Origin of the sequence: Streptomyces gottesmaniae (assembly GCF_031845845.1) — a bacterium.
GTDB classification, from domain to species: domain Bacteria; phylum Actinomycetota; class Actinomycetes; order Streptomycetales; family Streptomycetaceae; genus Streptomyces; species Streptomyces akebiae.
Genome location: NZ_JAVRFJ010000001.1, coordinates 1 through 57,671 on the forward strand (window position 1 = coordinate 1; position 57,671 = coordinate 57,671).

At 71.9% G+C, this 57,671-nt stretch carries 44 protein-coding genes and 1 pseudogene (1 of these 45 running past the window's edge); 23 read left to right on the forward strand and 22 right to left on the reverse strand.

The genetic code is table 11. From position 1 onward, the window contains the following. Positions 1-176: 176 nt before the first annotated feature. The 4 genes from RM704_RS00005 to RM704_RS00020 all read right to left on the reverse strand — a co-directional run bounded on the left by RM704_RS00005 (position 177) and on the right by RM704_RS00020 (position 6,462). Positions 177-3,023, reverse strand: a complete 2,847-nt coding sequence (locus RM704_RS00005) for an NHLP bacteriocin export ABC transporter permease/ATPase subunit (RefSeq protein WP_033528585.1) — start codon at positions 3,021-3,023, stop codon at positions 177-179. A gap of 1 nt (position 3,024) precedes the next feature. Next, positions 3,025-5,262, reverse strand: a complete 2,238-nt coding sequence (locus tag RM704_RS00010; protein ID WP_192829703.1) for an NHLP family bacteriocin export ABC transporter peptidase/permease/ATPase subunit — start codon at positions 5,260-5,262, stop codon at positions 3,025-3,027. Next, entirely contained in the window at positions 5,259-6,065 is an 807-nt protein-coding gene (locus tag RM704_RS00015; RefSeq protein WP_033528586.1) for an HlyD family efflux transporter periplasmic adaptor subunit, read from the reverse strand. Before RM704_RS00015 ends, RM704_RS00010 begins: the two co-directional genes overlap by 4 nt. 181 nt (positions 6,066-6,246) lie before the next feature. Next, positions 6,247-6,462, reverse strand: a complete 216-nt coding sequence (locus tag RM704_RS00020; RefSeq protein WP_033528587.1) for a hypothetical protein — start codon at positions 6,460-6,462, stop codon at positions 6,247-6,249. 707 nt (positions 6,463-7,169) lie between these two features. Between RM704_RS00020 and RM704_RS00025 the strand changes: the two genes are divergently transcribed. Continuing rightward, positions 7,170-8,609, forward strand: coding sequence for a S1 family peptidase (locus RM704_RS00025; protein WP_033528588.1), 1,440 nt, complete (start codon positions 7,170-7,172; stop codon positions 8,607-8,609). 165 nt (positions 8,610-8,774) lie between these two features. Here RM704_RS00025 and RM704_RS00030 read toward each other — a convergent pair whose 3' ends face one another. Further along, on the reverse strand, positions 8,775-10,919 hold the full coding sequence (locus tag RM704_RS00030) for a SpoIIE family protein phosphatase (RefSeq protein WP_052146153.1): 2,145 nt from the start codon (positions 10,917-10,919) through the stop codon (positions 8,775-8,777). Between the two features lie 210 nt (positions 10,920-11,129). Here RM704_RS00030 and RM704_RS00035 point away from each other — a divergent pair. Continuing rightward, a pseudogene (locus RM704_RS00035) lies at positions 11,130-11,720 on the forward strand (LuxR C-terminal-related transcriptional regulator); the annotation flags it as partial. On the opposite strand, the gene RM704_RS00040 reads toward RM704_RS00035, so the two are convergent. The 4 genes from RM704_RS00040 to lanKC all read right to left on the reverse strand — a co-directional run bounded on the left by RM704_RS00040 (position 11,643) and on the right by lanKC (position 18,614). Next, complete coding sequence (locus tag RM704_RS00040) at positions 11,643-13,625, reverse strand: ATP-binding cassette domain-containing protein (RefSeq protein WP_052146154.1); 1,983 nt, start codon at positions 13,623-13,625, stop codon at positions 11,643-11,645. The pseudogene RM704_RS00035 and the gene RM704_RS00040 sit on opposite strands and share 78 nt — an antisense overlap. Beyond that, positions 13,622-15,367 carry an ABC transporter ATP-binding protein gene (locus RM704_RS00045; RefSeq protein WP_033528590.1) on the reverse strand — a complete coding sequence of 582 codons (1,746 nt, stop codon included), beginning with the start codon at positions 15,365-15,367 and terminating at the stop codon, positions 13,622-13,624. Before RM704_RS00045 ends, RM704_RS00040 begins: the two co-directional genes overlap by 4 nt. A gap of 277 nt (positions 15,368-15,644) precedes the next feature. After that, positions 15,645-15,761 carry a SapB/AmfS family lanthipeptide gene (locus RM704_RS00050; protein ID WP_005483995.1) on the reverse strand — a complete coding sequence of 39 codons (117 nt, stop codon included), beginning with the start codon at positions 15,759-15,761 and terminating at the stop codon, positions 15,645-15,647. A gap of 90 nt (positions 15,762-15,851) precedes the next feature. Next, entirely contained in the window at positions 15,852-18,614 is a 2,763-nt protein-coding gene (gene lanKC, locus RM704_RS00055) for a class III lanthionine synthetase LanKC (RefSeq protein ID WP_033528591.1), read from the reverse strand. A gap of 262 nt (positions 18,615-18,876) precedes the next feature. Between lanKC and RM704_RS00060 the strand changes: the two genes are divergently transcribed. After that, on the forward strand, positions 18,877-21,408 hold the full coding sequence (locus RM704_RS00060; protein ID WP_033528592.1) for a SpoIIE family protein phosphatase: 2,532 nt from the start codon (positions 18,877-18,879) through the stop codon (positions 21,406-21,408). Between the two features lie 12 nt (positions 21,409-21,420). Beyond that, a complete protein-coding gene (locus RM704_RS00065; protein WP_033528593.1) occupies positions 21,421-21,924 on the forward strand; it encodes a metallophosphoesterase family protein in 504 nt (167 codons plus the stop codon). A 24-nt stretch (positions 21,925-21,948) separates the two neighbouring features. Here the strand turns inward: RM704_RS00065 and RM704_RS00070 are convergent, their stop codons facing one another. Continuing rightward, positions 21,949-23,058 carry an XdhC family protein gene (locus RM704_RS00070; protein WP_033528594.1) on the reverse strand — a complete coding sequence of 370 codons (1,110 nt, stop codon included), beginning with the start codon at positions 23,056-23,058 and terminating at the stop codon, positions 21,949-21,951. Between the two features lie 328 nt (positions 23,059-23,386). Here RM704_RS00070 and RM704_RS00075 point away from each other — a divergent pair, with 328 nt between their 5' ends. Beyond that, entirely contained in the window at positions 23,387-23,860 is a 474-nt protein-coding gene (locus RM704_RS00075; RefSeq protein WP_157856721.1) for a hypothetical protein, read from the forward strand. Between the two features lie 72 nt (positions 23,861-23,932). Then, positions 23,933-24,436 carry a hypothetical protein gene (locus RM704_RS00080; RefSeq protein ID WP_078937213.1) on the forward strand — a complete coding sequence of 168 codons (504 nt, stop codon included), beginning with the start codon at positions 23,933-23,935 and terminating at the stop codon, positions 24,434-24,436. Positions 24,437-24,505: 69 nt separating this feature from the next. Here RM704_RS00080 and RM704_RS00085 read toward each other — a convergent pair whose 3' ends face one another. Next, entirely contained in the window at positions 24,506-24,982 is a 477-nt protein-coding gene (locus RM704_RS00085) for a hypothetical protein (RefSeq protein WP_157856722.1), read from the reverse strand. Between the two features lie 717 nt (positions 24,983-25,699). Between RM704_RS00085 and RM704_RS00090 the strand changes: the two genes are divergently transcribed. Next, positions 25,700-27,583 carry a glycoside hydrolase family 5 protein gene (locus RM704_RS00090; protein WP_033528599.1) on the forward strand — a complete coding sequence of 628 codons (1,884 nt, stop codon included), beginning with the start codon at positions 25,700-25,702 and terminating at the stop codon, positions 27,581-27,583. On the opposite strand, the gene RM704_RS00095 is transcribed toward RM704_RS00090, so the two are convergent. Continuing rightward, positions 27,576-28,841, reverse strand: coding sequence for a YncE family protein (locus RM704_RS00095; RefSeq protein WP_033528600.1), 1,266 nt, complete (start codon positions 28,839-28,841; stop codon positions 27,576-27,578). The two genes, RM704_RS00090 and RM704_RS00095, sit on opposite strands and share 8 nt — an antisense overlap. A 161-nt stretch (positions 28,842-29,002) precedes the next feature. Between RM704_RS00095 and RM704_RS00100 the strand changes: the two genes are divergently transcribed. Continuing rightward, positions 29,003-29,680 (forward strand): TetR/AcrR family transcriptional regulator, encoded by a 678-nt coding sequence (locus RM704_RS00100; protein WP_033528601.1) that lies wholly within the window; start codon positions 29,003-29,005, stop codon positions 29,678-29,680. 92 nt (positions 29,681-29,772) lie between these two features. Here the strand turns inward: RM704_RS00100 and RM704_RS00105 are convergent, their stop codons facing one another. Then, positions 29,773-31,002, reverse strand: coding sequence for a glycosyltransferase (locus RM704_RS00105; RefSeq protein ID WP_033528602.1), 1,230 nt, complete (start codon positions 31,000-31,002; stop codon positions 29,773-29,775). Positions 31,003-31,270: 268 nt separating this feature from the next. Continuing rightward, entirely contained in the window at positions 31,271-31,636 is a 366-nt protein-coding gene (locus RM704_RS00110; RefSeq protein ID WP_033528603.1) for a nuclear transport factor 2 family protein, read from the reverse strand. A 205-nt stretch (positions 31,637-31,841) separates the two neighbouring features. Between RM704_RS00110 and RM704_RS00115 the strand changes: the two genes are divergently transcribed. After that, a complete protein-coding gene (locus tag RM704_RS00115) occupies positions 31,842-32,138 on the forward strand; it encodes a hypothetical protein (protein ID WP_033528604.1) in 297 nt (98 codons plus the stop codon). Between the two features lie 183 nt (positions 32,139-32,321). Then, positions 32,322-33,782, forward strand: coding sequence for an aldehyde dehydrogenase family protein (locus RM704_RS00120; RefSeq protein ID WP_033528605.1), 1,461 nt, complete (start codon positions 32,322-32,324; stop codon positions 33,780-33,782). 30 nt (positions 33,783-33,812) lie between these two features. Here the strand turns inward: RM704_RS00120 and RM704_RS00125 are convergent, their stop codons facing one another. Next, positions 33,813-35,573, reverse strand: a complete 1,761-nt coding sequence (locus tag RM704_RS00125; RefSeq protein ID WP_033528606.1) for an ABC transporter ATP-binding protein — start codon at positions 35,571-35,573, stop codon at positions 33,813-33,815. A gap of 130 nt (positions 35,574-35,703) precedes the next feature. On the opposite strand from RM704_RS00125, the gene RM704_RS00130 reads away from it, so the two are divergent. The 4 genes from RM704_RS00130 to RM704_RS00145 all read left to right on the forward strand — a co-directional run bounded on the left by RM704_RS00130 (position 35,704) and on the right by RM704_RS00145 (position 39,010). After that, positions 35,704-35,970: a metal-sensing transcriptional repressor gene (locus RM704_RS00130; protein ID WP_107072330.1), complete on the forward strand. Its 267-nt coding sequence runs from the start codon at positions 35,704-35,706 to the stop codon at positions 35,968-35,970. A gap of 212 nt (positions 35,971-36,182) precedes the next feature. Further along, on the forward strand, positions 36,183-37,271 hold the full coding sequence (locus tag RM704_RS00135) for an S-(hydroxymethyl)mycothiol dehydrogenase (protein WP_033528607.1): 1,089 nt from the start codon (positions 36,183-36,185) through the stop codon (positions 37,269-37,271). Next, complete coding sequence (locus RM704_RS00140) at positions 37,271-37,900, forward strand: MBL fold metallo-hydrolase (protein WP_033528608.1); 630 nt, start codon at positions 37,271-37,273, stop codon at positions 37,898-37,900. The genes RM704_RS00135 and RM704_RS00140 overlap by 1 nt, the downstream gene beginning before the upstream one ends. A 195-nt stretch (positions 37,901-38,095) precedes the next feature. Beyond that, complete coding sequence (locus RM704_RS00145) at positions 38,096-39,010, forward strand: SDR family oxidoreductase (RefSeq protein WP_033528609.1); 915 nt, start codon at positions 38,096-38,098, stop codon at positions 39,008-39,010. On the opposite strand, the gene RM704_RS00150 is transcribed toward RM704_RS00145, so the two are convergent. After that, positions 39,001-39,582, reverse strand: coding sequence for a hypothetical protein (locus RM704_RS00150; protein WP_052146155.1), 582 nt, complete (start codon positions 39,580-39,582; stop codon positions 39,001-39,003). The two genes, RM704_RS00145 and RM704_RS00150, sit on opposite strands and share 10 nt — an antisense overlap. Before the next feature lie 474 nt (positions 39,583-40,056). Here RM704_RS00150 and RM704_RS00155 point away from each other — a divergent pair, with 474 nt between their 5' ends. Continuing rightward, the gene (locus RM704_RS00155; RefSeq protein WP_033528610.1) at positions 40,057-40,857 is read left to right on the forward strand and encodes an SDR family NAD(P)-dependent oxidoreductase; all 801 of its coding nucleotides are present in this window, start codon (positions 40,057-40,059) and stop codon (positions 40,855-40,857) included. Between the two features lie 90 nt (positions 40,858-40,947). Here the strand turns inward: RM704_RS00155 and RM704_RS00160 are convergent, their stop codons facing one another. Then, the gene (locus RM704_RS00160; protein WP_033528611.1) at positions 40,948-42,360 is read right to left on the reverse strand and encodes a pyridoxal phosphate-dependent decarboxylase family protein; all 1,413 of its coding nucleotides are present in this window, start codon (positions 42,358-42,360) and stop codon (positions 40,948-40,950) included. A gap of 372 nt (positions 42,361-42,732) precedes the next feature. On the opposite strand from RM704_RS00160, the gene RM704_RS00165 reads away from it, so the two are divergent. The 6 genes from RM704_RS00165 to RM704_RS00190 all read left to right on the forward strand — a co-directional run bounded on the left by RM704_RS00165 (position 42,733) and on the right by RM704_RS00190 (position 50,790). After that, a complete protein-coding gene (locus tag RM704_RS00165) occupies positions 42,733-43,323 on the forward strand; it encodes an antibiotic biosynthesis monooxygenase (protein ID WP_311588584.1) in 591 nt (196 codons plus the stop codon). Positions 43,324-43,351: 28 nt separating this feature from the next. After that, positions 43,352-45,505: an aminodeoxychorismate synthase component I gene (gene pabB, locus RM704_RS00170; RefSeq protein ID WP_033528613.1), complete on the forward strand. Its 2,154-nt coding sequence runs from the start codon at positions 43,352-43,354 to the stop codon at positions 45,503-45,505. Then, entirely contained in the window at positions 45,502-47,130 is a 1,629-nt protein-coding gene (locus RM704_RS00175) for a benzoate-CoA ligase family protein (RefSeq protein ID WP_033528614.1), read from the forward strand. The genes pabB and RM704_RS00175 overlap by 4 nt, the downstream gene beginning before the upstream one ends. Positions 47,131-47,133: 3 nt before the next feature. Next, positions 47,134-48,756 (forward strand): class I adenylate-forming enzyme family protein, encoded by a 1,623-nt coding sequence (locus RM704_RS00180; RefSeq protein ID WP_033528615.1) that lies wholly within the window; start codon positions 47,134-47,136, stop codon positions 48,754-48,756. Then, complete coding sequence (locus RM704_RS00185) at positions 48,753-49,934, forward strand: FAD-dependent monooxygenase (protein ID WP_033528616.1); 1,182 nt, start codon at positions 48,753-48,755, stop codon at positions 49,932-49,934. The genes RM704_RS00180 and RM704_RS00185 overlap by 4 nt, the downstream gene beginning before the upstream one ends. Before the next feature lie 61 nt (positions 49,935-49,995). Then, the gene (locus tag RM704_RS00190; protein ID WP_033528617.1) at positions 49,996-50,790 is read left to right on the forward strand and encodes an aminotransferase class IV; all 795 of its coding nucleotides are present in this window, start codon (positions 49,996-49,998) and stop codon (positions 50,788-50,790) included. 134 nt (positions 50,791-50,924) lie between these two features. On the opposite strand, the gene RM704_RS00195 is transcribed toward RM704_RS00190, so the two are convergent. Further along, positions 50,925-51,410: a carboxymuconolactone decarboxylase family protein gene (locus RM704_RS00195; protein WP_033528618.1), complete on the reverse strand. Its 486-nt coding sequence runs from the start codon at positions 51,408-51,410 to the stop codon at positions 50,925-50,927. A gap of 134 nt (positions 51,411-51,544) precedes the next feature. Between RM704_RS00195 and RM704_RS00200 the strand changes: the two genes are divergently transcribed. Next, positions 51,545-52,240, forward strand: coding sequence for a L,D-transpeptidase family protein (locus RM704_RS00200; protein WP_033528619.1), 696 nt, complete (start codon positions 51,545-51,547; stop codon positions 52,238-52,240). 54 nt (positions 52,241-52,294) lie between these two features. On the opposite strand, the gene RM704_RS00205 is transcribed toward RM704_RS00200, so the two are convergent. From RM704_RS00205 to RM704_RS00220, 4 genes are read right to left on the reverse strand one after another with little or no spacing between them, the layout of a single operon-like run. Beyond that, complete coding sequence (locus RM704_RS00205; protein WP_033528620.1) at positions 52,295-53,497, reverse strand: Gfo/Idh/MocA family protein; 1,203 nt, start codon at positions 53,495-53,497, stop codon at positions 52,295-52,297. Positions 53,498-53,511: 14 nt separating this feature from the next. Beyond that, positions 53,512-54,855, reverse strand: a complete 1,344-nt coding sequence (locus tag RM704_RS00210) for an ABC transporter substrate-binding protein (protein ID WP_033528621.1) — start codon at positions 54,853-54,855, stop codon at positions 53,512-53,514. Positions 54,856-54,866: 11 nt separating this feature from the next. Further along, on the reverse strand, positions 54,867-55,805 hold the full coding sequence (locus RM704_RS00215; protein WP_052146182.1) for a carbohydrate ABC transporter permease: 939 nt from the start codon (positions 55,803-55,805) through the stop codon (positions 54,867-54,869). Positions 55,806-55,832: 27 nt separating this feature from the next. Beyond that, entirely contained in the window at positions 55,833-56,732 is a 900-nt protein-coding gene (locus RM704_RS00220) for a carbohydrate ABC transporter permease (RefSeq protein ID WP_033528623.1), read from the reverse strand. Positions 56,733-56,903: 171 nt separating this feature from the next. Between RM704_RS00220 and RM704_RS00225 the strand changes: the two genes are divergently transcribed. Next, positions 56,904-57,671 carry the 5' portion of an ROK family transcriptional regulator gene (locus RM704_RS00225; RefSeq protein ID WP_033528624.1) on the forward strand. It continues 393 nt past the right edge of the window, so the window shows 768 of its 1,161 coding nt (coding positions 1-768); it begins with the start codon at positions 56,904-56,906; its stop codon lies beyond the right edge, outside the window.

Sequence of the window (57,671 nt, forward strand, 5' to 3'; positions counted from 1 at the left end):
TCCCTCCCCCACCCAGGGGCTGCGCCCCTGCTTTCTCGGCCCGAAAGGGCCGTAGGCCCTTAAGGGGCGCGGGGAACTGCGCGACCAGCCCCCACCGAACCCGCGGATGGGGGTCGAAGGGGCGCAGCCCCTGGGTGGGGGAGGGAAGGTAGGGGCGGCGGGGGCGAGCCAATGCCTCAGGCCATCTGGCGGCGGACCAGCTCGTGCAGACGCCCGGCGGGGTTCGCCAGCAACTCACCCGGCGCCCCCACCTCCGCCACCTTCCCGTCCTCCATCACCACCACCCGGTCCGCGTCCATCACCGTGGACAGCCGGTGGGCGATGACGATCCGCGTGGCGTTCAGCGCTTTCGTGCTCTCGATGACCGTCCGCTGGGTCTCGTTGTCGAGGGCGCTCGTGGCCTCGTCGAAGAAGAGGATGCGGGGGCGGCGGATCAACGCCTGGGCGATCATCAGGCGTTGCCGCTGACCGCCCGAGATCGCGCCGTTGCCCTGGACGATGGTGTGCAGGCCCATCGGCATGCGCTGGATGTCCTCCGCCAGGCCCGCCATCGCGGCCGCCGCCATCGCCTCCTCGGGCGTGAACGGCTCGGTGCCGCAGATGACGTCCAGGATCGAGCCGGTGAACGGCTGGGCGTGCTGCAGCACGACACCGCACTGACGGCGTACGGCGGACTGGTCGAGGGCGCCGAGGTCCTGACCGTCGTACAGGACGCTCCCGGAGACCGGCCTGTCGAAACCGATGAGCAGGCGCAGCAGCGTCGACTTCCCGCAGCCGCTCGGGCCGACGATCGCCACGAACTCCCCGGGCGCCACGGCGAAGGACACGTCGTCCAGCACCAGCGGACCGTCGTCCGCGTAGCGGAAGGAGAGACGGCGGGCCTCCAGCGCGCCGGACAGCACCCCCGGCCGGGTGCTCGCCGTGCGGACCTCCGGCGTTGCCTCCAGCACCGGCTTGATCTCCTCGAACAGCGGCAGCACCGCCACCGTCGACACGAACGCACCCGTCAGCTGGGTGACCGACGTCAGCAGCATCGTCACCGAGGTGTTGAAGGTCAGGAACTCCGCCGCCGACATCGAACCGCGTGCCGGGCCCGCCAGCAGCATGAACATCAGCAGGGTGCACAGGGGGAGGTACACCGCCCCCAGCACCGTGTTGAGGTTCTTGATGCCACCGACCTTCTGCTGGAGCTCCCGGCTGCGCGCGAACTCGCCGGCCCAGGCCGCGTAGGCGTAGTTCTCGGCGGCCGCCACCCGGAGCTTCGGCAGTCCCCGCAGGGTCTGGAAGGCCTGGTTGTTCAGCTTGTTGCCCAGCACCACCAGGCGGCGCTGCCAGCGGACCTGCCACAGACCGAGGCCCAGGAACACCGCCGCCACGACGACCAGCATGCCGATCGCCGCCAGAGCCATCGGGACGCTGTACCAGAGCAGCAGGGCGAGGTTCACCGCTCCGACGGTCACCGACTGGGCGACCACCGGGCCGACGCCGGCCAGGGTGCGGCGGATCGCGCTGATGCCCATGGCCGCGCTGGCCAGTTCGCCCGTGGAACGCGAGGTGAAGAACTTCGTGGGGAGCCGCAACAGGCGGTCCCAGACCGCCGGTTGCAGCGTGGCCTCGATACGGCCCTCGAGCCGGAGGATCGTCAGGTTCTGCAGCAGCAGGAACGCCGCCGACACCACACTCGCGAGCATGATCGCCAGACAGACCTGCACGATCAGGTTCTCCTGGGCCTTCGGCACGTACTCGCCGAGGATCCGGCCCGTCGCGACGGGGACGAGCGAGCCGAGCACGACCGTCACCAGCCCGCTGAGCAGCAGACCCGTCATGTCACCGCTCGTCCCGTGGAGGCTGAACCGCATCAGGCGCAGCGGACTCAGCACCCGTTCGGGCAGCGGGCGGTAGAACATCACGGCACGCGGCTCGAACTCGGCCGCGTTCGCCTTCTCGATCGGTGTCTCCCGGCCGGACGACGGCTGGACGGCCACATAGCCGCCGCGCCGCCACAGCAGCGCCACCGGTGCGCCGGACAGCGCCCGGTGCCCGACCAACGGCCCGACGTTCTCCCGCCACCAGCTCCCGGCGAGGCGTACGGCACGGACCCGGACCCGGGAGGCGAGCGCGATGCGTTCCACCGGGTCGAGCCGGTCGCTCTCGGTGCCGCTCTGCGCCGGCTCGGACAGCGAGATCCCCGTCGCCCGGGCGACGAGCCGGCAGGCCGCGTACGTGGCGTCCGCGTCGGCCGCCGTCGTACGCCGGTGCGCGGAGGACTTGCCGATGGAGGCGAGCAACGTGCGGTCGGCCTGGGCGCGTACCGCCTCACCGGCCTTGATCCCGGCGGCCGTACGGTCCTCGTGGGTGCGCTCCAGCTGCTCGATCCAGCGGTCCAGCGTGGCCAGCAGCCGGTACTGCTGGTCGACCATGCTCTGCCAGACCCCCGGGTCCATCAGCAGATCGGCCGCGGCCTCCGCGCCGTACAGCGAGCCGTACTGGACGCTGCCGGGCGGCACCCGCATCCAGAACACGTCGTCGTCGGTGGGCGCGGCGGCCTGCTCGGTGGCCATCGGCGCCTGGAAGAGGATCGACAGGCCGCGACCGACGCCAAGGGCGAGGGCGTATTCGAGGGGGCTCGTCTGCGGGGGTACGAGCTGCGGGTTGCCCCATTCGTCGTACGACCAGGTCTCGGTGCCCCCTTGCTGGTAGAGCTCACGCAGGCCGATGCGCCGGACCACGCAGTCGCGCAGCGGGCGGGCGATCAGGGTGTGCTGGGGCCCGGCGACCGGACCGAGCAGCAGCGCACCCGCTTCGAGGCGGCCCAGATGGTGCCAGTGGCCCTGCCGGCCGGCGTCGACCGCGAACAGGTCCAGGGCACCGGAGGCCACCAGCCACAGCGTCTGCGGGCCTTCGAGGTCCAGGCGGGTGTGCCCGGCGCAGTCGAGGGGTGTGCCCATCGCGCCGAGCGCCCCGAGGACGAGGTCGCCGTCGTAGCCGCCCTGACCGCTCTGCCCCTCGTGCACGGCAGTCATCTCATCGCTCCCTGACCAGTTGGGCGTACGCGCCGCCGCGGGCCACCAGCTCCTCGTGCCGGCCGCGCTCCACGATCGTGCCGTGCTGCAGGACGACGATCTCGTCGCTGTCGCGGACCGTGCTGAGCCGGTGGGCGATCACCACACAGGCGCAGCCGCGCTTGCGCAGGTTGTCCATGACGGTCAGCTCGGTCTCCGCGTCCAGCGCGCTGGTCACCTCGTCGAGGACCAGGATGCTCGGCCTGCGGACCAACGCCCGTGCGATCTCCAGGCGTTGGCGCTGCCCGCCGGAGAAGTTGCGGCCGTCCTGCTCGACCCTGCTGTTGATGCCACCCGGGCGCCGCGTCACCACGTCGTACAGGGCCGCGTCCCGCAGCGCCTCCACCACGGCATCCTCCGGGATCGAGGGGTCCCACAGGGCGACGTTGTCGCGGACGGTGCCCTCGAAGAGGAACACCTCCTGGTCGACGAAGGAGACGGAGGCGGCCAGCGCACCCCTCGGGATGTCCTCCAGGCGCCGGCCGTCGATGCGGATCACGCCCTCCCACGGGGTGTACAGGCCCGAGATCAGCCTCGACACCGTCGACTTGCCGCTGCCGGAGCCACCGACCAGCGCCACCTGCTGCCCCGGCCCCACGGTGAGGTCGAAGCCCGTGAGCAGGGGCTTGTCGAGGGGGCTGTAGCCGAACGTGATGTTCTCCAGCTCGACGTGCCCGTTCAGCCGGCGGGTGGACTCGGCGGCGTCCGGGCGGGCGTACAACGGGTCGGCCTGGAAGTTCTCCACGTCCTTCAGGCGGGCCACGTCGGCCGCGAAGTCCTGGATACGGCCCGCCACCCCGTTGAGCCGGGTGAGGGGCGCCGTGAACCGGGTGACCAGCGCCTGGAACGCGACCAGCAGCCCCACGGACATATGGCCCTCGACCGCCCGCATACCGCCGATCCACAGGATGAGCGCGCTGTTGAGCGTGGCCAGCGTCGGGGCGACGACCCCCAGCCAGGCGCTCGGCACCCCGAGCCGCTGCTGCTCCTCCAGCGTGGTGGCGTGCTGCCCGGCCCACTTGCGGAAGTAGCCCTCCTCGCCGCCGGTCGCCTTCATCGTCTCGATCAGCTGGAGTCCGGTGTACGCCGTGTTGGTGAGCCGCGCGTTGTCCGCGCGCAGCTTCGCCGTACGCGTCGCGCGCAGCCGGATCACCACCCGCATCGCCACCACGTTCAGCAGCGCCACCGCGATGCCGACGAAGGTGAGCTGCGGGTCGTACGTGTAGAGGAGCACGGCGTAGAGGACGACCACGACCGCGTCCACACCGGCCGCCGCGAGATCCCGCGCCAGGGTCTCGGCGACCGCGTCGTTGGACTGCAGCCGCTGGACGAGGTCGGCGGGGCTGCGCTGGGAGAAGAAGGTGACCGGCAGGCGCAGGAGGTGCCGCAGGAAGCGGGCGCTGGAGAGGGTGGAGGAGATCAGCCGGCCACGCAGCAGGTTGGCCTGTTGCAACCAGGTCAGCAGGACGGTCAGCAGCACGCACGCGCCCATCGACGCGAACAGCACGCCCAGCAGGGAGGTCTGGCCGCCGATCAGGAACATGTCGATGTAGGTACGGCTCAGCGCGGGGACCGCCGCGCCGACCGCCACCAGGAGGAGGCTGGCGAGGACGGCGGCGGGCAGGGTGCCGGAGGTGCCGCGCATCCGGGCGGGCATGGCGCCGAGGACACCGGGCCTGCGGCCGCCCTTCGCGAAGCCCTCGCCGGGCTCCATGACGAGGACGACACCGGTGAAGCTGGAGTCGAAGTCCTCCATCGGCACGAACCGGCGGCCCTTGCCCGGGTCGTTGATGTGGACGCCCCGCCGCCCGAAGCGGCGCCCCATGCCGTCGTAGACGACGTAGTGGTTGAACTCCCAGAACAGGATGGCCGGGGCCTTCACCTCGGCGAGGGCGGCCACGTCCATCTGCATGCCCTTGGCGGTCAGTCCGTAACTGCGGGCCGCCTTCAGCAGGTTGCTGGCGCGCGAGCCGTCCCGGGAGACACCGCAGGCGATGCGCAGTTCCTCCAGCGGGATGTGCCGTCCGTAGTGGCCGAGCACCATGGCGAGCGACGCGGCACCGCACTCCACGGCCTCCATCTGGAGGACGGTCGGTGTGCGGACGGCCTTCTGCCTGCCCCTCGGCACCGGACGCTTGGACGGGGCCGCCTTGCGTCTGCCGTGCGTGGGCGGCTGGGCGGTGTCCTGGGACGCGGTCACGGAAGCAGCCAATCGATCGGACGCTCGTCGGCCAGCCGGATCGAAGCCGTGGCCATGGTCATGGAGGTCAGCTCGAACGGCGGCCCGTCCTGCGAGGACCACCTGTAACCCGACTCGGTCGACGCCGCGCGGTCCAGCCGTACGGTGACGGCCACCGGTCGGCCCTTCTTGGTGAACTGCTCGCCCAGCTGGGTGTCACCGAGGAACGCGCCGATGGACTGCGGGGTCTGCGCGGTGCGGTCCACCTTCTTCACATGGCCGCGCAGCACGCCGTAGCGCTGGGTGGGCGCCGACTGCACGGTCAGGTCCACCTCGGCGTCCTCCGGGATCGAGGCCGCGTTCTCGGCGGGGACGTACACCGTCGCGTAGAGCGGGTCGTCGGCGTCGGCGACCTTCTCGACGGCCGCGACGTTCGCGCCGGTCTGGATGATCTGACCGATCGTGGCGGCGAGCGCGGAGACCCGGCCGGCCGCGACGGACCGTACGACGGTCTCGCCGTCGGCGGTGGCGACCTTCAGGACGGGGGCCTTGGCGGGCAGCCGTTCGCCCTGCTTCGCGAGAACGGCGGTGACCTGGCCGGCGACCGGGCTCTGGAGCACATAACTGCCCTGCCCGTGGGTGAGGACGGCGGGCGCGCCGACCGTGGAGGCGACGGACCCCGTGACGGCCCACACGGAGGCGGCGGCCATCGCGAGCACCGTCACGGACAGCACCAGCCAGCCCTGGGGGCGGGCGAAGCGCACCGGGAGGTCGAGTTCCTCCGGTGACTGGAGCTTGGCGAGGGCCTGTTGGCGGAACTGCACGGGACTTCCCTCACCTGCGTGACAGGAGACGACAAGACGACTGGAGGGGACAGAGGACTGGAGGGGACAGAGGACTGGATGTCGGAAGGCCGGTCGACCCGGGGGTCGAGCACTTCCGGGGCACCCCGAGAGTCCCGGAACCTGTCAGGTGGTTCCGGGACTCAGCGGCGTAAGGGCTCGATCAGAGACCGGCGACCAGGCTCGTGACCGGGGCGGTGTTCAGGCCGGTCACACCCTCGACGGTGCCGACGGCCGTGTTGACCAGGCCGGAGACCGGGGCGATGCCGTCCACCAGGCCGGTGACGGTGCCAACGGCGTTGACCGAGAGGCCACCGGAGACGGCGTCGAGGGCGGCGTCCGAGATCTCGGCGGTCTCAACCTGGGGGGTGGAGTTCATGATGGAACTTCCCTTCATATAGCTATTCACAAGGGGGGAGCGGCCCCCTTCTGGGGACAGAACGACGGCCGCGCACGTGGGCGCCCACTTCTCGTCCCCGAGAGCCGGCTGCTCCCGTGTCCAAGAGCTCGGCGGCCCCCGCGGTGCGATGGATCAAAGCAGATCGCGACGGCGCACTTCCAATCAACCGGGCCTCTCACCAGCACACTTGGTGACCATGACGGTTCATCGGTGCAGGCTTGCGCACGGGTTGGGGCCAGCTTCTTCACACGGATCGCCGCATTGTCATACGCGCTTGATTGCCTGCGTGAAAACGAATTGGACAGTCCCGCCTCAAAGGCGCGGCGCGCGATTCGCCCCTGTGCAGAACTCCCCTCGACCGTGACCCCGCTGGGCATTCGGTGTGGAGATTCCCTGAAGCCGGTTTCCCGATCACCGGAGTCGACGGACCGCCACCGGGCGGTAGCCGAGTGTGGCGAAGAGGGGGGTGGGGCGCCGGTGTCACGGGTTCCCACCGGGCGCGTCGGCGGGAAGTCGTGAAATGGCAGGCGAACGGGGGGAGTAGCGCGCTTTGCGAAGTGGAAGATCGGAATCTTTTCGCGGAGCGTTGAACACCCCCTCGGAACCATCCGTACCAACTGGCAACCAGGCGCCCCCAGTTCACCCGCCGGACGGCGGTACGGACCCCGTCCCCAGGAGGTCAAGAGTTGAGTCACAAACGAGCCACCAAGCGCAAGGCGTTCATAGCCGCAGGCGGCGTGGCGGCGCTCGGCGCGGCAGCCCTCATCCTGCCGAACGCGATGGCGTCGCAGACGGACGCCAAAGGCGCCGCCCCGAAGACGCTCGCCGCGAGTGACGCCTCGGATCTCGCCTCCCAGCTGCAGGACTTGCTCGGTGACGCGTTCGCAGGCGCGTATTACGACTCGGGCGAGCAGCGCCTCATCATCAACGTCATCGACGGCCTCGAGATCGACGGTGACGACAACAACGTGATCATCCAGGCCCAGGAGGCCGGCGCGGAGGTCCGTGAGGTCGAGAACAGCTGGTCCGAGCTGCTGAAGGGCGCGGCCACGCTGAAGGAGGAGGCCACCGTCCCGGGCACCGCCTGGGCGATCGACCCCCGCACGAACAAGCTCCAGGTCACCGCCGACTCCACGGTCACGGGCGAGAACTGGGACACCATCGAGTCGACCGTCGAGTCGCTCGGCTCCGGCATGGCGACCATCAAGAAGTCCGCCGGCACGTTCAAGACCTTCCTGGAGGGCGGCGACGCCATCTTCGGCGGCGGCGCCCGATGTTCGGCCGGCTTCAACGTCGTCAACGCCGAGGGCGCCCCGGCCTTCCTGACCGCCGGGCACTGCGGTGTCGCGGAGGCCGAGTGGTCCGAGGAGGAGGGCGGCGCGCCGATCGGCACCGTCGACGCGGCGACCGCCACGTTCCCGGGCGCCGGCGACTTCGCCCTGGTCGACTACAACGACCCGGCGACCCAGGCGGCCAGCACGGTCGACCTCGGCAACGGCCAGACGGTCGACATCACCGCGGCCGGCGAGGCGGCGGTCGGCCTCCAGGTCTTCCGCATGGGCAGCACCACCGGTCTCGCCGACGGCCAGGTCACCGGCCTCGAAGCCACGGTGAACTACCCCGAGGGCACGGTCACCGGTCTCATCCAGACCAACGTCTGCGCCGAGCCCGGCGACAGCGGCGGCTCGCTGTTCACCGAGGACGGCCAGGCCATCGGTCTGACCTCCGGCGGCAGCGGCGACTGCACCGTCGGTGGCGAGACCTTCTTCCAGCCGGTCACCACCGCCCTCGCGGCCACGGGTGCCACCCTCGGCGACGCCGGCGCGGGCGCCGGTGAGGAAGCCGCCGGTGGTGCCGGTGACGCCGCGGGCGCCGGCGAGGAGGCCGACGGTGGTGCCGCCGCCGGTGCCGGTGAGGAAGAGGGCGCCGCTGCCGCGGGCGCGGGCGAGGAAGAGGGCGCCGCGGCCGCCGGTGCCGGCGACGCGGGTGCCGTGGCCGGTGCGGGCGACGAGGGTGCCGCTGACGCGGGTGCCGTCGCCGGTGCGGGCGACGCCGGTGACGCGGGCCAGGAGCATGAGCAGGGCGTCGAGGAGCAGGGCGTCGACGAGCAGGGCGTCCAGCAGTAGGCGAACGCCACCGAGTACGTGGATGACGGCCCGGGGCTCAGCGGCCACTGACCCCGGCCGTCGCCCCACGACCCACCCGTCGGCCCCACCCCAGCGGTTCCGGCCGACAGGTGGCACGGTCCGGCCCTCCGGCGGGAGGGCCGGACCCATGTGCGTGTGGTGGTGTCACCCGGCGGAGCCGGTGGCCCGGAGCAGCAGCAGCGCCACGTCGTCCGCCCGCTCCTCCGCCGCCTCGGTCTCCCTCACCAGACTGTCGGCCAGCGCGTCCAGCGGCCGCTCCCCGGCCGACGACAACCGCTCCCCGAGATCCGCCAGCGCGTCCTCGATGTCGACCCCCGGCGACTCGATCAGCCCGTCCGTGTACAGAACCAGCACCGAACCCTCCGTCAGCGCCACCTCCGTCGTCGGATACGTCGCCGCCGCGTCGATCCCCAGCAGCGGACCACCCGCGAGGTCGAGCACCCGCACCTTCCCGTCCGGCCGGCGCAGCAACGGCGGCGGATGCCCGGCCCGCGCCATGACGGCCGTCCCGTGCTCCGGGTCCAGCCGTAGGTACAGACAGCTGGCGAACAGTTCCGAACCCAGGTCGATCAGCAGCCGGTTGGTACTGCTCATCACCTCCTCCGGTGTCTGCCCGACGGTCGTGTACGCGCGCACCGCCGTACGGATCTGCCCCATCAGCCCCGCCGCCGTCACGTTGTGTCCCTGCACGTCGCCGATGACGGCCGAGGCCCTCCCATGGGAGAGGACCAGGTCGAAGAAGTCGCCGCCGATGTCCATGCCACGGGTGGCGGGCAGATAGCGCGAGGCGGACTCGATGCCCGGGATGGAGGGCAGCGAGTGCGGCAGCAGCGCCTTCTGGAGCCCGTGCGCCACCTGGTGCTTGGCGTCGTACAGCAGCGCCCGCTCCAGTGCCTGGGCGATGAGGCCGCTGAGGCTGGTCAGCACCGCGCGCTCCTCGGCCGGGAACGGATGCGGCTCCGCGTACCCGAGCACCCAGGTGCCCACCGGCCGCCCCGAGGCGATCAGCGGGATGTACGCCCACGCGCCGAGCCCGTCCGGGGTCTCCTGGCGCAGCGGATAGAGGTGCTCCAGCTGCTGCCGGGACTCGAAGAACGCGGGTACCCCGGTGGTCAGCGCGTGCGCCCCGGGCATCGCCGCGGTGAGCGGCATCCCGTCGAAGCGTTCCACGAGGTGCGGGTCGGCGTAGCCGCGGTGCCCGAGCACATGCAGGCGCCCCGCGCGGGAGCCGAGCATCACCAGGGCCTGGCTGCCGATGGCCGGGGCGATCTCGTCGGCGACCAGCTCCACCACGTCCTGCACCCCGACCGCCTCGGTGAGCGCGCTCGCCAGCGCCAGCACGTGGTGGATGGTCACCAGACGGCCCGGCCCGTGGTCCTCCTCCCGCGACGCGTGCTCGGCCTCGGCGACCGCGCGGGCCCGGGAGATCCGTACGCTCAGGCCGTTGCTCCCCGGGTACAGCCGGAAGGACAGCCAGTCGCTCGGCGGTCGCAGCGCCACGAACGAGGTCACGTGCTGGCTCATCAGGGCCGCCCGGTACCGGTCCTCGTACGCGGGATCGTTGAGCCACGGCACGGACACCCACAGTTGGGTGCCCAGCAGACCGCTCACCGGGATGCCGAGCAGTTCGGCCGTGGCCGCGTTGGCGAAGGTGATCCGCCCGTGCAGATCGAGCGCGCACATCCCGTACGGCAGCCGCGCCACCATCCGCGCGGCCTCCACCGTGCCGAGCGTGCCCGCGACCGTGGTCGTCGAGGGCGCCGACAGGTCCGGCTCCGGCCGCACCGGACGGCCCTCGTCCTCGGCGCGCCGCAGCCGCATCGCGAGCCGGTCGCAGGCCGAGGTCAGCTGGTCCCGTTCGCGCTCGCTGAGTTCCGGCGGGTGGGAGCCGGGCCAGGTCAGGAAGACGGCGCCGTAGATGGTGTCGCGGGTCGCCACCGGCAGCGCGGCCAGGGCGAACGGGTAGGGCAGGACCACGGCGATCCGGGGATAGCGGCGAGCCATCTGCTCCTCGCCGTTGACCCACACCAGCCGCCGCCCCCGCACGGCCTCGGAGACCGGTATCGGCGAGTTGAGACCCACCCGTTCCCAGGGCGCGGCGAACGATCTCGGCAGCCCGGCCATGACCGCCATCTCCAGCACCGGCTCGTCCGGCGTCAGCAGATACACCGCGCCGGAGTGGGCCTGGACGTCGTCCATCATCGCGGCCAGCGCCAGCGACAGCAGAGGATGGCCGACGCGGCCCGTCTCGACGGTCGTCCGCGCTCCGGACACGTGGACGTCGGACATGCCGACCACCTCCTCGCACGACCGTGCGACAGACCCCAGGGTCAAGGCTCCCCCCTGGGGGCCGACCGCGCACGGCGAGAGCCGCCCCGCGGACACACCGCGGTACCCCCTATCGACCCCGCCATGCCCCCGCGATGATGCGCGGCATCGCGCACGGGCGCCGCGAGTGCGCCCCCACGCACCCCGATGGCTGGTTCTTCGCGCCCGGGCATGGTCGGGGACGCCAACAATGGGCACGCGCTGAGCGGAGGACATCGGTGGCCGGCAGGCGGAGGGGCGAACGTGATCCGGGTACTTCTCGTGCACGACGAATGTCTGGTCAGATCGGTGCTGGCGGAGTGGCTCCGCCGAGAACCCGACCTGGCGGTGTTCGACGCGTCCTGGCGCGCCGCGCCGGGGCGGGTGCGGACCTTGCGGCCCGAGGTCTGCGCGGCGGACCTGGACTGCGCGGACGCGGTCGGCATCCCGCCGCTCGCCGATCTGCGCGGCACGGGCGGCCCCGCCCCCGGTCTGCTGGTCCTCGCCCACGCCGGCAGACCCGGCCTCCTCAAGCGGGCGGCGGAGGCGGGTGCCCTCGGTTACGTGGACAAGGAGGGTTCCCCGCAGCGGCTGGTGTCCGCGATCCGGGAGGTCGCCCGAGGGAGACGTTTCGTCGACGACTCCCTCGGCTTCGGCTTCCTCAAGGCCGCCGAGATGCCGCTGACCCGGCGGGAGTTGAGCGTGTTATCCCTGGCTGCCGAGGGAGCCTCCGTCGCGGAGATCGCCGGCAGCCTGCACCTCTCCCACGGGACCGTGCGCAACTACATGGCCGCGATCACCCGTAAGACGGGGGCGCGCAACAGGATCGACGCCATCAGGATCTCGCAGGGGGAGGGATGGCTCTGAGGCGCCGGGGGAGCTGACCGGTACGGGAACCGGGGACCAGGCGCCGACCAGGTCCCGGTAGAGCGGTGAGCGGGCCATGAGGTCGTCGTGGTCCCCGTACGCGACGGACCGTCCGTCCATGAGCAGCACCCGGTCCGCGCGGCGGGCCGAGCTGACGCGGTGCGCGACGACCACCAGGGTCGTGCCCGGCCGCCGGGCGAACGCCCGCTCCGCGCGTTCCTCCGCCTCCGCGTCCAGGTGACAGGTCGCCTCGTCGAGGATCACGACCGACGCGTACGACAGATACGCGCGCGCCAACGCCACGAGTTGCCGTTCCCCGGCGGACAGCGCGCGCGGGTCGACCTCGGCGGCCGGGCCGCCCAGCCGGACCATCACCTCGGTGAGCCCCACGGCCTCCGCGGCGGCCCACAGCTCGTCCTCGGGCACGGGTTTCGGCCGTAGCTCGCCGAGGTTTTCTTCGAGGGATCCCCCGAAGACGTACGCCTCCTGCGGGATGAGCACCCGGTGTGCGCGGGATGTGGCGCCGGGTACCGGGCGGCCACACAAGTGGACGGTGCCGTGCCGGGGGCGCAGGAGACCGGCGACGATCCCGGTGAGAGTGGACTTGCCGACGCCGCTGGGACCGACGACGGCCAGGTGCGTGCCGTGGGGGAGGCACAGGTCGAGTCCGTCGAGGACGGGGGTGGCGCGGGAACCGTAGGCGAAGGTGACGGAGGCGAGGCGGAGGGCGTCGTCGGAGGCCGCCGGGCGGGGAAGGGCGTCGCGGACATCGGCCTCGCCGGGGACTCCGGGATCGGTCGGCGGCGGGGTGGGCGTCGAGGGCCGGGGGGCGTTCTCCGGGGGTGGTGGCGCGGGCGCCGGGGCCAGCCTGCGGAGGACCACCGCGAGGCGGGAGCCGCTGGTGCCCAGGCCGTGGACCAGGTTCTGCAGGGCGGGGAGCAGGGACTGGGTGATGTAGGCGAGGGCGCCGACCAGGGCGCCCGGCGTGACCCCGTGGTCCAGGAGCCAAGGGGCGGTGACCAGGAGCAGCACGACGGGCAGTTGGCCACCGATCGCGAGGGAGGCGACCCGTGCGACGCCCCAGTGGGCCAGGGAGCGCGCGGCCCGCAGTTCGGCGTCGACGCACCGCCCGGTGTCGGCGGCGACGGTGTCCTCCGCGCCGGCCGCCGTGATGTCCCGCAACCCCGGACAGACGGCCCCGAGCCGGTCGGCGAGGGCCTCGTCGGCGACGAGGAAGCCCTCCTGGCGGCGGGCCAGGGGCCTGAGCGTCACCAGGAAGAGGGCGACGCCGACGACCAGCGGGGGCCCGACGACGAGCAGCAGCGGCGGGGCCAGCGAGAAGAGTCCGACGAGCGCCCCGGCGGAGGTGAACAGGAACGAGCGGGACACCATGACGAGTCCGGCGAAGGTGTCCCGGGCGATCTCCACCTGCTGGGTCAGCCCGGACAGGGCCCCGCCGTCCGCCTCCCGGACCCCCCGTTCGACCACCCCGCGCACCAGCCGGTCCCGCAACGGTTCCACGAGCCCCGCCACGCACCCGTACACCCGCCACGTGCCCAGCGCCCCCAGCACCACCGCTCCCGCACCGGCCCCGAGCCACGCCAGCCCGACCCCGGCCCGCCCCGCGAGGAACCCGTCGTCGAGGGCACGCGCGAGGGCGTACCCCAGCAGAAAGGTCTGCCCCGTCTCCACCACGGACCACAGAACCAGCCGCGCGACGACCCGCGCCCGCCCGCGAAGAAAGCGCAGGCCCCGACGGAGGAGGCCGGGCGGGCGGAGGCCGCCCCCGGCGCACCCTCGTCCTTCCCGGCCGCCCTTCATCGCCCCTCCCCGCCCGGCGCGCCCCGCGACCCGAACAGTTCCCGGTACTCCGCCGTCCGCCACAGCTCCGTATGCGGCCCCACCGCCCGCACCGTCCCCTTGTCCAGCCACACCACCGTGTCCGCGCGGGCGGCCGTGGTGACGCGGTGGGCGATGAGCAGGCGGCTGCCACCGGTGGTGGCGCGCAGGAGGGCGTCGGTGATGTCGTGCTCGGTGAGGGTGTCGAGGCTGGAGAGGGCGTCGTCGAGCACGAGGAGACGACTGTCGCGGGCGAACGCGCGGGCCAGGCCCAGTCGTTGCGCCTCACCACCGGACAGGGGAGCGTCGGCGCAGGGAGTGGCGTAACCGTCGGGGAGACGGCGGACGAAGCCGTCGGCGTGCGCGGCGCGGGCCGCCTCCCGGATGCGGGCGGGGGAGGGGCGCACGACGCCGAAGGCGATGGTGTCCTCCACCGACTCGCCGAGCAGGGCCGGGCGTTCGAAGGCGTGGACGATCGCCCGGCGCAGCTCCCGGCGGTCCAGCTCGGGCAGGGGCACCCCGTCGAGCCGTACCTCTCCCTCGTCGGGATCCGTCAACCGCCCGGCCACGGCCGCGAGCAGCGACTTGCCCGCCCCCGACCGGCCCACGACGGCGACCGTGGCGCCGGCCGGGACCACCAGGTCGACGCGGTCCAACACGGTGCGCCCGCCCCGGCGGACGGTCACGGAGCGCAGCTCCAGCCGCCCCGTCCCCGCGGACGGCAGGACGCGTTCGCCGTACGCGGTCGGGGGCTCGCGCCGTACCTCGTCCAGGCGCTCCGCCGCCGTCCGCGCGCGGACCAGGCCCGAGAGCTGCCCGACCAGGACGCCGACGCCCGCGGCCAGTACGGCGTAGCGCGACGCGGCCAGCAACTCGCCCACGGTCAGGTGCTGTCGGGCGAGCAGGACGCCGGCGGTGGCCACGACGGCGAGTTGCAGGAGCGGGGCCACGGTGGCCGCTCGGGCGGCGGCTCGGCCCTGGACGTGCCACATGCGGTGCCCTTGGTCCGAGAGTTCGGCCAGGGGGCGCAGGACGCGGGCGACGGTGCGGTCGGCCGTGCCGGCGGCCGCGATCGTGCGGTGCCCGGCGACGGCCTCGGCCAGGCCGCCCGCGATACGGCCCTGGGCCCGCTGGTAGCGCGTCACGCAGTCGGAGGAGTCCCGCGCGAGGGCGCGCAGCACGAGGGCGAGCAGCGGGGCGCCGATCAGGAAGACCGCCGCGAGCCGCAGGTCGATCAGGGCGAGGGCCGCCACCGCGCCCAGGGGCCCGGCGAGCGCGGCGAGCAGCGCGGCGGCGGTCGCGGGGGCCGTTCCCGCCTGGGCCGCGTTCCCGACGAGCCGGGCCACCAGGTCTCCCGGGCCGAACCGGGTGAGGGCGCGCGGCCCCACGGCCAGGACATGCCGGACCAGACCGTGGCGCAGCCACGCGGTGGCCCGGGCGTTCGTGGTGCCGCCGAGCACGGTCTCGATCGCGTCGAGGACGGCCGCCGCGAGGACCAGCACCGCGCACCACAGCACCCAGCGGGAGCCGTCCGGGTCGCGGGCCAGCAGCAGGTCGAGGGCCCGGCCCAGCGCGACCGGCAGCGCCAGGTTCGCCCCCGTCGAGGCCATGGACACGAGCGCCAGGGCCGTGCAACGGGGGCCGGAGTGCCGGACGGTCGCGCGCAGCAGGGGGTCGGAGACGGCCGCCGGGCCGCGGGCACCGCCTTCGGTGAGGGTCGTCATACCCGTCCTGACGTGGGACGACCGGATGAACGGCCGGGTGAATGACCGGACGAGGGGCCGGAGGAATGACCGGACGCAGGGCCGCCCCGCCGGCCTCGATGGGGCCCGATGAAGGTGGACGAAGGGCCGCCGACCGGGGGTGGCCGGGTGGCCAGATGGATGAGCCCCGGACGGCCCCTCCCCGGACAGGGGGAGGAACCGTCCGGAGCCGTCGGCGCGACTCAGCCGCCGTGCCGGTCCGACGGGCGCCCCGGGTGGCCCGGTCGCCCCGCTCGGGTCAGAGGCAGAGCGTGATGCTGGCCGCGCTCACACAGGACAGCACGCTCAGGGAGCTGGGGCCGCCGGTGCCGGTGGTCTCGTCGGCTTCCATCGTCTGCAGGTCGAGAAGTGCCATGTCGCTTCCTTTCGATCGGTGGCCCGCTCAGGGGCCCTGGTGGGGACGGGAGTGTTGCGTCACGACTGGCGCCGGGTGGCGCGAGCCGCGTCAATGGGGCCGCCGTCGCGGCGGCGGCAGGAACGGAAGGTGCGCCGTGGCGTCGTCGTCGGCGGCGTGCGCCGCCCCGAGTGCCAGCAGGCATCCGGCCGTTCCGGTACCGAGGTCCATGGAGAGCCGCATCAAGTGGTTGCCGGGGAAGGCCAGTTGCCCCTGGTAGGGCATGGAGTGCCAGCCGAGGGCGGCGATCTGTTCCGTCAGCCGCTCGCGCGGGGCACCCGTCCGGGCGAGGTGCAGGATCATCCCGGCGCGCCCCTCGAACAGCCCCGGCTGCGCGTAGAAGCGGTAGGTCGCGGCGGTCAGGACGCCCGCGCGGACCCGGGCGAACTCGTCCGTGACCGGGGCGAGTCGGCCGGTGGCGGTGGCGGTGGCGGTGGCGGTGGCGGTGGCGGTGGCGGTGTCGCTTCCGCCGTCCGTGCCGGTGTCGGTGGTTCCGGCCGCCGCAGAGTGGTCGTCGAGCACCATCGCGACGCCCACGCTCCCGTCGCCGAGGTACGGCATCGTGCGCCACCCCTCGTCGACGGCCAGGCCGCCGTTCTTCTGCTCGACGAGACATTCCAGGTCCTGCCGCAGCGCCTCGCCCGCCGCGTCGAGCAGCGCGCGGTCGCCCGTCGCCTCGTACCGGCGCAGCAGGAACAGCGCGGGACCGCTCGCGCCCCGCAGCAGGCCGGCACGGCGGCGCGGTGGTGCCGGGCGGGGCTCGGCGAGACGGGACACGAGGAGCTCGGCCGCCTGTGCCGCGTGGTCGCGCAGCGCGGACTCACCGGTGGTCCGCGCCAGCTCGTCGAAGACCAGTCCGAGCCCGGCGAGCCCGCCGCGCAGGTCGGACGAGAGCTTGTGCCACTTCTCGCCGAGGAGCTGCTCGACCAGGTCCAGGGCCCGCTGCCGGTGCCCCAGCCGGTCCAGGGTGTGGGCGACGCCCGCGAGACCGTCGTACAGACCGAGCGGCGTGCCGATCGGCACCGGGTCGGTGTGGTCGAGCAGCCAGCGCTCGCCCTCCTCGTAGCGTTCGGCGCCGACCTCCGCGAGCGCGTACAGGACCCCTGCCGCGCCGTGCGCGAGCCCGAGGCCACCACCGTCGGAGAACTGGGCGACGTCGCCGGGGAAGAGCCGGTCGTCGCGCTCCGGCGTCGCGGAGGCCAGGATCGCCTTGACCATGGAGTCACGGCTGTAGGGCCAGTCGCCGGGCTCGGCGAGGGACCAGCCGGCCTCCACGCCGCCCGCCACGGCCGCGGGTGCCCGGGTCCGCGCCACCCGTACGGGTGCCCCCTCCGGGGCCCCGTCGTCGGACGCCCGCTCCACGGCCCCGCCGCTCCGGCAGATCTCGGCCACCGCCTCGTCCAGGAACGCGCGCGGCGCCCCCGGGAACTGCTCCGCGATCACCGCCGCCAGATGCGCGGCCTTCTCCCGCTCCACCACCAGCAGCGAGGTGACCGGCAGGAACAGTGCGAGGCGCAGACACGCGAGGGCGTAGCGGTCGACGTCGCGGCCGGTGCGGTCCCAGGGCGCGAGGAAGCCGGGGTGGGCGACGACCTGACGGCCGTTCTCCTCGGCGGGTGCCGCCGCCTCGAAGTCCAGCAGCGACACCGAGCGCTCGTCGGGCGCGACCATGATGTTGAAGACGTGCAGGTCGTTGAAGACGATCCCGCGCGAGTGCACCGCCTCGACCGCCTCCTCGACGGCCCGGTGGACGCGCAACGCCCACGCCGTGTACGCGGCGACCGCGTCCGGTCCGGGGTCCGGGGCGAGCAGCGGGTGCCGCTCGGCGACGTACGAGTTGAGCGGGCGGCCCTCGACGAAGTCCATGACCAGGAAGCGGTGGTCGCCCAGGGTGAACCAGTCACGCACCTCGGGCACCACCCCCAGGCCGGCGAGCCGCTCCAGCGCGGCCTTCTCCCGCTCCAGCCGGGTGACCGCGTCGGCCCCGTCGGCGGCCAGACCCGCGTGCGGGCGCCCCTCCTTGAGCACCACCCGGCGGCCGTCGCGGGTGTCGGTGCCGACGTACACCCCGCCGCCGTTGGAGAAGTGCAGCGCCTTCTCGATGCGGTACGGCAGCTCGCCGACCGTCGTCGTGTTGCGTGCCGCCAGCTGCGGCTCCAGGAACGCGGGCAGGGTCACCCAGTCGGGCACATGGAAGGTCGGCCTGCGCTGGTCCGGCACCAGGGTGCCCGCGCCGTCGCGGACCGCCGGGACGAGCGTGCCGCGCTCGTCGACGACGAAGGAGCGGGCGAAGGCGCCGTAGCGGACGTACAGCGGTCCGTCGTTCCAGCGCAGGTCGGTGAGGATGTACGGCCCGTCGAAGCCCTCCAGGAGCGCCCCGAGCTCGCGCAGGACGAGGTGCAACTGCTCCTCGTCGGCCGGGTAGACCGTCACGAACTTGCCGCTGGTGTCGCGTGCCGCGTACTTCGCGTTGCGCAGATGGAGCAGGTGCGGGCCCGGCACGAACTTGAACGGGATTCCCCGGGGCACGCAGTAGTCCCACACGATCGCCGCGACGCGGTCCGCGTTCGCCCGGGTGGCGGAGGCGTGCACCTTCCATCCCTGGGTGGGTCCGGGACGGGGCCGCCCGCCGTCGTCGACCGGGGTCAGCGTCAGCCAGTCGCCGATCCGGGCGGACCGCCAGCCCTCGGGGACCGCCCGCCCGGCCGTCTCGTAGCCCGGCGACGCCGTGTCGGCGCGGTCACCGGCCAGTCGGTCCGGTGTCTCGTAGAAGTGTCGGTCGGCCAGCGCGTACGCCTCGTACCGCTTGTCCATGCGCGTCCCCCGGGTCGTGTGCCGTCACCGTCGTCGCCCCCTGGGCCGGGTGAGGACGAGCCTTCCAGCCCGCTCCGGGCCCCGACAGTCACGGCTGTCACCAGTGACCCGTCACGCCTGTCACGCGGCCACCGTGCGGAACGCATGCGTAAAGATCTGTTCGGTTTCTTTCGACTCCGGCGGCTCCCCGCGGCAGGGCTCCGGCCTCGCGGAACGGTCCCAGGGGCTGCGCGAGCGTGCCGGAAGCGCTGTAATTACGGACGTGGTCAGTGAGGGCGCTGCGGAACCAGGAACGAGGACGCTGCGCGCCGAACTCGCGCTCAAGACGCTCGGCGGCGATCTCGATCCCTACGAGCGGCTGCACGCCATCCTCGAACAGGTGCTCGTGTTCACCAGTGCGACCGTCGCGGCCGTGTATCTCCCGGACGGTGAGGGGCAGGCGCTGTCCCTCACCGCGTCCGCCGGCGTGCCGCGGAACCTGTACGGGCTCTCCGACAGCTACCCGGCCTCGGGCACCGCTCCCGTGGCCGAGACGTGCCGTTCGGGCCGACCGAGCTGGCTGGTCTCCACCGACCTGCACGAGGACGCAGACGCCGCCCACCCAGCGGTCGCCGACCGCCCCGGCGCGGACGCCCACCCGGTCGCCGCCGCCCACCCCGTCGCCGACGTCCAAGGGGGACCCGGCCTCCCCGAGGACGGCGGCATCCGCCGCGTCCGGGCCGAAAGCTTCTCCCTGGGCGTGCTGCCGCTGCGCGAGCGCGGCTGTCTCGTGGCCGTCGGCGACGGTACGGACGCCTTCGACGCCGAGGACCGGCACTGTCTCGACCTGCTCGCCGAGGCGGCCGCCGGTGTCGCCCCCGCCCCGCCCGCCGGGTTCGGAGCCTCGTTCGACCTCGCCATGGACACCGGGCGGGTCGAGGTTGACGACGCGCTGCTGGAGCTGTTCGGCATCGGCCAGGACGACTTCGACGGCCGGGTCGAGACGCTGATCGCGCTGACCGTGCCCGAGGACCTGCCGGCGCTGATGTCCGTCGTGGAGGCGGACCACATGTCCATCGGTGACCGGGAGCTGGAGTTCCGCATCCTGCAACCGTCCGGCGAGCAGAGGTGGCTCCGGCTGCGCGGCCGGATCCTGCCCGGCGGGGAGAACCGGCCCGCCCGTCTCGTCGGCACCGTCGCCGACGCCTCGACCCTGCGCACCGGGCGCGGCGACGTGGCCCGCATCCAGCGCCTCGCCGCCGCCCTGGCCACCGCCGGCACCGTCCGGGACGTCAGCCAGGCCGTGGTGACCGCCCTGCGCAAACCGCTGCGGGCCGACCGGATCGCCCTCGCCGAGCTGGAGGGCGACCGCCTGGTCGTCACCGTCCTCGATCCGCCGCAGCCGGAGGTCTGGCCCGAGGTGTGGCGCTCCGAATGGCGCTCCGAGTGGCCGGACGCGCCGGTGCGCACCATGCCGACCCTCGCCACCGCCCTGCGCGAGGGGCGCGCCGGGATCTGGCCCGCCGGAGCCGATCTGGAGCCGGCCCTCGCCGACGTCGGCCCCGGCGGCCTCGCCGTCCTCCCGCTGCCCGCCGGCGGCCGCATGGCGGGGGCGTGCCTGATCGGCTGGGACAGCCCCCACGACTTCGGCCCCGAGGAACGTGCCCTGCTCACCGCCGCCTCGGGCCTGGCCGGGCAGGCGCTGATGCGGGCCCACGCCTTCGACGCCGAGCACGAACTCGTGGGCATGCTCCAGCGCACCCTGCTCCCGCGCCGGCTGCCCCAGCTGCCCGGCGCGGTCGCCGTCGCCCGCTATCTGCCCACCACCGCCGGTCTGGAGGTCGGCGGCGACTGGTACGACGTGATCCCGCTGCCCGACAACCACGTGGCCCTCGTCATCGGCGACGTCCAGGGGCACAACGCCGGCGCCGCCACCCTGATGGGTCAGATGCGCACCGCGCTGCGCGCGTACGCCGTCGAGGGGCACCCTCCGGACGTCGTCGTCTCGCACGCCAACCGGCTCCTCATGGACATGGAGACCGACCTCTTCGCCACCTGCTGCTATGTCGACATCGACATGGAGGAGGGCTCCGCCTGGTACGTCCGCGCCGGACACATCCCGCCCGTGCTGCGTCACCCGAACGGCAGCACCGAGATCAGTGAGTCCGAGGGCGGCCCGCCGCTCGGCGTCGTGATGCAGGCCGACTTCCCGATGAGCCCCCTGCGACTGGCCCCCGGCACCCTGCTGGCCCTCACCACCGACGGCCTGGTGGAGTCCGCGGACATCGACGTCGAGGACGGGCTCGACCAACTCGCCGCCGAACTGTCCGCCGCCGACCCCGCGCACCTCGGCGTGGTCGCCGACACCCTGCTCGGGGGTGCCAACCGTGACGACGACGTGGCCCTGCTCCTCATCCGTTACGACGGCATGGCCCTGCGCCCCCAGCGCGAGAACTGGAGCGTGTGGCGCGTCCCCCAGGCGGTCGGGCAGGCCCGCCGCTACACCCGGCGCGTCCTGCGCCGCTGGGGCGTCGACTCCGTGGCCGACAGCGTGCTCCTCGTGGTGTCCGAGCTGGTCACCAACGCCCTCGTGCACACCGACGGCCGGGTCCGCCTCGACCTCACCCTGCTCGCCGACCGTCTGCGTGTCTCCGTCGCCGACGCCTCCCCACGCACCCCGATGAAACCCACCGTCATCGGCTGGGAGGCCACCGGCGGCCGCGGCATCCTGCTCGTCGAGGCCATGTCCGCCGCGTGGGGCACCGTTCCGGTCAGCGGCGGCAAACAGGTGTGGGCGGAGATCCTCATCGAGTGACACCCTGGCCGGGTGCGTCTGTTGCTCCTCTCCGACACCCACCTGCCCAAGCGCGCGAAGGCGCTGCCCGGACGAATCCTCGCGGAACTGCCGCGCGCCGACGTGGTCGTGCACGCCGGCGACTGGGTCGACGAGGACACCCTCGACCTTCTGCGGGCCCGCTCACGGCGGCTGGTCGCCGTGTACGGCAACAACGACGGCCCCGGCCTGCGCGCCCGCCTCCCCGAGGTGGCCCGTGCCGAACTGGACGGGCTGCGCCTCGCGGTCGTCCACGAGACCGGTCCCGCCCAGGGCCGCGAATCCCGCTGCGCCGCCCGCTTCCCCGACACCGACGTCCTGGTCTTCGGCCACAGTCACATCCCCTGGGACACGACCACGTCCACCGGCCTGCGCCTGCTCAACCCCGGCTCCCCGACCGACCGCCGCCGCCAGCCCCACTGCACCTACATGACGGCGACGGTCGCGGACGGCGTGCTGACGGAGGTCCACCTGCACCGCCTGCCGCCCAGGACCTGAGCCGGGGACGCGCCGTCGCCCCGCTCACCGGGGCGGGGCCGGCGGATGGATCAGCCCGGTCGTCGCCGTCAGCGGCACCCCGCTGCCGCCCCACCTCAGCGCGACGATCTCCGCCGCGACGGACACGGCCACCTCCTCCGGCGTACGGGCACCGAGGTCCAGGCCGACGGGAGAGCGCAGCCGGGACAGTTCGGCCGGGCCGAGCCCGGCCTCCCGCAGCCGCCGGGTGCGGTCCTCGTGCGTCCGGCGGCTCCCCATCGCCCCGACGTACGCCGCCGGCCGGCGCAACGCCTCCTCCAGGAGCGGCACGTCGAACTTGGGGTCGTGGGTGAGGACGCAGACGACGGTGCGCTCGTCGGTGGCGGTGCCGCGCAGATAGCGGTGCGGCCAGTCGACGACCACCTCGACGGTGGCGGGAAAGCGTTTCGGGGTGGCGAAGACCGGGCGGGCGTCACACACGGTGACCCGGTACCCGAGGAAGTCGCCGATACGGGCCACCGCCGCCGCGTAGTCGATGGCGCCGAAGACCAGCATGCGGGGCGGCGGTGCGAAGGAGTGCAGGAAGACGGTGACCGAGTCCTCGCGCCGCTCGCCGTGCGGGCCGTAGTGCCGCGCTCCGGTGACCCCCTGGGCCAGCTCCCCGCGCGCGTCGGCCGCGACCGCGGCGTCCAGGCCCTCCGTACCGAGGGTGCCGCGCGTCCGGTCCGGCCACACCGCCAGCGTGGCGCCGCGCCGTCCGGGGCCGTCGACCACGGTCGCCACCGTCACCGGTCGCCCGGCGCCCACCGTCTGGACGACCTGACCGAACGACGGATCCTCGGCCTCCGTCACCCGGCGCACCAGGAGCGTGATCTCCCCACCGCAGCTCAGCCCCACCGCGAACGCGTCGTCGTCGCTGTAGCCGAAGGTCGCCGACCGTGCCTCGCCGGACGCCACGACCTCCTGGGCCAGTTCGAACACCGCGCCCTCCACACAGCCGCCGGAGACGCTGCCCACGACCTCGTCCCCGGGCCCGACCGCCATGGCCGCCCCCGGCCCGCGCGGCGCGCTCCGGCTGACCGCGACGACGGTGGCGAGGCCGAAGGGGGAGCCCGCGGCGTACCACTCGCCGAGCGCCGGGAGGATCTCACGCATCGTCCGCTCCTCTCTCCACCACCGCCGGACACCCGAGCGGGCCGGACGGTGGATGTGCCGGGGACCGTGGCCCCGGGGGCGGTTCCCCCTCCATCCAAGTACGACGGCCGGGGTACGGCACACCGACGGGTCGCCCCCCGCCGATGTGCACACGCGGGAAGACGGCCGATCGGGTGCACGGTCACCCAGGAGGACGACGGCTCGCGCCCCTGTTCGGGTGGCCTGTGCCGCCCGCCGCGCAAGGCGCGTTGCCATGCGCGGCCTCCGTACATGGAATGACCATGCTCCTAGTCCGAGCACCCACAGTCACACCCACCTGGGAGGATGCATGCCCTCAGCCACTGCCCGCGGCGCCGTGACCCTCGGCGCCCTGGCCGCAGCCCTCACCCTGTCGCTCGCCGCGCCGGCCGCGGCGGACGTCGGGGACGAGGACGTCGTGCGGGTCAAGCTCGTCGGTCATGCCGCGTACGACACCACCCCGGAACACATCGCGCCGGGCGACAGCTGGACCACGTACCTGCACCTGCACGACCCGAAGGGCAAGTACGTCGGCGACGGCGGCTCGCGCTGCACCCTCGTCCAGGCGGACCACCACCGGTCGACCACCCAGTGCACGCGGGTGCTGCGCCTCAAGGGCGGGGAGATCACCCTCCACGACATGATCAGCCGCACGGGTCACAAGCCCGTCACCGCCAAGACCTCCATCGCGGGCGGCACGGGCATCTACAACGACGCCGAGGGCGAGGGCTACATCACCCTGGTGGGCAAGCGCACCGTCTTCGACCTCTACGTCGATGACTGACCGGCACACCCGCGCCGACGGCACGTCGGCCGTTCCGCCGTCCGAGTGCACCCCGTCCGACCTGGAGGTTCTGTGATCACATCGGCTGTCCACAGGGTGGTCGTGACCGCCCTCGGCACCACCCTCGCCCTTCTTCCGACGTCGGCGCAGGCCGAACAGAAGGACCAGGACAACGACATCGAGAAGGTCGAGCTCGTCGGCGTCAACCGGGTCGCCACCTGGCCGTCTGTGGACGGTGTGGTCGGCGGTACCTGGAGCACACCGCTGGACCTGTACACCGAGCACAAGGTGAAGAAGACGGGCAAGACGGAGCTGCGCCACGCCGGTGACGGCGAGTCGGAGTGCGACGTGGTGCAGAGCCGGGCCGAGGCCGTCACCGCCCAGTGCACCCGCGTGCTGCGCCTGAAGAAGGGCACGCTGACCCTCAGCGACATGATCGACTACCGGCCGCTGCGGCCGGTCACGGCCAAGACCGCCATCGTCGGCGGCACCGGGCACTACCGCTCCGCCTACGGAGACGGCTACATCACCCTGGACGGTCACCGGACCCACATCGTGCTGAACGTCGACGAGTGACGCGAGGCTGATGCCACCGGTGCGGGAGACGTGGTGCGCGTCCCCGCACCGGCGCCGTCCGGGCCGTCCTCAGTCGTTCACGCCCGAGGTCTTCTCGATGAGGCGGGTGAACACGATGAGCGCCCCCAGGGCGGGCAGCAGACCGGCCAGTGTCCACAGGACACAGAAGCCCGCCGACGCACTGACCGTCATGAGCAGCAGCGTGGGCGCGTCCTCGGAGATTCCCGCCATCAGCAGCAGGAACACGATGGACAGGATCCCCATGGCGATGATGGTGAAGAACGGCCACAGGTAGTTGACGACGGGGAGGAGCCGGGCCTTTCGCGCCTTGCGCAGAAAGGTGTTGTCACAGGCGCGGGTGATCATCGCCAGGACGGCGAACACGGACCCGATGATGACACCCACCATGGAGACGGCGACGCCCAGCACCTCGTCCATCGGCAGGTCGTCGTCGTGCCCGATCCAGGCGCCCCCGAGACCGCCGAACGTCGCCGCCAGCGGCTCCCCCCACCACCAGCTCCGCAGGCTCACGTGCACGAGCCTCATGAACTCCTTGACGTACTTGTTCCCCGTGGTGCGTCCCGGGGGCTCCTCGGGGGACGAGTCAGTGTCGGTCCGCGGTTCTGTGCCCATGCAAGCCCAGCCCGATGGTGGTCAGTCACGCCGAGCCCCTCGCACGCGGCTCGGCCTTCGTCGCGTCACTTCGTCACGGGCCGGGCAGGAGGTCGTCACCGCCAGTCCGCCGTCTCTCCGCCTCCACCGCCGCCTCGTACCTGCCCATGTCCCGTATCGCGTCGTACAGCGACGCGCAGCGCTCGTTCCGCGCATCCGAGCGCTTCTCCCCTTCCGGTGCCCCTAGGCGGTCGAGACGGGGCAGGGCGCTCCTCGGGTCGAAGTCACGAGTGCCTGGCTTGTGTTCGCGGAGCCCGCGAAAAGAGCTGTCCACCGCTCGTACCGCCTTTCATGTATGCCGGACGGGGTACGGAACAAATCGGCTCAAACTGCGCTCAACCATAGGCCGGTTCCGTCGGCAGGGCCCTTCGTGGTGACGTTCGGGTGAACATCGGCTGAATTCCGTGGGGCCGTGCTCGGTGGCGCCCCCCGTGCGGTCCGGCGCCCCCCGTGGTCGGCGTGCGGGCCCCGGAGCGGTCGTGTGAGGGCAAAGACTCGATCGTGAAAGGTGAACTGTCTTGCGAAAATGGGTACTTACTCGTGCGTCAGTTGCTATTGACGGCTCGCCTGCCCATTGGGACGGTAGTGCACATGTCGAATGTGGCGGACATGTCAAGATTGCGCACTCGTCTGCTCGGTGTTCTGGTACTCATCACCGGCTTCCTGACCACGGCGGGCTCTACCCAGCCCGCCTCCGCTCTCACTGACGAACTCTGGTTCGACGCCCAGGCCGCGACCACGCTCACGGTCGACGGCGGCACCTTCAAGGACGGCCTCGGCCGCGAGGTCGTCCTGCGCGGCTACAACGTCTCGGGTGAGACGAAACTCAAGGAGAACAACGGTCTGCCCTTCGCCTCGGTCGCCGACGCGAAGAAGTCGGCGACCGCGCTCAGGGCACTCGGCGGCGGCAACTCCGTCCGCTTCCTGCTCTCCTGGGCCTACGCGGAACCGGTGCGCGGGCAGGTGAGCACCTCCTACCTCGCGGCGGCCACCGCCCAGATGGGCGCGTTCCTGGACGCCGGGATCAAGGTCTACCCCGACTTCCACCAGGACCTGTACTCCCGCTGGCTGTTCGACTCCGACAGCTGGTACACCGGCGACGGCGCCCCCAAGTGGGCCGTCGACCTCGGCGACTACCCCGACGAGTACTGCGGGGTCTGCCCGTTCTGGGGCCAGAACATCACCTCCAACGCGGCCGTGACGGAGGCGACGTACGACTTCTGGCACAACACCCACGGGCTCCAGGACTCCTTCCTGGACACCGCGCAGAAGACGATGACGTACTTGAAGGCGAACCTCACGTCCGCCCAGTTCCAGGGTCTCGTCGGCTTCGACCCGTGGAACGAGCCCCACTTCGGGACCCTCGACTCCGGGCAGACCAGCAGGACATGGGAGAAGGACGTCCTGTGGCCGTTCTACGTCAAGTTCCGGGCGCGGATGGACGCGGCGGGCTGGCAGTCCAAGCCGGCGTTCGTCGAGCCGAACCTCTTCTGGAACGCCAATCTCGACTTCCAGAAGCAGGAGGGCGGCCTCCTCGACGCGGGCACGATCGGACCGCGCTACGTCTTCAACACCCACTTCTACGACCAGAAGGCGATCTCCGGCGTCTTCATGTGGGGCAAGGCGGAGAACGGCCAGTACGTGAACGACTTCGGCACCGTGCGGGACCGGGCCGCCGCCGGTGGCACGACGGCGATCGTCAGCGAGTTCGGACACCCGCTCAGCGGCTCGGTCTCCGACAAGGCGCCCACGGTCTACAAGGCCATGTACCAGGCGCTCGACTCCCGGGTGAAGGGCGTCGACTGGTGGTCGAACCCGGCTGCCTCCGGTCCGGTCCTCTCCGGCTCCCAGTGGCAGTGGGACATCTACTGGGGCCGCCACCACGAGCTGATGAACGACAACCCCGACAAGGTGCAGGTCGAGGGCGACGCCTGGAACGACGAGGATCTCTCCGCCGTACGGCTCGACGACTCCGGAACGGCCGTGCTCCGGCAGGACGCCCGGATGCTGGACCGGATCTACCCGAGCGCCACCGCGGGCCGGACGGTCGCCTTCACCTACGAGGACCGCTCGCGCGACGGCTCCACGACGCTGACCTGGAACCCCGTGCCCAGCTCCCTGCCGAACGTCTCCTCGCTGGTCGGCTCCGGCCAGTACTCCCTGCTGGTCTGGCGCTCGGACGGCAGCACCGAACCGACCGAACTGCACCTCCCGGCGTCCTTCCCCACCGCGTCCACCACGGTGGTGTCCGACCTCGGGGTGACGGCCGCGCCGCCGGCGTACACCACGTCCACGCCGGTCGCCGCCGCCAAAGAACCGGGCGGCACCGGCAGCCGTCGCCTGCTCCTGACCGCCGCCGACACGGGCAAGCTGCACTACGCCCTGGTCACCAACGGCGCGACAGCCCCGTCCGCCACGCAGCTGAGCGCGGCACGGACGGAGCTGTCCAACTGGCTGGCCACCAGGTTCAGTTAGCCGAGGGTCCGGTCCAGTCGGCGGGCACCTTCGCCACCCGCACCCGCTGGGGGTGGTCGCCGACTGCGACGGACACGGTCTTCTTCCCGGTGGCGAAGTCGATCGCGGTGACCTGGTCGGCGCCGCTCTCGGAGACCACACAGGACTTGCCGTCACCGCTGACGGTCGACCAGTACGGCTTGGAGACGGGGACGAGCGGGCCCTCCTGGAGGGTCGCGCGGTCCACGACGGTCGCGTAGTCGTCCATGGTGCCCGCGATGCACAGCTTGGTGCCGTCCGGCTTCATGGTCAGACCGTGGTGGCGGGAGTCGTTGACGAAGGTGGTGCGTTCGTCGCTGACGCCGGGGGACTTGGGCAGGGTCTTGGTGCGGGTGATCTTGTCGGTGGCGATGTCGTACTCGAAGAAGCCGTTGAAGAACGACACCTGGAAGTACAGCTTCGTCTCGTCGGGCGAGAACGCGGCGGGCCGGACCGCGTCGGAGTAGTCGCCCAGCCCGATGGCGTCGAGCCGCGCGCGCATGTCGATCACCTTGACCTGCTGGAAGGTGGTCGCGTCGGCGACCGTGATCTTCCGGTCGCCCTTCGTCCAGTCCAGCCAGGGCGCGTCCGTCTGGGTGTTCACATCGCCGATCGCCATGTTCCAGATGTACTTGCCGTCCTTGGTGAAGATGTTCTCGTGCGGCTTGTCGCCGGTCTTGAACGAACCGACCTGCTTGCCGGTGACGATGTCCAGGACGTGCACGGTGTTGCCGGTGGACGCGGACACCGCCACGCGCTTGCCGTCGGGGGAGACCGCCATGTGGTCGGCGCGGTAACCCGACACCGCGAACCGCCAGTTGATGGCGCCGGTCCTGACGTCGATGGAGACCACGTCGGCGAAGCTCGGCCGGGAGACCACCATCGACGAGCCGTCCGGTGTGGAGTACATGTCGTCCACGAACTGGTCATGGCCCTCGCCCACGCTGTTGCGGATCGTCATGAACGCGATCCAGCGGATCGGATCGGCGTTGATCTCCGCCATCCGCGCGTCCTTGTCGGGGATGACGTTGACCCGGCCGATCTTCGCGAAGTCGCCGGAGGCCTTGATGACGTCCGCGGTGCCCTCCCAGTTGTTGCCCACGAACATCACCTCCCGCAGGTCGGCAGCGGCGTTCGCCGGGGTCGCGGTCGCCACGGCCGAGGCGGTCAGCGCGAGTGCGACGCCGACGGCACCGATATGCCGGTTCCTGCGGCTGCGGCGGGTGGGGGAGAGGGGCATGTCGGATCCTCCTGCGCGGGCGGAGTCTGAACACACCTGTGTTCAGAGCAGACTTACTGGAAAGTAAGGAACGGTCCGCTTCACCACAAGACCAGGGACACGACAAAATCGAGCGACGGCCGTATCGGCCGCCGTACGTGGGGTTCGTCGGGAGGAGAAACGTGTCGGGCAGGCTCAAACAGCCCACCGGCCGTTACGGGGGCAGATCCGCGGCGGAGCGCCGTGCCGAGCGCCGGGACCGCTTCCTCGACGCCGGTCTGCAACTCTTCGGCGACAGCCCCGGCTTCCGGGGGACCACGATCGCGGCGCTGAGCGAGGCCGCAGGGTTGTCGACCCGCCAGTTCTACGAGGAGTTCCACTCCCTGGAGGACGTGCTGGCCGACCTCCACCTGCGGGTCAACGACTGGGCCGAGGAGGCCGCGCTCACCGGACTGGCCACCGCGCAAGGGCAGTCGATCGCCGAGCGGGCCACCGCGGCGTTCCTCGCCTACGCCGCCAACGTCACCGGCGACCCGCGCCGACTGCGCATCACCTTCACCGAGATCGTCGGCGTGAGCCCCCGTATGGAGCGCCAGCGCCTCGAACGCCGCGCCCGCTGGATCGACTTCATCTGCGCCGAGGCCACCGCCGCCGCGGAGCGCGGCGAGGCCGTCCACCGTGACTACCGCATCGCCGCCACCGCCTTCATCGGCAGCGTCAACGGCCTCCTCCACGACTGGCAGGCCGGCTGGGTGGACGCCCCCCTCGACGAGGTGGTCGACGAACTGGTCCGACTGCTGCTGGGGATAGTGCGACCGGCGGGTTGGCGACCGGGGGAGGGTGGAGGGGTGGAGCGGTAGGGGGCGGCACGGTGGTTTTTCGGGTGCGGGTGCGTGGGGCTTCTCGCGCAGTTCCCCGCGCCCCTGAAAAGCAGGGGCTGCGCCCCGTGCGGTCAGCCCGCCAGTCGGTTCACCGCGGTCAGGACCGGGGCCACTCCGTCCTCCGCGCGCAGTTCTTCGGCCAGGGCTCGGGCGCGACGGCCGTACGACGGGTCGGTGGTCGCCCTTCGCAGAGCGGCCGTCAGGGCGGTGGCCGTGAAGCCGCGCAGCGGGACGGCACCCGGGGACACCCCGAGCGCGACCAGGCGGGCGGCCCAGAAACCCTCGTCGAACTGCACGGGCACCGGAACGGCCGGGACCCCGGCACGCAGGCCCGCCCCCGTCGTGCCAGCGCCCGCGTGGTGGACGACGGCCGCCGTCCTCGGGAAGAGCAGGGAGTGCGGCACCTCGCCCACGGTGAACATGTCGTCGCCCTCGCCCCGCAGTTCGCTCCAGCCCTGCTGGATCACCCCGCGCAGCCCGGCCGCCCGCAGGGCCCGTACGATCTCGCCGCTCATCCGTTCGGGATCGGGCACGGTGGCGCTGCCCAGGCCCACGAAGACCGGGGGCGGACCGGCGTCGAGGAAGTCCAGCAACGGCGCCGGCAGGCGGTCCTCGCGGTCGTACGGCCACCAGTAGCCGGTGACGTCCAGCCCGGCGCGCCAGTCCCCGGGCCGTGGCACCACCCGGGGGCTGAAGCCGTGGAACACCGGCCAGCCCAGCCGCTCCCGGGCCCGCCGCGCGGCCACCCGGCCGGTGGGCGCGAGCCCGTACTCCGCGCGCAGCCGGCGCACCTCCTCCGTGAAGATCCACTCGACGGCCGTGTTCACCGCGTGCCCTGCCGCCCGGTTGACGACCGGGCCCCAGGAGCGCACCCCGGTCATCGGAGGCGCGAACTCCCTTGTCGGCGCCAGCGGTTGCAGGTTGACGCCCAGGCTCGGGATCGAGAGTCCCTGGCCGATGGTGTGGCCAAGAGGTGCCAGGGTGCCCGCCAGCAGCAGGGCGTCACTGGCGCGGGCGGCGGCCACCAGGTCGCCGACCATCCGGCCCACCAGACTCCGGGCCATCTCCATCGCCCGGTACAGCTTCCCGGCGCCGGTGGAACTCCGGTGCAGTCCCTGACCGCGCTCCGACTCCAGCTCCGCCCGCGGATCCACGGGCAGAGCGTGGAAGACGACCCCCGAGCCCGCCACCAGCGGTTCGAACCGGCCGTGGGTCACCAGCGTGACCTGATGCCCCGCCCGCACCAGCCCGTGTCCGAGCCCGGTGTACGGCGCGACGTCACCCCGGGAACCCGCCGTCATGATCGCTACACGCACGCCCGCCAGTATGGCGTCGCGGCCACGCCCCGTCAGGGGGGCCGCGCAGCGATGACCCGAAAGAGCCCCTGTCCGAAAGCACGCCGCCTCGTCGGGCCGATCGGCTCACCTCGGGAGGTCGCCCCGGCCGTCGAGGATCTGTCAGCGTTCGGCCACGGCGGCGGCCCCGCGCCGCGCGGGACCAGTGCCGTGGACATTCAGCCGGGAGCAGAGGCTGATCCGTACCGGGCGTTGCTCCGCACGCCCTCCGCGGTCACTCGTCCCAGGCCTGGATCATGGTGTGGTCGACGATCTTCCCGTCCTTCAGGGAGATCATCGAACTCGCCAGGACCCTTACCCCGTCGGGGTATTCACAGGATTCGGTGAACGCGACCTGGTCCCCCTGGACCAGGCACTGCTCGACCTTGTGGGTCATCTCCCGGCCGCAGACGTCGTCGAACATCGCGCCGATCTCGGACCGGCCGTGCAGGACCTTGGGGTGGCTGGGCTGGGTGTTGCGGTCCACGACGCGCAGTTCGGCGTCGTCCGCGTAGAGCGACGTCAGTGTCGCCGCGTCGGCTTCCTCCGTGCCCCTGCGCAGCGCTTCGACGTCGAAGGCGGGGCTGGTCGAGGTGCCCATGGATGACCTCCTTCGAAGGGCCGTGGCCCGGCATGGGTGAACGGGCCGCGAACGGCCTCTCCCTCGAGGCTCCTCCGCCGGACGGGACACGGCAAGCGCAAGCGCGACAGGCGCCGCGCGGTGGGGCACGCGGTCCCGCGTTCGGGTATGCGCCTCCCGGGTGAGCGGCCGTGACCGTCGGGGGCCGGGGACCGTTGCTGAGGGCATGATCTCAACTCGACGTATCGTCGCCGCCGTGGGTCTCGCCGTCGGTGTCACGGGCCTGGCCGCACCGATGGCGAACGCGGACGCCGTCGCGGAAACGACGCAGCTCAACCCGATGACCATGCTGGACTCGCTCGCTGTCAGTGACCTCCCCGAGGAGCACAGGTCCGCCCTGCCGCGCCCTTCGCGGCAGCTCAAGAGCCTCGACCAGGTCCACGAACTGAACCGCCTCAACGAGTTGCACCAGGTCACCGACATGGCCGCTCCCGCCCTCGGCCTGCTGGGCGCCATCGAGTAGCGGAGCCGGTCGCACACGACGGGAGCCCCGCCACGCGCTTCGTGGTGGGGCTCTTGACATGCGCGGGGGCCGGGCAGAGCATCACGGAACAGTAACGTAATTGAATTTCGCACTAAGAATGCTCAAGAGCGATCATGCTCGATCGCGTACCGTCGTCGATACGTACCCCGAGGAAGCCGCATCATGGCCATCACCCGTGACCTTCTGATCGGCGGCAAGGACGTGCCCGCCGCGTCCGGCCGCACCGCCGAGGACCTCGACCCGTACACGGGGGAGGTGTACGCGACGGTCGCGGCGGCCGGGCCGGAGGACGTCCGGCGGGCCGTGGACGCCGCCGACGCCGCGTTCGAGGAGTGGGCCGCGCTCACCCCCTTCGCCCGGCGGGCGATCTTCTTCAAGGCCGCCGACCTGCTGGAGGGCCGGGGCGACCAGGTCGCCGACATCATGGCCCGCGAGGCGGGCGGCACCCGGCCGTGGGCGTACTTCAACGTCGCGCTCGCGGCGAACATCCTGCGCGAGGCGGCGGCCGCGATCACCGCTCCGCGCGGCGAGGTCCTCAGCAGCCAGAAGGAGGGCGCGCTCGGCCTCGCGGTACGCGAACCCCTCGGCGTGGTGGCCGCTTTCGCCCCGTGGAACGCGCCCGTCATCCTCGGTGTACGGGCCGTGGCGGCGCCGCTGGCCGCCGGCAACACCGTCGTCGTCAAGCCCAGTGAGGACGCCCCGATCGCCTGCGGACTGCTGGTCGCGGACGTGTTCCGGGAGGCGGGCCTCCCCGACGGCGTGCTCAACGTCGTCACCAACGCCCCCGAGGACGCGGCGGAGATCGCCGAGGCGCTGATCTCCGACGAGCGGGTGCGCGCGGTGAACTTCACCGGCTCCACCGGCGTCGGCCGGATCATCGGCGAGCACGCGGCCCGTCATCTCAAGCCCGCCGTACTGGAGTTGGGCGGCAAGAACGCCGTGATCGTGCTCGACGACGCCGACGTGGACTACGCCGTCGACGCCGTCACCTTCAGCGTCTTCATGAACGCCGGGCAGATCTGCATGTCCGGCGACCGCATCCTCGTCCACGAGTCGCTGGCCGAGGAGTTCGCGCAGAAGTTCACCGCCAAGGTCGCCACGCTCCAGGCCGGCGACCCGAACCACCCGCACACGGTGGTCGGCCCGCTGGTCAGCGCCGACGCCGCCCGGCGGATCGCCGCCCTGGTCGAGGACGCCGTCGCCAAGGGCGCCAAGGTGCTCACCGGGGGCGGGCAGCCGGAGGGCGCGGTGCACCCGGCGACCGTGCTCACCGACGTCCCCAAGGACGCCGACCTCTACTACCAGGAGTCCTTCGGACCGGTGTGCGTCCTGCAGCCGTTCGCCGACGACGCCACGGCCGTGGCCGCCGCCAACGACACCGACAACGGCCTGAGCTGCGGCGTCATCACCGAGAACGCCACCCACGGACTGGCCGTCGCGCGCCGGATCCGTACCGGCATCGTGCACGTGAACGACCAGTCGGTGGCGGACGAACCGATGGCCCCCTTCGGCGGGGTGAAGGCCTCCGGCTACGGGCGCTTCGGCGGCCGTTGGGGCATCGAGGCGTTCTCCAACACCCGCTGGGTGACCATCGCCGGCCAGCAGTCGCACTTCCCCTTCTGACCGCCTACCGGCCCTGCCCGACGGCCGGGATCACCCGGCCGTCGCGAGGAACTGCGTGGCCGCCAACTCCGCGTACAGCGGGTCGGCGGCCACCAGTTCGCGGTGGGTGCCGACCGCGCGGACCCGGCCCGCGTCCATGACGACGATGCGGTCGGCCATCGTCACCGTGGACAGCCGGTGCGCCACGACCAGCACCGTCGTCGTACGGGCCACATCGGCGACCGTGTCGCGCAGTGCCGCCTCGTTCACCGCGTCGAGCTGGCTCGTCGCCTCGTCGAGCAGCAGCAGCCGGGGCCGGCGGAGCAGGGCCCGCGCGATGGCGACCCGCTGACGCTCACCGCCGGAGAGCTTGGTGCCCCGGTGGCCGACCAGGGTCTCCAGGCCCTGCGGGAGCTTGGCGACCAGTCCGTCCAGGCGGGTCGTCTTCAGCACACGGCCGACCTCGGCCTCGTCGGCCCGCGGGTTGCCCAGGAGCAGGTTGTCCCGCAGCGTCCCGGACAGCACGGGCGCGTCCTGTTCGACGTACCCGATCGCGGAGCGCAGCCGGGACAGGTCCCACTCGGCGACATCGCGGCCGTCGACCGTGATGCGGCCCGCCTCGGGGTCGTAGAACCGCTCGATCAGCGAGAAGACCGTGGTCTTGCCGGCACCCGAGGGGCCCACGAACGCCGTCATGCCCCGGGCCGGGACGTCGAAGGTCACCCCGTGGTGGACGTACGGCAGATCGTCGGCGTACCGGAAACGGACCTCGTCGAAGGCGAGCGCGGCGGGCGCCGCGTCGGAGGACGGCAGCGGGGCCGGGCGGGCGGCCGGTTCGGCGGGCAGCCGCAGCGCCTCCTGGATGCGGGCGAGCGCGGCGGCACCGGTCTGGTACTGCGTGACCGCGCCCACCACCTGCTGTATCGGCGACATCAGATAGAAGACGTACAGCAGGAACGCCACCAGCGTGCCCACGTCGATCGCGCCGGTCGCGACCCTCGCGCCGCCCACTGCCAGCACGGTGATGAACGCGATCTGCATGGCGAGTCCGGCCGTGTTCCCGGCGGCGGCCGACCACTTGGCGGCCCGCACGCTCTGCCGCCACGACTCCTCCGCCGCCGCGTGGATCGTCTCCTCCTCGCGGTGCTCTGCGCCGGACGCCTTGACCGTGCGCAGCGCGCCGAGGATCCGCTCCAGCGAGGCCCCCATCGCGCCGACCGCGTCCTGCGCGGCCCTGCTCGCCCGGTTGATGCGCGGCACGATCACCCCGAACACCACGCCCGCGCCCACGATCACGCCCAGGGTCACGAGCAGCAGCACCGGGTCCACCAGACCCATCAGCACCACCGTCGCCACCAGCGTGAGCCCACCGGTGCCGAGGCCCACCAGGGTGTCGGTGGTGACCTCGCGCAACAGGGTGGTGTCGGAGGTGATCCGTGCCATCAGGTCACCCGGCTCGCTGCGGTCCACCGCCGTGATCCGCAGCCGCAGCAGATACGACGACAGGGCGCGCCGCGCGCCGAGCACCACCGACTCGGCCGTGCGCCGCAGGACGTACGAACCCACCGCGCCCAGCGCCGCGTTGCCCACCACCAGCGCGGACATCAGGAGCAGCGCCCAGGTGATCGTCCGGTCGTGCGACAGGTCGTCGATCAGCTCCCGGGCCACCAGCGGCAGGGCGAGGCCGGTGGCCCCGGTGACGAGGGACAGCAGCGCGCCCAGCAGCAGTGCCCCACGGTGGGGCCGTACATAGCCGAGCAGCAGCCGCCAGGTGGGTGGCTGCCGCTCGGCGGTGGTCTCAGGGGTGCTCACGAGGCTCCTCGGCAAGTCGGTCGGGGAGTGGGGACCGGGCGCGGAGCCTCAGCCTACGTCGGGGGTGAGGAGCGCCGGGAACGACTTCCGACCGCCCGGCAGGAGGGCCCGGTCCCCGGCGAGCCGGGGTGTGCGGGGGCCTGGGGTCCGTCATCCGCAGGGTGGCGCGGCTCGCGAGCCCGCGCTCCCGGCCGCGGGTACGAGGGGGGTACGTACGGCGGACGGTGTCGTCACCCGGCTGGCGGCGGCCTCCTGTGCCCTGGACCGGGCGGGCTTCGCGATCATCGCCACGGGGCTGCAGCAGTGCCTCACCGACGCCGACGAGAACGAGCGGAACGGCGAGACGAACGAACAGATGCGGGCGCGGCTGGAGAAGCTCCTCCTGTCGCTCGCGTGAGCACGTGCGGGTGGTCCGTGCCGCGGCGATGCGGGCGCGCTCGGAGGCGTACGCGATCTGCGCGCCACGCCGGGCCGTGGCCCCGGTCGCCCGACCGCACGACCGTTTCGGCCACGGCTCCCTCGGCACGGGAGGCCCTACTCGCTGGTCAGTCCGTAGGGTGACCGTGGGCGGGCGACCGCCGTTTCTGGGATCGAACGGAAAGGTTCACCATGGCGCAGGAAGTACGCGGCGTGATCGCACCGGGCAAGAACGAGCCGGTGCGGATCGAGACGATCGTGGTGCCCGACCCGGGACCGGGGGAGGCCGTGGTGAAGGTGCAGGCGTGCGGGGTGTGCCACACCGACCTGCACTACAAGCAGGGCGGCATCAACGACGACTTCCCCTTCCTGCTCGGTCATGAGGCCGCCGGTGTGGTCGAGTCCGTCGGAGCGGGCGTCACGGACGTCGCCCCCGGCGACTTCGTCATCCTCAACTGGCGTGCCGTGTGCGGTAGTTGCCGGGCATGTCGACGTGGTCGCCCCTGGTACTGCTTCGCCACCCACAACGCCACGCAGAAGATGACGCTCGCCTCGACCGGTCAGGAGCTGTCACCCGCCCTCGGCATCGGCGCCTTCGCGGAGAAGACCCTCGTCGCCGCCGGCCAGTGCACCAAGGTCGACCCGGCCGCCGCACCGGCGGTCGCCGGACTGCTGGGCTGCGGGGTGATGGCGGGCATCGGCGCCGCGATCAACACCGGGAACGTGGGGCGCGGGGACAGCGTCGCCGTCATCGGCTGCGGCGGCGTCGGGGACGCGGCCATCGCCGGTTCCCGGCTGGCCGGCGCCGAGAAGATCATCGCCGTCGACATCGACGACCGGAAGCTGACCACCGCCAAGAGCATCGGCGCCACCCACACGGTCAACTCCAAGGACACCGACCCCGTCGAGGCGATCCGCGAGCTGACCGGCGGTTTCGGTGCCGATGTCGTCATCGAGGCGGTCGGTCGCCCCGAGACCTACAAGCAGGCCTTCTACGCCCGCGACCTGGCCGGCACGGTCGTCCTCGTCGGCGTCCCCACCCCGGAGATGAAACTCGAACTCCCCCTCCTCGACGTCTTCGGCCGCGGCGGCGCCCTGAAGTCCTCCTGGTACGGCGACTGCCTGCCCGACCGCGACTTCCCCATGCTGATCAACCTCTATCTCCAGGGCCGTCTGGACCTGGAGGCATTCGTCACGGAGACCATCGGACTCGACGACGTGGAGAAGGCCTTCGAGCGGATGCACGGCGGCGACGTCCTGCGATCGGTGGTGACCCTCTGATGGCCGCCCGCATCGAACACCTCGTCACCTCGGGCCAGTTCAGCCTCGACGGCGGCACCTGGGACGTCGACAACAACGTCTGGCTCGTCGGCGACGACCACGAGGTGCTCGTCATCGACGCCGCCCACGACGCCGACGCCATCGCCGAGGCCGTGGGGGACCGTCGGCTCGTGGCCATCGTCTGCACCCACGCCCACAACGACCACATCGACGCGGCCCCCGCCCTCGCCGAGCGCACCGGCGCGCCGATCTGGCTCCACCCGGACGACCTGCCGCTGTGGAAGCAGACCCACCCCGACCGGCTGCCCGACCACTGGCTGGCCGACGGTCAGGTCATCGAGGCCGCCGGCGCCGACCTGACCGTCCTGCACACCCCCGGCCACGCCCCGGGCGCCGTCTGCCTCCACGACCCCGGTCTCGGCACGGTCTTCACCGGAGACACGCTCTTCTCCGGTGGCCCCGGCGCCACCGGTCGTTCCTACTCCCACTTCCCGACGATCATCGACTCCATCCGCGACCGCCTGCTCGCCCTCCCGCCGGACACGGTCGTCCGCACCGGCCACGGCGACACGACGACGATCGGAGCGGAGGCCCCGCACCTTCAGGAGTGGATCGACCGGGGCCACTGAGAGGCCCGCTCGCCGCGTCCCCGCGTCCCCCCGCAGGGGCGCGGGGACGCGGCGACGCGCGACACATCCGGCTCCCGGGCGTCACCCACCGAAAACCCGACAGAAGATGTCCGGCTTCCACGACACCCTCGTGTCGAGGACGCCGGAACACCACGGCGTCGGCAAGGTGACACCCGTACGCAATGGAGGTCGGAGATGTCGAAGCCGCTGGACGGCAGGATCGCACTGGTCGCGGGAGCCACGCGCGGAGCGGGCCGGGGGATCGCCGTCGAACTGGGGGCGGCCGGAGCGACGGTCTATGTGACAGGGCGCTCCACGCGGGAGCGGCGCTCCGAGTACGACCGCCCGGAGACGCTGGAGGACACCGCCGACCTGGTCATTGAGGCGGGCGGCCATGGCATCGCCGTACCCACCGACCATCTCGAACCGGCACAGGTCCGGACCCTCGTCGACCGGATCACCGAGGAGCAGGGCCGGCTCGACGTCCTCGTCAACGACATCTGGGGCGGCGAGAAGCTCTTCGAATGGGAGAGCCCGGTCTGGGAGCACGATCTCGACAACGGGCTGCGGCTGCTGCGCCTGGCCGTCGAGACCCACGCCATCACCAACCACTTCGCCCTGCCGCTGCTGCTGCGCAACCCGGGCGGCCTGGTCGTGGAGATGACCGACGGCACGGCCGAGTACAACGGCACCCACTACCGCAGCACCTTCTTCTACGACCTCGCCAAGTGGTCCGTCCTGCGGATGGCGTTCGCGCTCGGCCATGAGCTGGGACCGCGCGGCGCCACCGCCGTGGCCCTCACCCCCGGCTGGCTCCGTTCGGAGATGATGCTCGACCACTACGGGGTCACCGAGGAGAACTGGCGGGACGCCCTCGAACGCGTCCCCCACTTCGCCATCTCCGAGACCCCCCGCTTCGTCGGCCGGGCCGTCGCCGCGCTCGCCGCCGACCCGGAGGTCGCCCGCTTCAACGGGCAGTCCCACTCCAGCGGTTCCCTCGCCCGGACCTACGGCTTCACCGACCTCGACGGCAGCCGCCCAGACGCCTGGCGCTACGTCGTCGAGGTCCAGGACGCGGGCAAGCCGGCGGACACGACCGGCTACCGCTGAGCGCCGTCACCGCGGTGGGGCGGGCCACCGTCACCGTGGTTCGGTGGCGGTGCCTGCAGCTGCCAGCGTGCCGAGTGGCCGGGCGGGAGCGCCAGATCCTCCCGCACGGCCACGTAGTAGGCCTCCCTCCCGGCGCGCTGCCGCTCCAGCAACTCCTGCCAGGCCCGGGGATCACGGGTCCCGGCGCGCAGGAACTCCTCCATCCTCATCACCGTGACGACCCAGGCGCGGGCCTTCTCCACCACCTCGGGGCTGCCCAGGAGCAGCAGTGCCTCGCCGGAGGGGTCCCGGGCGACCGTTGCCTCCGCCATGAGGGGCGCGGCCTCCTCCGGTGAGAGGGGGTGGGGATGCGGGTCGTTGCCGAGATGGGAGGCGACCCGGTAGGTCAGGGTGATGGACTGCTTCAGAGCCCGCGCCCAGTCGGCGTACACCGTGAGCCGTCGCTCCTCCCAACGGGTCGCCCGCTCCTGCCGGAACCGCACCTGCTCGCCCCGCATCACCACCAGATACGAGCCGAGAGCGCCGATCACCACGCCCAACAGGGCCGGGAGTTGCTGGATAAACGTTGACATGATCAGACCGTAACCGGGACGAAGAGCGCGTCGCATCCGTCCCGGCGACGGGTGGCGCGGAGTACGTTCTGCCGTATGCATGCGATGGGACGCTTCGAGGGGCGGTAGATGCTCGCCAGGGAGTGTGTACGAGGTCGAGTTAGCTCGATCGTGTGATGGTCTGGTCGCGGGCTTGCGGTGTCGTGGGCTGATCGGGTTTACGTGATCGTGCGATCTGGGACGCCGAGAACGGAGCCAGCGCACGGAGCCCCCTCTCCTCCGGAGAGAAGGTTTGGGGCCTCTCCGTCGCCCTCTGTCCGTACCCACTTGGCCAGGTCGTGAGGGAACTGGCCTCCCTGGATCGGACCACGCACGCGATGCGTGTCGCCGCCCAGGGGTCGAGTACGCCGGGGACCTGGGGGCACCTCCCACGCCCTTAAGGCAGTGGGGGAGCGCCCAAGACCGTTCGGGGCGTGCGGCTGGACATGTGCACTCATGCTCAGTCCAAAGGAACGGTACGGGGTTCTCATCACGGGCGCGGCGCGCGGGATCGGCGCGGCCACGGCCCGGCGGCTGGCCGAGGAAGGGGCGAAGGTACTCGTCACCGACGTGGACGCGGCGGCGGCCGAGCGGACCGTGACGGAGTTGCGGCAGCGCGGGCTGGCCGTCGAGGCGTTCCGGTGCGACGTCGGGGACCGGGAGTCCGTCGAGGCGGCCGTCGCGCACGCGGTGACGGTCCTCGGTTCGCTCGACGTCCTGGTCAACAACGCCTTCGGCTGCAGCCCGGACGCGCCGCTCTGCGAGGACACCCCTGACGAGACCTGGGCCCACGACCTGGACCTCACCCTGACCGGCGCGTTCCGCTGCGCCCGTGCGGCCCTGCCGCACCTGGTGGCCTCGGGACGCGGCGCCATCGTCAACATCGGCTCCGTCAACGGCCTCCAGCGCTTCGGCAACCACGCCTACAGCGCCGCCAAGGCCGGTCTCGGCTCCCTCACCCGTACCCTCGCCGGTGACGCCGCGCCCCGTGGCGTCCGCGTCAACCTCGTGGCCCCCGGCACGGTCCGCACCCCTGGCTGGGCCGGCCGCGAGGCCCACTTGGACGACCTCGCCGAGATCTACCCCCTGGGCCGTGTCGGCGAGCCGGCCGACATCGCGGCGGCCGTGGCCTTCCTCGCCTCCCGGGACGCGGCCTGGATCACGGGCGCCACCCTGCCCGTGGACGGCGGCCTGCTGGCCGTGAACACGGCGTTCGCGCGGGCGGCGCGGGCCTGGCGGGACGAGGAGCGGGCTTAGGGTCCGTCGGGTCAGGGCCCCGCGACGGCGGTGCCGGTTCCCCGACGGCGATCGGCCCCGGCGACGGCGGTCACGGCCCCACAGCGACGGTCACGGCCCCACAGCGGTGGTGAGGGCCTCCGTGGCCGTGACCACGGTTTCGAGGACCCGTTCGGTGTCCGCCCTCGTCGTGCGCCAGTTGCTGAACGCGGCCCGCAGCGCGTGCGTCCCGTTGAGGACGGTCGGGGTCACGAAGGCCTCGCCGGAGACGGCGATCGCCCGGGCCAGGGCCTGGACCCGTTCCCGGGTGGGCCGTTCGGCGAGGGTGAAGCAGACGACGTTCAGCCGGACCGGTGCGACGAGGGTCAGCCCCGGTGCCTGTGCGAGGCGTTCCCCGAGGGCGCGGGCCAGCGTGACGTTGCGCTCGACGATCTCGCGGTGCCCCGCCCGGCCGTACGCCATGAGGGAGAACCAGGCCGGCAGGGCGCGCAACCGACGGGAGTTCTCCGGTGTGAGGTGCAGGAAGTCGGGCTCGCCGGTGGGGAGGCCGAGGTAGGGGGAGTCGTTGCGGAAGACACGCACCTGGAGGTCCCGGCGGCGGGTGAACTGGACGGCGGCGTCGTAGGGGACGTTCAGCCACTTGTGGAGGTCCACACAGATCGAGTCGGCGCTGTCGAGGCCGTCGACGAGATGCGCGTACGACGGCGACAGCGCGGCGAAGCCGCCGAACGCGGCGTCCACGTGGAGCCAGAAGTCGTGGCGTTCCTTGAGCGCGGCGATGGCGCGCAGGTCGTCGAAGTCGACCGAGTTGACGGTCCCGGCGTTGGCCACCACGATCGCCGGCCGCCCCTCCAGAGCCTCCAGGGCGGCGGCGAGGGCCTCCACGTCCACGGCCTCACGGCCCCCGGACAGCAGGGGGACGGCACGCAGCCGGTCGCGGCCGACGCCGAGCACGGAGAGCGCCTTGGCGATGCTGGAGTGGGGGCTGCCGGACAGCACGTCGACGGGACCGAGCGCGGCGACGCCCTCTTGGGCCACGTCCACGCCCAGCCGTTCACCGAGCCACTCACGGGCGACGGCGAGCCCCACGGTGTTGGAGACGGTCGCACCGGTGACGAAGGCGCCGCCGTACTCCGAGCCCAGTCCAAACAACTCGCGCAGCCACCCGAGGGTCTGCCGTTCCAGAGCGCTCGCGGAGGAGTCCTGGTCACCGGAGACGTTCTGGTCGTAGGCACTGGTCAGCCAGTCCCCGGCGACGGCCGCCGGGGTGGCCCCGCCGGTGACGAAGCCGAGGTAGCGGGGCCCGGCCGATCCGGAGAATCCGCCGGCCCAGCGCTCGGCGAACTCCGTCAGGGCCCCTTCGGCGCCGACGCCCTCGACGGGGAGCGGCACGGTCCCGGGCGGCCCGTCGAGCCGGGCGACGGGCCGGTCCGCGAGACCCGTCACCTCCTCGGCGGCGAAGTCACGGGCGGCCTGCAACAGTTCGGGAAGCCGGGAGAGATCGTCGGCGAGTACGGAGTCCATGATCGGCAGGGTAGGGCGGGGAGCCGACCGTGGTCCCGGTCCACCTGTGGAGAACTGGCCCTGTCGACGGGCGGACGGACGGAGGTGCGGAGGGGCGGCGGACGGGTGACCCGGGCGGCCGGGCGGCCGGGCACGGGACGGCATGGCTCCTTCGCATTCCTGTAATTGCCCGAGGGGGCGATGGCGAATGGTGCGCCTATTCCGACCCTCCGGGCAAGCGCTTCCGGGAATTACCGGAAGTTACTCTGGCGTACCCTCGCGACAGAAAGCGTCAAGGTGTCTGAAAGGTCGTCATAAGTGCACGATCCGGACAGCGTCGAAAAACTTCGTTGAGGTTTGAACGGCGCTCGCGCTCTTCGCGTATTCGACGGCGTGAGCAGGAATCCCGTTACCGTCACCGTCGCGTACCAGGTGGTGCCGGGGCGCGAGGCCGACTTCCACTCATGGGGGTGGGCCGCGCTGCGTACAAGTGCGCAGCAGCCGGGTTTTCTGGGGGGTGGCGTACTTGTCGACGGAGAGGCTGAGTGGCATGTGGTCTACCGTTTCGACAGCGAGAACTCGGCCCGGACCTGGGAGAATTCCGTGGTCTGGGCCCAGTGGTCGGCCCGCGCCGACGGACTGGCACAGGAGACCGGCCGTCGGAGCATCGTGGGTTCCCGGGCCTGGTTCGACTCCCAGACCGCCCGGGCCCCGACGCCGGCCGGCCCTCCGGGGCCACCCCCGAAATGGAAACTGTGGTTGGTGAATTCCGGTGCGGTCTTCCCGCCCGTGTTCTTGTTCAACCAAGCAATACTTCCCTATCTCAACGACCTGAATCCGCTTTTCCGTACACTTCTGCTGTGTCTGACCGTGGCAGCCATCGTCACCTGGATTCTCATGCCGAGACTCCAGAGATTCCTGAAGAAATGGCTGTATCCGCCGTTGCAGGCGTTGCGCGGCCGGCACAAACGACGGACCGCCTAGGTCCGAGAACGAAGAGGGGGGTGGGCGGGTGAAGACCCTGCTCATCGACAATTACGACTCGTACACGTACAACCTGTTCCAGCTGATCGCCGAGGTCAACGGCGAGGAGCCGGTGGTCGTGCTCAACGACGCTTCGGCCGACGACATTCCGGAGCTGGGAGAATTCGACAATGTGGTGGTGTCGCCGGGACCCGGCCACCCCGCGGAACGGCGTGACTTCGGAATCGCCGCCCGGCTGATATCCGAGGCCGAGATCCCCGTGCTGGGCGTCTGCCTGGGCCATCAGGGCATCGCCGTGGGGGAACACGCCGACGTCGAGCCCGCCCCGTGGCCCCGCCACGGGCACCTGTCCACGGTCCGGCACGACGGACGCGACCTGTTCCTGGGCATCCCGCAGAACTTCACGGTCGTCCGCTACCACTCGTTGTCCGTGCGCGAGCCGCTGCCGCCGGCCCTGGAGGCGACCGCCTGGTCCGAGGACGGCGTCCTCATGGGGCTGCGTCACCGCGAACGGCCGCTGTGGGGCGTCCAGTTCCACCCCGAGTCGATCCTCACCGACCACGGCCACCGGCTGCTGGTGAACTTCCGCAACCTCACGGCGGAACGGACCGGCAGCCCTCGCACCAAGAACACGGCCGTCGCACCCGTCACGAACACGCACCACACCGCGCTCCCCTCCCTCGCGGGCGCTATCCCCCGCCCCCGGCGGGCGCCCGGCGCCGGGTACCGACTGCACACCCGTCGCATCGCCGGCGCCGTCGACGCCGAGGCCGCCTTCACCCGGATGTACGCCGACGCGCCGCACGCCTTCTGGCTGGACAGCTCCCGCGTCGAGCCCGGCCTGGCGCGGTTCTCGTTCTTCGGCGACGGCAGCGGCCCCCTCGCCGAGGTCGTCCGCTACGACGTCGACAGCGGCAGTTGCCAGATCGAACGGCAGGGCCGGCCCACCCGCAGGGTCCAGGCGAGCGTCTTCGACTATCTCAAGCGGCAGCTGGCCGTCCGCAAGGTCGACGCGACGGGTCTGCCCTTCGACTTCACCGGCGGCTACGTCGGCTACTTCGGCTACGAACTCAAGGCCGACACCGGCTCCGAGAACCGGCACAAGGCCGAGACCCCGGACGCGGCCTGGCTGTTCGCGGACCGGCTGATCGCCGTCGACCACCAGGAGGGTCACACCTACGCGGTCTGCCTCTCCGAGGACACCCCGGCGGCGTCCCGCGAGGCCGGCGACTGGCTCGACACCGCGCTGGCCCAGCTGACCTTCGTCGGCTCGGACCCCACGGTCCCCCTGAGGGCCGCCACCGCGCCCTACCCGCGCGCCGCCGAACCCTGGCTGGTCCGCGACCGCGCCACCTACCTCGCCGACATCGACGCCTGCAAGGCGGAGCTGAACGCGGGCACCAGCTACGAGGTCTGTCTGACCAACGCGGCCCGGTTACCCGCTCCCTACGACCCGTACGACTTCTACCGGGTGCTGCGCCGCGGCAACCCCGCCCCGTACGCGGCCTTCCTCAGGTTCGGCGACCTCGACATCGCGGGCTCGTCGCCCGAGCGGTTCCTGCGCATCACCCGCGACGGCATCGCCGAGGCCAAGCCCATCAAGGGCACCGCACCCCGGGGCGCCGATCCGCAGGAGGACGACCGGCTCCGCGACGAACTGGCCGCCGACGCCAAGACCCGCGCCGAGAACCTGATGATCGTCGACCTGCTCCGCAACGACCTCGGCCGGGTCTCCCGGACCGGCTCCGTGAAGGTCACCCGCCTGATGGCCACGGAGACGTACGCCACCGTGCACCAACTGGTCTCCACGGTGGAGGGCAGGCTGCGCGAGGGCACCGACGCCGTCGACTGCGTCCGGGCCTGCTTCCCCGGCGGCTCGATGACCGGGGCACCCAAGCTGCGCACCATGGAGATCATCGACACGCTGGAGACCGAGGCGCGGGGCGTGTACTCGGGAGCCCTCGGCTACCTCGGGTGCAGCGGCGGCGCCGACCTCAACATCGTCATCCGTACCGCCGTGTTCCAGGGCGGCCGTATGCATCTGGGCGCGGGCGGCGCGATCGTCCTCGACTCCGATCCCGCCGCCGAGTACGACGAGATGCTGCTGAAGACGGCGGCACTGATGCGGGCCCATCGGGAGCACTCCTCCGCCCCCGCCGTCACCGAGGAGCCGACGCGATGACGATCACGACGACGTCCCGGCCCACCCGGCAGTCCGCCGACGCGGGCGCCCCCGGCAACGTCGCGGCCCATCTCGCCGCCCTCGCCGAGCGACGCGGCTGGGCCGACCGCCCGGCCTTCCACCAGGGCCACCGGGCCTGGTCCCACGGCGAGATCCACGCCCTCGCGGCCCGCACCGCCACCGTCCTCACCGACCACGGCGTTGGCCCCGGCGACCGTGTGCTGCTCGCCCTCCCGGACTCCGTCACCTGGGTCACCACGTTCCTCGCCCTGGCCCGCCTGGGCGCGGTGGCGGTCCTGGTCAACCCCGAACTCACCCCTCCCGAACTGCAGTTCATGGCAGAGGACACAAGGGCGGTCCTCTGGGTCACGGGGCCAGGGCTCGACGGTCACATCCCCTCGCCCCGAAAGGCGCACGGGGCGGTGACCCCCGCGGCTCCGCGGCGCGGGCGGGACCAGCCAACGACAACGCGCACCGGGAACACGTCCGAGCCGGCGCGGCGCCTCGGCGCCGACCAGCTGACCGCCCTGAGCGCGACGGCCGCCCCCACCACCCGCGCCCACCCGGTCGACGCCCACACCCCCCTCTACATCCAGTACACCTCCGGAACCACCGGCCGGCCCAAGGGCGTCGTCCACGTCCACGGCGACCCCAAGACGTACCACGACCTCATCGGCCGCCGGCTCCTGCGCATCACCCCGGACGACGTCACCCTCTCCGTCTCCCGGCTGTACTTCGCCTACGGCTTCGGCAACGCCCTGGTCTTCCCGCTCTTCTCCGGCTCCTCCGCCGTCCTCGCCGACCGCCGTCCCACCCCCGCGGCGGTCGACGAACTCGTCGCCCGGCACCGGGTGACCCTCCTGTACTCGGTGCCCTCGGCGTACGCCGCCCTCGTCACCGACCGGGCCGACGGCCACCGGGACTGCTTCGCCTCGGTACGGGCGGCGGTGTCCGCCGGCGAGGGCATGCCCGCCGGACTCGGCAAGCAGGTCACCGAACTGCTCGGCGCACCCGTCCTCGAACAGATCGGCTCCACCGAGGCCGGCCACGCCTTCTGCGCCAACAGCTTCGACCACAACCACCCCGGCACGGTCGGCCGCCCCGTCCCCGGCTTCGAGGTGGAACTCCGCGACCGCGCCGGCCATCCGGTGCCGGACGGCGAGGCGGGCGAACTCTGGGTGCGCGGACCGACGGTGACGCCCGGCTACCTCAACCGGCCGGAGGAGACCGAGCGCACCCTCGTCGGCGGCTGGCTGTGCACGCGGGACCGGGCCGTCCGCGAACCCGACGGCACCTACCGGCACCTCGGCCGCGCCGACGACATGGAGATGGTCGGCGGCATCACCGTCTCCCCGCTGGAGGTGGAGGACCTGCTGCGCACCCACCCCGGCGTCCGGGACGTCGCCGTCGCCGCCGTCACCGACGAACGCGGCGCCAGCAGGCTACGGGCCTTCGTCGTCCCCGTCCCGCCCATCGGGGTGGGCCTGGAGGCCGAACTGATCTGCATGGCCCGCGACCGGCTCGCCGCCTTCAAGGTCCCCCGCAGCGTCAGTTTCGTCCCCACCCTGCCCCGCACCGCGACCGGCAAGCTCCGTCGCCACCTCGTCCGCCAAGGAGCGTGGTGAGCCATGGCCGGCACCCTCGTCCCCGCAGAAAGGTCCGCCGCCATGCGCGACCGGCTCCACACCGACCGGCAACCCGCCCTCTCCGGCCGCGGTTTCTACCTGGGCTCGATGTTCAGAGAGGCCGCCGACCGTCACGGCCCCGTCTTCGTCACGCTGGACCGGCCCCTCGACGTCGACCCCGACAGCGGGACCGACCTCTCCTACACCGCCCTCGCCGACCTCGTCGACGAACTCTCCGGGCGCCTGTGGGAAGCGGGCGTGCGCCCCTCCGAAGAGGTGGTCGTCCACAAGACCGACAACGTCGACATCGTGCTGTTGACCTGCGCGGTATCCCGGATCGGCGCCGTCCCCGTCCTGCTCTCGCCCGGCCTCGCCGGCCCGGTGGTCGGACAGCTCCTCGAACGCCTGCACAAGCCCTGGCTGATCACCGACCGGGCCAAACTCGAAGGCCCCCTGAAGGGCGTCGACCTCACCGGCCTGGTCCGGCGCACACTCGGCGTCGACGACGCCCCGGGCGCCGAACCGCTGCGGAAGTACGTGGGCGCCCCGACCCCGGCCGCGGTCCGCCTGCACCCCCGCGACGCCTCCCTCATCACCCACAGCTCGGGCACCACCGGCCTGCCCAAGCTGGCCGTGCACTGCCCGAACACCATGTGGAACCGGCTCGTCCCGCAGAAGGCCATGGGCTGGCCCACCCGGGGCGAGACCGCCGCCCTGCACATGTCGTTCGTGCACTCGCGCTTCTACCATCTGCTCGGCGTGCTGCTGCACTTCGGCAGCCCGCTGCTCCTGATCGTCGACCCGGAACCGTCGAACGTCGGCCCGCTGCTGGCCCGCCACCGCCCCGGCATCGTCGAGACCCACCCCAACACCTTCGTGCTGTGGGAGGAGCTGGCCGACGCGCCCGGCGCCCCGCTGTCCCGCGTCCGCTCCTACGGTTCCACCTTCGACGCCATCCACCCCCGGACCGTGCAGCGGCTCCTCGACGCCTCGCAGCGGCGCTCGCCCTGGCTCATCCAGCTGTACGGGCAGAGCGAGACGGGCCCGGTCGCCTTCCAGTGGTTCACCCGCAGGAGCGCCGCCCGCGCCGACGGCCGCCGGGTCGGCATCGGCATCCCCGGCTTCACCCGCGTCCGGGTGGCCGACGACGCCGGGCGGCGGGTCGCCCCCGGCACCGCCGGCCGCATCGAGGCCCGCACCCGCGGCCGCATCCTCACCTACCTCGGCGCCCGGGAGCGCTATCTGCGCCAACTCGACAGCGGCTGGTGGCAGATGGGCGACATGGGCTACCAGAGCCGCTGGGGCGCCCTCTACCTCATCGACCGCGAGATCGACCAGATCGACTCCGTGCACAGCAACCTGGAGGTCGAGGACACGCTGATGTCCCGCCTGGAGGAGCTGCGCGAGGTCGTCATCGTCCCCGGCGCCGACCGCGAACCCGTCCCCGTGGTCTGCGTACGCGGCGAACGGCCCCTGGACCTGCGGCGCTGGCACGAGGCCACGGCCGATCTGCCCACCATGGCGGCGCCGAGGCAGTGGCGGTTCGACGAACTTCCGATGACCTCCACCTGGAAGGTCAAACGCGTCGAGATCACCCGCATGCTCGCCGAGAGCACCCGCACATGACGCCTCCCGTCCTCGTCGTGGGCGCGGGACCCGTGGGTCTCTCCGCCGCCCTCGCCCTGCGCGCCCACGACCTCCCCGTCACCCTGCTGGAAGCCGACCCCGAGGGCCGTGAACGCCCCGGCAGCCGCGCCCTGTTCGTGCACCGGGAGACCTTGCAACTGCTGGAGGAGATCCATCCGGGACTCGCGGTCGAGATCGCCGCGTACGGGCGGACCTGGCACACCAGACGCACCCTCTACCGGGGCCGCCAGGTCTACGCCCGCACCTTCCCGCCGCCCACCGGCACCCCGCCCTTCACCAGCCTCCGCCAGGTCGACACCGAGCGCTTCCTGCTCGCCGCCTGCCGGGACGCCGGGGTGGAGTTCGTGTGGGACGCCCGGATCACCGCCGTACGGACCGGTCCGGAGGAGGTGACGCTCACCGGCGAGGACGGCAGGACCTGGACGGGCACCCACGCGGTCGCCGCCGACGGAGCCCGCTCGGCGGTCCGCCGCGAGTTGGGCATTCCGCTGGAGGGCACCCACGGAGAGGGCTTCCACGTCGTCGTGGACGTCGCTGACATTCCCGGGGCCGAACTGCCGCTGGAACGGGTCTTCCACTACGAACACCCGGCGCTCGGCGGCCGCAGCGTCATGCGGGTGCCCTTCACGGGCGGCTTCCAACTCGACCTCCAGTGCCGCGACGACGACGCGACGCAGGAGTACGGCACCCGGGAGGCCGTACGCCGCTGGCTGCCCGAGGTCGTCGGCGACGGCTACGACGAGCGGATCCTGTGGGTGTCCACCTACCGCTTCCTGCGCAAGGTCGCCGCCGACTTCACCGACCCGCACCGCCGGGTGCTGCTGGCCGGCGAGGCCGCGCACCTCTTCCCGCCCTTCGGGGCACGCGGCATGAACAGCGGCATCGCGGACGCGGTCGCCGCGGCCCGCGCGATCGCGGAGGGCACGCCCGAAGCGGTCGGCTCCTTCGCCGGCGTCCGGCGCGCGGCGGGCCTGTTCAACAGCGCCGCCGCCGGCAGCGCCCTGGACCATCTGCGGCCCCGGCGCCGTATCGTCCGGGTCAAGCAGCGGGCGGCGGCGGCCCTCGCCCCGATGGTGCCCCGCTGCGGCGCCTGGCTGGAGCACGCCCCCTACGGACCCCGGCACGGCGCCCCGGCCGTCGCCGGCCGCAAGTACTGAGCCGGCGGCGGGACCCGCACCGGCCACGGACATGGAACCGAAAGACCGACAGGAGTACCGAGTGACACAACCCGCCATCGCGGAAGGTCTGCTGACCTGGTCACCCGAACACGGCCTCGTCCCCGGCCAGGCACAGGGCGGACGCCTCCTCGTAGCGGACTCGTGGCTGCTGCGCGACGGACGGGTGCGCGGCTTCGGCCGGCACCGCGAACGGTTCGTGCGGTCCTGCGGCGAGTGCGGCGCGCCGCCCCTCGGGCAGGTCGTCGACTTCTGGCAGGACATGACCCGCGCCCTGCCGCGCACGGGGGAGTGGTTCCCCCGGGTGGAACTCGCCTCCGGATCACTGGAGTTGAGGCTGCTGCTCCGGCACGCCCCGCCCCTCACGGCCGAGATCCGGGTGTGGGCGGCGGGGCAGCCCGACCCGCGCACCGTGCCCCGCCGCAAGGGGCCGGACCTGGACGCCCTGGCCCGGGTCCGCAGCCGGGCGGCCGGGGTGGACGCCGACGAGGCGATCCTCATCGCGCCCTCCGGCCTGGTGCTGGAGGGCGCGAGCAACAGTCTGCTCTGGTGGGAGGACGACACCCTCTGTCTGCCGCCGCCCCGGCTGCCGCTGCTCGCGGGCGTCACCGTGGCCCTCGTCCTGGAGCACGCCGCCCGCACCGGCGTCCGGGTCGCCCACCGCGAACGCTCCCTGGGGGAGTTGGACGGCCGTGAGGTGTGGCTCGTCAACGCCCTCCACGGCATCCGCCCGGTCGCCGCCTGGACCGGCCGGCCGATGACCCCCGGCCGGGCCGTCCGCGCACCGGAATGGCGGCGATGGCTGGACGGGCTGATGCGGCCGCTGCCGGACCACTGAATTCACAGCGATGTACGGGCGGAGAAGCCCCGGGCCGAAGGGAATTCGGCCCGGCGCTGAAAGTCGTTCAGCGACATACGGGCGCTGAATTGTCGGGAAAAATCCCCGGGAATCCTTTCCCGGGGATTTAGGCGCTACTTCTGGGCGGGCTGGTAGGCCCCCGGAACCATGCGCGTGGCGATGGCGATCCGGTTGTAGGCGTTGATCACGGTCGCCGCCCAGATCAGTGCCGCGACCTGCTGCTCGTCGAAGACCTCGGCCGCCTCGGCGTACACGTCGTCCGGCACCTGGCCGTCGTGGACCAGCGTCACGGCCTCGGTCAACGCCAGGGCGGCGCGCTCGCGGTCGGTGTAGAACGGGGTCTCGCGCCAGGCGCTGAGCGCGTAGATCCGCTGTTCGGTCTCGCCCTGCGCGCGGGCGTCCTTGGTGTGCATGTCCAGGCAGAAGGCGCAGCCGTTGATCTGCGAGGCACGAATTCTGATCAGTTCGAGGATTTCGGGCTCGACCTTCGCGTCCCGGGCCGCGGTGACTGCGGCGCCGTGCAGGGAGCCCATCGCCCCGGAGACATCGGGGGTAATTTTCTTCAACGCCACGCGAGTTATGGATTCGCTGTTGCTCATGGGGGTAACTGTATCTGCGAATTCCCGGCTGTGTAACCGTTTCGTCTCGACGTGGGCTCTCCCACAACCGTCGCCGCCGGTCGCCTGTCTAGGTAGGCAGGACCTACAAAACACTCGAAAGGGAAAGGCCCGTCATGGGGGACATAGGCAGAAGAGGCGCCGTCGCGCTCACGATCACCGCACTGCTGACACCGCTCACGCTCGCGCTCGGCACCGCGCCCGCGCAGGCGGCGAGTTGTACGACGTCGACGGGGCCGTACCAGAAGCAGGTCGAGAAGTTCCTCGGCCGCACGGTCGACGGCAAGCAGTCCGCCGGCGACTGCGAGGCGATCAAGGCCTTCCAGACCAAGCACGGCATCACCCCGAATGCCGGCTACGCGGGAGCCGTCACCTGGGGCGTGATGGACCTCATGAACAAGCAGAAGGCCGTCGGCAAGAACCCCAACAAGGCCGGCAAGTGCCCGACCAACAAGGGCCGTATCGCCTGTGTGAACCTCACGCTCCAGCTCAGCTGGATCCAGGACGGCGCGAAGCTCGTCTACGGCCCCGTCCCGGTCCGCACCGGCCGCGACGGCGACGAGACCCGCACCGGCCTGAAGAAGATCTACTGGCGCAACATCGACCACGTGTCGTCGATCTACCACGTGCCCATGCCCTACGCGCAGTTCTTCGACGGCGGCCAGGCCTTCCACTCCGCCGGCGTCAGCATGTGGAACCCGCCGGGTTCCCGCGGCTGCGTCAACATGACCAAGACGGACGCCAAGAAGTACTGGTCGCTGCTGAAGAAGGGCGACGACGTCTTCGTGTACGGCCGCAAGCCGGGCACCTGACGGGCAGCCAGGAGCCCGGCCCGACGACCGTGCCGAAACGTCACGCCGGGGGCGTCACGCCTCGGGGGCGTCCCCGAAGTCCGGGATCTCCAGCCGTACCCCACCCTGCCGCGCGGACTCGTGCGCGACGATCCCCGGCAGGGTGTAGCGGGCCGCCACCCAGGCGTTCACCGACGGCAGCGTCCGGGTGTTGACGGCGGTCACGAAGTCGTCCACCAGGAAGTGGTGGCTGCCCTCGTGCCCGTTGTGCAGATGGTCGAACTCCCGCGGCAGCCGCGACCGGTCGTGGACCGGCGCCGATCCCGAGGTGAAGGCGGCCCGCAGATCCGGCGCGATGTGCTGGAGCGAGGGGTCGTCCGGGGACAGGGTGGGCTTGGGCTCAAGGAGTTCACTGATGTCCTCGACCCCCTTCTTGTCCTGCCAGAACGCCACCGTCGCGAGCTGCTCCATGCTGGCGTCCGTGCCGAAGAATCGGAAACGCGACTCCCGTATCTGTGAGGGGTAGCCGACCCGCCGGAACTCGTTCGTACGGAACGAACCCCCGCCCGCCACCTCGAACAGCGCGGTCGCGTTGGAGAAGTCGTTGCCGAACTGGCTGACCTCCTTGTCGAACACCCCGTCACCGCGCCCGTCCACGACGCCGATCGCCGACACGCTCACCGCGTGCGTCCGCCAGGCCCCGAGCACCCCGCCCACCGAGTGCGTCGGGTACAGCAGCGGCGGATAGCTGGCGGTCCGCTTCCAGTCCTCGCCGCCGCTGTACTGGTAGGCCTCGTAGAACCCCAGATCCATGTCGTGGACGTAGTCGCCCTCGGCGTAGAAGAGCCGCCCGAACGCCCCCTCCGCGATCCGGTTGCGGGCGTGCACGGTCGCCGGGTTGTACTGGCTCGTCTCACCCATCATGTACGTCAGCCCGGTCGCCCGGACCGCGTCGATGATCGCCGCGATCTCGTCGGCGGTGATCGCCATGGGGACCGCGGAGTAGACGTGCTTGCCGGCGTTCAGGCCCTGGAGCACCAGCGGCCCGTGCGTCCAGCGCTGGGTGAAGATCGCGACGGCGTCGACCGCCTTCGACTCCAGCATCGCCTCGTACGAGGGGAAGGTGCCGGCCAGTCCCTGGGCGGTCACGAGGGCTTCGGCCCGCTCGGGCAGCAGATCGGTGACATAGACGTCGCCGACGCCGGGGTGCGCCTGGAACAGCGTGGCGAACTGGCCGGAGAACTGGCCGGCGCCGACGATGCCGAGGGAGAACGTCATGTGCGGAATGTCCTTCACTGGTCGAGTATCAGATTGATCTGGTCGTTGGTCTCGTCGAGTCCGCTCACCGGTGCCCCGTTGCCGTAGATGTCCTCCATCGCGGGCTGCATGAGCGCGGTGACGTCCGCCGCGTAGTTGGTGATCGGATAGGAGAAGGTCCGGAAGTCCTGCTTGTCCGCCACCGGTTCGGTGAAGGCGGAGACGTCGAGGCCCTTCTTCTCGTACGCCGCGACGGCGGCCTCGGTGCCCGCCGGGGTGGCGGGGAAGACGACGCCGTACCGGCCGACCGTGCTCTGGCAGGCGTCGGAGGCCAGGTACGCCACCCATCTCCGGGCCCCCGCCTTGTTCTTGGAAGCCTTGGTGATGGAGTCGGCGAGGCCGTTCATCATGGTGGCGCGCTTGCCGGTGGGGCCGGCCGGGGTGAGGGCGGTGCCGATGTCCATGCCCTCGAAGCCGGCGTAGGTGGAGATCATCCAGGCGCCGTCGAAGGTGGCCGCCGCCTTGCCCGCCGCCACCTGGGTGTTGGCCTGGTTGGACTGGACGTTGTAGTCGGCGAAGGGCACCATGTAGCCCTTCTCCGCCAGCCCGAAGTACCACGAGATCACGGACTGGAAGGTGTCGCTGTCGTAGCGGTACTCCGTGCCCCAGCGGGCCTTGTCCGTGTAACTCCATCCGGCCGACCCGGTGAAGGGGCTCCACTGGGTCTGTCCGTCGGCGTAACCGCCGCCGTTGCTCGCCAGGCCGTAGACCTTGACGTCGTGTCTGTCGAAGCCCGGTTCGTCGCCCCGCCTGCCCTTGCCGTCGACGGTGAGGCGGGCGACGGCCTTCTCGAAGGTGCCGCCGTCCTCGGGGTTCCAGGAGAGGTCGTTCAGCTCGTCGGCGGTGAGGCCGGCCTCCTTCGCCAGCTCCTTGTTGTAGAAGAGCGCGACGGTGTCCCAGTCCTTCGGGGAGCCGTAGCGGTGGCCGTCCTGGCCGATCCAGTTGGCGGCGAGGCCCGGCTGGTAGTCGGAGTCCTCGATGCCCAGGTCGTCGAGCGGTTCCAGCACGTCCAGATCGGCGAACTGGCCGAACTTCTGGATGTGGTCGGTGAACACGTCCGGCTGGGTGCCCGCGATGAACCCGGCGGTGAGCTTGGTCCAGTAGTCGCTCCACCCCAACTGGCTGATCTTCACCCGCAGTCCGGGGTTCTCCTTCTCGAAGTCCTTGGCGCAGGCCTGGTAGGCGGGCAGCTGGTTGGCGTCCCACAGCCAGTACGTCACCGTGTTCGAGGACGCCCCGGTGCCGTCGCCCTGGGCGCAGCCGGTCACCAGGGACAGCGTCAGCGCCCCGGCCCATGCGGTCAGCGTACGAAGTCGCATCGTCGGTTCCCTCACTTGATCCCGGTGAAGCCGATGGAGCTGACGATGCGGCGGGCGGAGGCGGCGAAGAGCACCAGCATCGGCAGTGCGGCGATCAGCGTCGCCGCCGTGAGCCCCGACCAGTCCACGCCGGTCGCCGGGGTCTGTGCCCGGAAGATCGCCAGTGCCACCGTCAGCACCCGCGAGTCGTCGCTGTAACTGACCATCAGCGGCCAGAAGTAGTCGTTCCAGGAGGTGATGTACGTCAGCACGGACAGGGTGAGGATCGGGGTGGCCGCCATCGGCAGGATCACCCGGGAGAAGATCCTGATCTTCCCGGCGCCGTCCAGCAGGGCCGCCTCCTCGACCTCGTGGGGGATGTTCATGAAGAACTGCCGCAGGAAGAAGACCGCGAACGGTGTCATGAAGAGGCTGGGCAGCGCGATGCCGAGGAGCGAGTCCACCAGGTGCAACTGCTTGATGAGCACGAAGTTCGGCAGCAGCGTGAAGATGGTCGGCACCATCAGCCCGGCCAGGAACAGCCCGAACACCTGGTCACGGCCCCGCCAGCGCAGCCGTGCGAAGGCGTAGGCGGCCATCGCGGAGAAGAGGATCTGGCAGCCGGTGATCAGGGTCGCCACGATCACCGAGTTGAGCAGGTACCGCCAGAAGTCGAGTCCGCCGCCGGCACCGCCCTGGGCGATCGCCTCCTCGGCGGACTGCAGGCCGAGGGCCCGCTCGAAACCGCTGCCGGTGAGACCGACGGGCAGTGGGTTCGCGGGGTCCGCGTTCAGCCCGGCGTTGGTGGAGAGCGCCGTGCGCAGGATCCAGTAGAAGGGCAGCAGGGTGATGAGCACGATCAGGCCCATCACGGTCCAGGCGGCGGCCCGTCCGACGGAGAGCCGGCGCTTCGCCGGCCGTGCGGCCGGCCGCGTCGCCGCGGGCGCGGCAGGTGTCGTCGGTGTGGTCATGGTGGCCATGCGGGTGTCTCCCTTCCGTCAGCCGAGGTCGCTCTGTCCGGCCCTGGTGAGCCGGTACTGCAGGACGGTGATGGCGCTGAGCACGACCAGCAGGGCGACGGACATCGCCGAGGCGTAACCGAACTGGAAGCGGCCGAAGGCGGAGCCGTAGATGTAGAACTGCAGGACGTTCGTGGCGTTCGCGGGGCCACCGGCCGTGGTCACCGCCACGGTGTCGAACACCTGGAACGAACCGATCACCGTCATGATCAGCACCACCGCCAGCACCGGTCGCAGCAGCGGCATGGTGACCCGCCAGAACATCCGCCACTCGCTCGCGCCGTCCACCCTGGCCGCCTCGTACACGTCGTTCGGAATCGCCTGGAGCCCGGCGAACAGGAGCAGTGCGGTGTAGCCGACGTGCCGCCACACGTTGATCAGGGCGATCGTGGGGATCGCCCAGGTCTCGTCGGCGAGGAACGGGATGCGGTCCGCGCCGAGCGCGCCGATGATCTCGTTGCCGATGCCCAGCTGGGTGTCGAGGATCCAGAGCCAGACCAGACCGGCCACCACGTTCGACATCAGATACGGCGTGAGCACGATGCCGCGCAGCAGCGCCGACTGGGTCAGCCGCTGGAGCAGTACGGCGATGGCGAGCGCGGCGACCGTCTGCACACCGATGTTGAGCACCACGTACTCGACCGTGACGGCCAGCGAGTCCCAGAAGATCGGGTCGTTGACCATCCGGACGTAGTTGTCCAGGCCCACCCACTCCGCCGGGGTGAGCAGGTTGAAGCGGGTGAAGCTCAGGTAGATGCCGCGCAGGGTCGGCCAGAGCAGGAAGACCAGGAAGCCGAGCATCGCCGGGGCGATGAAGACGGCGGCCAGGAGGCCGTCGCCCCGTGTGCGGATCGGTGGACTGCTGGAGGCGATGGTCATCGGTGCTCCCTCATCGGCGGCGTTGCCTCAGACTCAGGGCACTTACTTTTGTCGCGGAAGAATTACGGCGTCAAGGGGTGGGTCGGCATCTTCTGGAAGCGGCTTCTGTCGGACTAGGCTGGAGATGTTGTTTCCGCTGCAAAAGAAACAAGGTGTGGGAGTCTGACCCTCATGACCGCACTCGCTGCCAGCTGGCTGCCGCTCAGTCCCGGAGAACGCGCGGTGGCGATCGAGGTGCTCGTGCACGGCCCGCTCTCGCGCACCGAACTCGCGCGGCGCCTCGGCCTGTCCGCCGGAAGCCTCACCCGGCTGACCAAACCGCTGATCGAGTCGGGGCTGCTGGTCGAGACCGCCGAGGGGGCCGCGCTCCCCGAGGTCCGGCAGGGGCGCCCCTCGCAGCCGCTGGACATCGTCGCCGAGTCACGCGCCTTCGTCGGCTTCAAGATCACCGACGACATGGTGTACGCCGTCGTCACCACGCTCCGGAGCGAGATCGTCGCCCGCCACGACCGTCCGCTCCCCACGCGCGAGCCGGAGCGGGTCGCCGACCTGCTCGCCGAGATGACCACCGAACTCGCCCGGGCGCACCCCTCGCTCGCCGGTATCGGCATCGGGGTCGGCGGGCTCGTCCGGCGTCGCGCGGTGGTCGGGGAGTCGCCCTTCCTGGAGTGGCGCGACGTGCCGTTGGCGGCACTCGTCGAGGAGCACACCGGGCTGCCGGTGGTCGTCGAGAACGACGTCGCCGCGCTCGTCGAGGCCGAGACGTGGTTCGGCGCGGGGCGCGGACTGGACCGGTTCGTCGTCCTCACCATCGGCGCGGGCATCGGATACGGGCTGGTCCTGGGAGGCAGGCGCGTGCCCTACGCAGAGGAGGACCGGGGGTTCGGCCGCCACTGGATCGTGGACCCCTCCGGGCCGCTCACCCCCGACGGGGAGCGC

Coding starts and splice junctions, on each gene's coding strand:
- RM704_RS00095 (WP_033528600.1), bottom strand. CDS start 28,841: ATGCCCCTCTCCCCCACCCGCCGCAGCCGCAGGAACCGGCATATCGGT.
- RM704_RS00045 (WP_033528590.1), bottom strand. CDS start 15,367: ATGACGACCCTCACCGAAGGCGGTGCCCGCGGCCCGGCGGCCGTCTCC.
- RM704_RS00155 (WP_033528610.1), top strand. CDS start 40,057: ATGCTCAGTCCAAAGGAACGGTACGGGGTTCTCATCACGGGCGCGGCG.
- RM704_RS00180 (WP_033528615.1), top strand. CDS start 47,134: ATGGCCGGCACCCTCGTCCCCGCAGAAAGGTCCGCCGCCATGCGCGAC.
- RM704_RS00115 (WP_033528604.1), top strand. CDS start 31,842: ATGATCTCAACTCGACGTATCGTCGCCGCCGTGGGTCTCGCCGTCGGT.
- RM704_RS00205 (WP_033528620.1), bottom strand. CDS start 53,497: ATGACGTTCTCCCTCGGCATCGTCGGCGCCGGCCAGTTCTCCGGCCAG.
- RM704_RS00050 (WP_005483995.1), bottom strand. CDS start 15,761: ATGGCACTTCTCGACCTGCAGACGATGGAAGCCGACGAGACCACCGGC.
- RM704_RS00185 (WP_033528616.1), top strand. CDS start 48,753: ATGACGCCTCCCGTCCTCGTCGTGGGCGCGGGACCCGTGGGTCTCTCC.
- RM704_RS00160 (WP_033528611.1), bottom strand. CDS start 42,360: ATGGACTCCGTACTCGCCGACGATCTCTCCCGGCTTCCCGAACTGTTG.
- RM704_RS00070 (WP_033528594.1), bottom strand. CDS start 23,058: ATGCGTGAGATCCTCCCGGCGCTCGGCGAGTGGTACGCCGCGGGCTCC.
- RM704_RS00200 (WP_033528619.1), top strand. CDS start 51,545: ATGGGGGACATAGGCAGAAGAGGCGCCGTCGCGCTCACGATCACCGCA.
- RM704_RS00195 (WP_033528618.1), bottom strand. CDS start 51,410: ATGAGCAACAGCGAATCCATAACTCGCGTGGCGTTGAAGAAAATTACC.
- RM704_RS00085 (WP_157856722.1), bottom strand. CDS start 24,982: ATGAGGCTCGTGCACGTGAGCCTGCGGAGCTGGTGGTGGGGGGAGCCG.
- RM704_RS00120 (WP_033528605.1), top strand. CDS start 32,322: ATGGCCATCACCCGTGACCTTCTGATCGGCGGCAAGGACGTGCCCGCC.
- RM704_RS00175 (WP_033528614.1), top strand. CDS start 45,502: ATGACGATCACGACGACGTCCCGGCCCACCCGGCAGTCCGCCGACGCG.
- RM704_RS00145 (WP_033528609.1), top strand. CDS start 38,096: ATGTCGAAGCCGCTGGACGGCAGGATCGCACTGGTCGCGGGAGCCACG.
- RM704_RS00005 (WP_033528585.1), bottom strand. CDS start 3,023: ATGACTGCCGTGCACGAGGGGCAGAGCGGTCAGGGCGGCTACGACGGC.
- RM704_RS00110 (WP_033528603.1), bottom strand. CDS start 31,636: ATGGGCACCTCGACCAGCCCCGCCTTCGACGTCGAAGCGCTGCGCAGG.
- RM704_RS00020 (WP_033528587.1), bottom strand. CDS start 6,462: ATGAACTCCACCCCCCAGGTTGAGACCGCCGAGATCTCGGACGCCGCC.
- RM704_RS00030 (WP_052146153.1), bottom strand. CDS start 10,919: ATGTCCGACGTCCACGTGTCCGGAGCGCGGACGACCGTCGAGACGGGC.
- RM704_RS00140 (WP_033528608.1), top strand. CDS start 37,271: ATGGCCGCCCGCATCGAACACCTCGTCACCTCGGGCCAGTTCAGCCTC.
- RM704_RS00215 (WP_052146182.1), bottom strand. CDS start 55,805: ATGACCACACCGACGACACCTGCCGCGCCCGCGGCGACGCGGCCGGCC.
- RM704_RS00105 (WP_033528602.1), bottom strand. CDS start 31,002: ATGACGGCGGGTTCCCGGGGTGACGTCGCGCCGTACACCGGGCTCGGA.
- RM704_RS00075 (WP_157856721.1), top strand. CDS start 23,387: ATGCCCTCAGCCACTGCCCGCGGCGCCGTGACCCTCGGCGCCCTGGCC.
- RM704_RS00150 (WP_052146155.1), bottom strand. CDS start 39,582: ATGTCAACGTTTATCCAGCAACTCCCGGCCCTGTTGGGCGTGGTGATC.
- RM704_RS00210 (WP_033528621.1), bottom strand. CDS start 54,855: ATGCGACTTCGTACGCTGACCGCATGGGCCGGGGCGCTGACGCTGTCC.
- lanKC (WP_033528591.1), bottom strand. CDS start 18,614: ATGGACAAGCGGTACGAGGCGTACGCGCTGGCCGACCGACACTTCTAC.
- RM704_RS00040 (WP_052146154.1), bottom strand. CDS start 13,625: ATGAAGGGCGGCCGGGAAGGACGAGGGTGCGCCGGGGGCGGCCTCCGC.
- RM704_RS00135 (WP_033528607.1), top strand. CDS start 36,183: ATGGCGCAGGAAGTACGCGGCGTGATCGCACCGGGCAAGAACGAGCCG.
- RM704_RS00220 (WP_033528623.1), bottom strand. CDS start 56,732: ATGACCATCGCCTCCAGCAGTCCACCGATCCGCACACGGGGCGACGGC.
- RM704_RS00090 (WP_033528599.1), top strand. CDS start 25,700: ATGTCGAATGTGGCGGACATGTCAAGATTGCGCACTCGTCTGCTCGGT.